Raw genomic sequence first — 43562 nt, 5'->3', positions numbered from 1 at the left:
TTTGCTGGAATAGCCGGATTCGGAGATCCGGCACTGGTTCTTGGGTAAGGATTCGGAGATCCTTACCCATCATACGAGTGATGTGTTTGAACATCGCCACAAAACGTTCATTCGTGCGTTCGCCCTGGTCAGTTCTGTTTTTCAAAAAGGCAATTGCGATAAACGGCAAACCCAGCGGTTTTGTTGCTCGACCGCTCCTCAATTAAGCGGGGAGAGCAATAAAATCGCGGTTACTCTTCCTCTATCGCAACGACCTTTCAAATTAAGAAGTTGACAACTATTCGGATTACCTGTTACAATCACGATTGCTGGCCATAATAGGAATATAATGATGTCAAGTCAGGCGATAAAGCTGAATACCGGTTTCAAGACAAGCGCAGAGGTTCGTAGACTGCGCGCTCGTCGTGCGTACTTGCCGCGGCCGGAGGGGATGCGTCCACTTTAGGATATATCCATGCTGTAGATTATGACAGGCCGCGGATTATAGTATCCGCGGCCTTTTTGCCGTGTGTTGTTGACGGACGGTTAGCGGACATATACCATGTTTAATATCCCTCCAGGTATCTTACCTGGAGGACAAGAGCATGATGGGGTGAAATCATGAATTATACAAGCGAACAGGCTAATATACTCGTCCAGGCGCTGCCTTATATAGAGCATTACGCCGGAAAGATAATAGTGATCAAATACGGCGGCAACGCTATGATCGACGAAGACCTAAAGATCGGTGTGTGCAAGGACGTCGTGCTTATGCACTACGTCGGTATGAAACCGATCCTGGTGCACGGAGGCGGGCCTGAGATCAGCGCTGTGATGCAGAAGCTGGGCAAAGAGCCTGAGTTCGTAGGCGGCAGGCGGGTTACCGACGCTGAGACCATGGAGATAGTCGAGATGGTCCTTGCGGGCAAGACGAACAAGGGAATCGTCTCGATCATAAATAACCAGGGCGGACGGGCAGTCGGCTTATCCGGCAAAGACGCAAACCTTATTGTGGCTGAAAAGGCTCACAGCGATGTGGATTTAGGATTTGTCGGGCAGGTGGCTAAGGTCAACCCGATGATCCTAATGGATCTGCTGGAGCACGATTATATACCTGTAGTATCATCTGTCGCGATCGGGCCGAATGGTGAGAGCTTTAATGTAAATGCCGATCACATCGCAGGTGAGATAGCCGCCGAAGTCGGCGCGACCAAGCTCATGATGATGACTGATGTGCCGGGGATATACTCGGACTTTAATGATAAGTCCACATTTATATCCGAACTCAAGGTGGCCGACGCAAAGCAGATGATAAAGACCAAACAGATAGACAAGGGCATGATCCCGAAGGTGGAGGCTTGTATGACGGCGCTTGCGGGCGCCGTCGAGCGTACACACATCATAGACGGAACCATGGCCCATTCGCTCTTGATGGAGATATTTACCGACACCGGGATCGGGACGATGATAGTGCCGTAGGGAAGTGGAGAGTTGAGAGTGGAGAGCTAAGAGCCCAGAATTGCTTAGTGCGTTTTTGGGGAGGCATTTATGGCCAATGGAAGAATCAAATTACGCAATGCAGGCATAGTGCTGCTCATTACGTTATTTTTACTTAGTGTCAACGAGCTTGTGCCAAAGCATTTGCACAATATTCTAATGGCTGCTTATTTAGTTACTGCTTCCATGATAATGTTTTGGTTTGGCATAAAAGCAGGCGCTGCCGATGATGAACGATTTGGGATTTTTGCTGGTTTTTGCATTTTGCCAGTAATCATTTATAGCAGTAAGGCAACTCTACTGCAAATCATATGCTGGACTGCTGCATTTAGTATGGTGCCAACAATCAGTTATATGTTGGGACGGATGCTGTGTAAGCTAAGGCATTAAGTGAAAATTGTAAGCCTATCGCAGCCTGTCATTACGAACGAACGTGAGGAATCTGCTTTTTCATGGTGCGCTATTGTTATGAAGATTCTAGGATTCGAACTTGGGGTCTTTACTTATTAATAGCATTTATGGCTGGAATTGCCGGTTATGGTTACGGTGCTTCCTTTATGGTATCAGCATTTGCAAGCCTGGTTGCATTCGTAATTGCCTTTCGAGTGGATAACAGTCGCTTATCGAGGTGGCCAGCGGCAATTGAAGTTGATGGGAATGAGGTATCACTATTTCGCGCACTCAAGTATCGCGTGATTTCTCTTGATGATGTATTGAGAATGGAGAAACATCCGGGTCATCCGTTTTTTTCAAATCGAAAAGTGCCATGGGCGGAAATCACTATCTGTACAAATGATAGAAATGAAGTGTTTTGCATTGAATCGTACCTTGAGGGATACGAGGAGCTGATTGCTATTTTGTCGGTTGCTGCAGATAACTGGCAGCCGCATGAACATAGCAATGAATCGCAATGAAAGAATGTTCAAATTCACGATGGTCCGGGATTTAAATCCCGGACCCCATATGTGGGCTTTAGTCCCGGAACGCTAGGCACAAGACATGCCATTGCCGCAAATAACGGCAACTGGAGATGACAGATATGCGCAGGCTTATAACGATCGCCGTGGTAGGAATAATGCTGATCGTGCTGGCATTGATAATGCCGAGGATAAGTCCGGTTCAGAGACTTGTGAACAAACTACAAGGAGAGAAAACAGTTGAAGACAGGCTTCGGCAATATGGTCCAGCAGCTAGAACAAGGCTCGGCGGCTATTTTGAGAAACATGGTGTAAACTATCCGCCTAAGCGTGTGATACTTTTGGTTCTCAAAGAAGAGAAAATACTTCAGCTTTATGCTGAATACGCAAGAGGGCATTTTGTTCTGATCAAAAACTATCCGATCCTCGCGGCAAGTGGTGAATGTGGTCCAAAACTTTGTGAGGGCGATTGCCAGGTGCCTGAAGGCATTTACAGAATAGTGTTTTTGAATCCTAACAGCCTGTATCACCTTTCGATGCGTCTGGATTATCCGAATTCATTTGATCGAAAGATGGCAAGAGTAGATGGCAGGACAAATCTCGGCAGCGACATAATGATTCATGGCAGCAATGTCTCTATCGGCTGCATTGCGATGGGTGATAAAGTATCGGAAGACCTGTTTGTGATGGCTGCGGATGTTGGCATTAAAAATATTGAGGTTGTTATTGCCCCGTATGACTTAAGAAAGAACAGACAGGTGAAACTGCCGAACAATATGCCTAAGTGGACTAAGGAGCTATATCGAGATATTTGCGGTGAAATGAATAAGCTGCCACAATGAGTGAAAGAAGGAAATTATGACAACTAAAGAAATAACAACCAGCGCAGATGTAATGGCGCTTTACGATCAATATGTAATGAAAACATACGGCAGGCAGCCTGTAGTGCTCGTTAGGGGCGAGGGGTGCTTTGCATATGATATCGACGGCAAGGAGTATCTCGACCTTGTGGCAGGGATTGCTGTAAACGGACTCGGGCACTGCCCGTCCAAAGTAGTAGAGGCTATCCGCGAGCAGGCCGGGATTCTCATGCATACAAGCAATCTCTATTACGTGCCCGGCCAGGCTCAGCTTGCAAAGCTCCTGTGCGAGATATCGGGGATGAGCAAGGCATTCTTCTGCAACTCGGGCGCGGAAGCCAACGAAGCAGCAATGAAGCTTGCCAAGAAGGCTGCAAAGATTTCGGGGCACCCTGAAAAGTGTGAGATAGTGACTGCCTTGAAGTCTTTCCACGGCCGGACTCTGGCGGCTATCACAGCTACCGGTCAGCCGAAGTATCAGAAGTCGTTTACCCCGCTGGTTCCGGGTTACAAATATATACCTTATAATGATGTCAAAGCTCTCAAGAACGCAGTGAATGAAAAGACCTGCGCCGTTATGATGGAGCCAGTGCAGGGTGAGAGCGGAGTGCATCCGGCCAGTGTCGAGTTTTTGCAGGCTGCGCGCGATCTGTGCGACAAGTCCGGTGCGGCTTTGATCTTTGACGAAGTCCAGACAGGCCTTGGCAGAACGGGTAAGATGTTTGGGTTCCAGAATTTCGGGGTTGTCCCGGATGTTATTACCCTTGCTAAGACAATTGCGGCGGGCTTCCCGATGGGGGCATGCCTTGCACGTGACAAATGGGCAGATGTGTTTGAGCCGGGAGATCATGCGGCTACATTCGGCGGCAACCCACTGGCCTGCGCGGCGGCACTTGCAGCAGTGACTGAGATAAAAGACGGCGGATGGGTCGAAAACTCGGCTAAGGTTGGGCAGTATTTCCGCGAGCAGCTATCCAGACTGCCGGGAGTGAAAGAAGTGCGCGGGCTTGGACTGATGGCGGCAGCAGATTTTGATAAACCAATAGCCAAAGACCTGGTATCAAAGGCGCTGGAGGCCGGTCTGATAATCAATGCGACGAGTGAGAACACTCTGCGCTTCGTCCCGCCTCTTATCCTGACTCAAGAGTTAGTCGACCGTGCGGTAAGTATTATCGCAAAGATATTGGATGGAGAGTAATGAATATCGATTTCGTCCGGGCATCTGAAGACGATGCCGACGATTTGATAGCTGTGCAGAATGCGGCATTTGCCGTAGACCTGCAGAAATATGGAGAATGTCCGGCATATGTATATGACCGAGAAGTGATGCTTAAAAACATACGCTCTACCATATTTTACAAGGCTATGGCGGATGGTGTGACTGTCGGAAGCATCGAGATACGCAAGCGCAGCGATTCGCATTACTTCCTGCGTGTGCTCAGTGTCCATCCCGATTATCACAACCGGGGTATAGGAAGCAAGGCGCTGCAGTTTATGTTTAGCGAGCACCCTGAGGCAAGCACATGGTCTCTCGTTACACCAAAGGACAACAAACGCAACTGCCATTTATATGAAAAAGCCGGTTTTCGTTGTGTTGAGGATCGTGTCCATTCCGATGCTTTGACTCTTGCTTGTTACAAGAAAGAAACCTGATCGTTTATTTGAGGAGATTACTAAATGTGGCAACGATTTACTGATCATGCTAAGCGGGTTATATTTTTCGCTCAGGAAGAAGCGGGCAAGATGGGTGACAATAACGTCTCCATCGAGCATATTCTGCTGGGCCTGACCAGAGACCGGGGATGCGGCGCTGCGCTTGTGCTGACCTCGCTGGGTGTGGACTTGAAAGAGCTGCGCGCCGAACTTGAGGCCAACATGGCCAGGGGCTCGGGCAAGCTGGGCGGCGATATGCAGCTTACCCCGCGCGCCAAGCGCGCAATTGACTACGCCTATGAAGAGGGCAACGAGATGCAGGTCGATCGGCTCTGCTCAGAGCATCTTCTGCTTGGCGTCATTCGACAGCCGGAGGGCCTGGCTGCCCGGACGCTGGCAAAGTTCGGGGTCGAGCTGGAAGCCGCCAGGCAGGCGGTAATAGAGCAGCGCAGCGGCAAGCTGCTGGAGGGAGTGGCCTTCACCAGCGAGAAGAAACCGGAAGCGGTTGTCGAGCTTCGGGGCACCAGTCTGCTCAGCATCTCGCAGCTTAACAGGGCCGAGATAGAAGCTATCTTTGATATGACCAGAAAGCTCAAGGACGGAATTATCCCACCGTCACGGCAGCGCAGGATTCTCGAGGGCAAGACTCTTGCCATGATATTCGAGAAACCCAGCCTGCGGACGCGAGTATCCTTCGAGACCGGAATATTCCAGCTCGGAGGGCACGGAATATACCTCGGGCCCAACGATATCGGCTTGGGCAAGCGCGAGAGTATAGGCGATGTGGCGCAGACCATCGGGCGGATGTGCGATATTATTATGGCCCGTGTGTTTGAGCATGAGAAGGTGACCGGACTTGCGCAGTATTCGGGGGTCCCAGTCATAAACGCCTTGTCCGATCTCGAGCACCCGTGCCAGGCTCTGGCCGATTTCTATACGATTCTCGAACATAAGGGCAAGTTTGAAGGGCTCAAGCTCGCATTTATAGGTGACGGTAACAACGTTGCTCATTCGCTGATGCTGCTTGCCGCCAAAGTCGGAATGAACTTTGCCATCGGCTGCCCCAAGGGCTACGAGCCTGATGAGAATGTGACAGCCACAGCAAAAGAGTTTGCTAAAGAGACAGGCGCCAAGATTGAGATATTCAACGATGCCGTAGAGGCTGTCAAAGATGCTGATGTGGTCTACACGGACGTGTGGGCGAGCATGGGTCAGGAAGCCGAAGCCCAAGAGAGGGCAACGATTTTTGCGCCATTCCAGGTAAATGCTGATCTTATGAAGCATGCAAAACACGACGCGATTTTCGAGCACTGCCTGCCCGCTCACCGCAGCTCTGAGGTCACTGACGAAGTGATCGACAGCAAGCAGTCCGTCGTATTTGACGAGGCTGAAAACAGGCTGCATGCTCAGAAGGCGGTTATGGTTTTGCTGGCGGGCTGAGAGTGGAGTGTGTGACATCTGAACCGCTGAAAGTATGAATGAGATGAAACGCTGAATTTCAGTTTTTCAGCGCTTCATATAAGTTCAGCGTCTCAGCGGTTCTGAGACAATAAGCTAAACATTAATTTGGAGGATATCATGCCAAAAACAGTCGTCCTAGTCTACTCAGGTGGGCTGGATACATCAGTGTGCATCCCTATGATGCGCGAGGACTATGGGTTCGACCACGTCGTCACAGTGACGGTCGATGTGGGCCTTCCCGCAGCAGAGATCAAACAGGCCGAGGAGAAGGCCAAGATGCTCGGGACCGAGCACTACACAATCGACGCCAGGCAGGAGTTCGTAGACGAATACATCTTCCCTGCGATCAAGGCCAACGGCGACTATCAGGGCTACCCGATCAGCACGTCTATAGCCAGGCCTCTTATTGGCCTCAAGGCAGTCGAGATTGCTCAGAAAGTTAAGGGCGATGCCTTCTGCCATGGATGCACAGGTAAGGGCAACGATCAGTTCAGGATCGAGTTCGTGATGCGCGCTCTGATGCCTGATATGCCGATTATTGCCCCTATGCGCGAGCACACTATGACCCGGACCTGGGAGATCGAATACGCCGAAAAGAAGGGTATCCCTATCGGCCAGAGCAAGGACAAGATATGGTCCATAGACGAGAATTTGTGGGGTCGCTCCATTGAGGGCGGTCACCTGGAGGAGCCGGATTACGCTCCGCCGGAAGAGATCTTCCACTGGACAAAGAACCCGATCGAGGCGCCCAACACGCCGACTGAGATTACCATCACGTTTGAAAACGGCGTGCCGGTTGCTTTGAACGGCCAGAAGATGAACTCACTCGATCTGGTCCTGAAGGTTCACGAGCTGGCGGGAGCCAATGGCGTTGGGCGAGTCGACATAATGGAGGACAGGATTATCGGTCTTAAGGTCCGCGAGAACTACGAGTGCCCTGCAGCAAAAGTGCTGATTCCGGCTCACAAGGCCTTGGAAGACCTGGTCTGCACAGCCGAGGAGAGAGCTTTCAAGGTGTCGGTGGATCAGCAGTGGGGCAAGCTTGCCTATGAGGGTCTGTGGTATGACCCGTTCAAAGACGATCTGGAAGCCTTTATCAACAAGATTCAGCCCAGAGTTACCGGCGACGTGATCCTGCGCCTGTTCAAGGGAAGCTGCACAGTCGTAGGACGCGCGAGCAAGTATGCTCTCTATAACGAGGACCTGGCGTCGTTCGATTCCAAGACATTCGATCAGAGCGAGGCTGTCGGGATCGTGAAGACCCATGGCATGCAGGCAAGAATGTATCGCACGGTGAAGGATAGTTAAGAGTATAAGAGTGGAGGGTGGAGAGCACGTAACGCGCTCCACTCTCCTTGATGATATAATGCGGCATATGAGACCCTTGAGGTAAATCGTATGATTATCAAGGACACAATCGAGACTGCGGCACGCAGACTTGCGGAGAGTTTTGATCCGGATAAGATAATACTCTTCGGCTCGCAGGCGCGCGGCACTGCTGATGAGCACAGCGATGTCGATCTTCTGGTGATTTGTTCATTCTCGGGCAAAAGACGCAACTTGATGGTTGAGATGGACAGAGCGCTTCGTGGTCTCGGTATTGCCCGGGATATCATCGTGCTTACGCCGGAGGAATATGAGCGAGACCGGATGATAGCCGGCACTGTGGCAAGACCTGCATCAATTGAAGGTAGAGTGCTTTATGAGCGAGCTTAGCCCTGAAATAATCGAGAAGATCAGGCAGTGGGCAGATTATGCCGATGAGGATTTGCGGCTAGCAGTCCATGCCCTGCAGATTGAAGATGGTTGCCCGTGCCGCCTGATCGCCTATCATGCGCAGCAGTGCACCGAGAAGTATCTGAAGGCATTCCTTGTAATGTGTGGAGTTGATTTTCCATACACGCATAACATCGGGCGCTTGCTTGAGTTATTGGCAGAGCAAGGTGGACCGGCTGCAGAAATCGAGTCTGCGGACGAACTCACTCCGTATGCTATAACAACACGGTATCCGGGCGAGGACGAGGAAGTAAATAAGGAAGAAGCTACCAATGCTGTTCATATTGCCGAACGAGTACGTAGCGCAATACGCGCAGAGCTGCCCATGCCATAAATATCGGCAAGAATAAGTTGGTGGAAGGTAAATTGATCGGGTAAATTGTTCTCGGTCGGAAAGTTGGATCAGAAATGTCAGTAGAAGAACCTTATCCATCTCTCGAAGAGCTGATGGGCCTCATTGGCGAGGCGGGACGTCGGTTGGCCGACATCCAGGCAAGCGAAGGAGCTGCGGGAAATATATCGGTGTTTGTGGGCTGGGATATTGATCCCGGAAAGTTTTTCACAAACGTGCAGGACTATGAGCTGCCCAATGCTCTACCGGAGCTTGCAGGCGGATCGCTTATTGCCACCGGCTCAGGCCGGCGGCTGCGTGAAGTGGCCAATGACCCTACAGCAAACCTCGGGTTGGTTAAGGTTGCAAAGGACGGCAAGAGCGCAAAGCTTTACACTTCTAGGGATTGCCTGTTTGCCCGCCTGACAAGCGAGTGCAATTCACATATTGCGGTCCACACAGACCAGATCAGGATCAAGAAGACTAATTTCCACGCGCTGATACACGCTCAGCCTTTGCATCTTACGTATCTGAGCCACATCTCGCGCTACCAGGACGAGAAATATCTCAATCGCCACATACTCCGCTGGGAACCTGAAGGAATAGTGCAGCTTCCTGACGGAATAGGCTATATTCCATTCAAAGTGCCGGGCTCAGACGAACTGAAGAAAGCCAATGTCGAGATGCTTCGCACACACAGCATTGTGCTGTGGGCTAAGCATGGCGTTATGTCCAGGTCCGACACTTCAGTCAAGCGCGCATGTGACCTGGTCGAGTATGTCGAGACCGGAGCGCACTACGAGTATATGAACCTGACAAACCACGGCCTTGCCGATGGTCTCTCTGATGAAGAGATACTGAGTGTGTGCAAGTCTTTGGGTATTGAGCAGAAGGTGTTCTTATAAAACACGGGGTGGCGGTTGGAAAATTGCCACCCTGATCATTATGCGACTTGCAATGAGACAATAGAGTGTATGGAGGCCGTGACAAGGATGCACGAATTGTTAATCAGGGAATACTGCACAAATCATCCTGACAAAGAGGCGGTGGGAAAATGCCATGTCTGTGGCCTTCCATATTGCAAGGATTGCCTTGTTGAAGGGCCTGAATTTTATTATTGTAAGAATGAGTCCTGTCTGGCAATGAAGCCGGAATCGAAAGGCAGACTTCGTTCGGTAGGTTGTTCAACATTTATAGTTGTTTTCCTACTGTTATCGGTCATTGACTCAATTCCTTTGCTGATGTTGGCAACCAAACAGGAGGAAAAGGCGAGAATAGAGGCAGTAGGTAGCAATATTCCTGATATGTTTCCGGTGCTTGTTACCACTCCGGTCAAAAGTAGTACTTTACCAGATGTTGCCATAGTGTTCAATAAGGATTTGGCTGATTATCTAGAAGCACATCCCGGCAGTAAGTTTATCGTGCCGATCTCCAGAGTTGATGAGTTGAACAGCCAGCTGAAGCGTTTTACGTATGATTCCGGCTTTGGCGTAGGCGGGTTTTCGGTGACTAAACTTCCGGGCGGCAGGCAACGCTTTAAGGTTGAAGGCACTTGGGATGATGACAGAGTAAATATCGGGTGGTATGAAGCCGATTCGTCCTCATTCAAACCTATAAAGTGCGTTTGGTATTTCGGCCCAGGTCTTGTAATGAAGTATACACCTGTAATATTTGTATTCAACCTTGTAGTTGCTTTTATCATCATGATAGCCTGGAAGATAGTAATTAATCGGCAATCCAGATATAGCGCTCAACAGAGCGAATAGACTGAGGGTATTGCAAGGGGTGCACAATGTCACAAAAACTCTGGGGTGGAAGATTTTCAAAATCGACTGATAAGGCCGTGGAGACATTCACGGAGTCTATAAGCTTCGACTGTCGGCTTATTGAGCACGACATCCGAGGCAGCATTGCGCACGCCAGAATGCTGGGCAAGTGCGGGATTATTCCCGATGATGACGCCAAGAAGATAGTGAGCGGTCTGCAGCTTATACTCGACGATGCCGTATCGGGCAAGATCAAATTCGACCCGAGTGCTGAAGACGTGCACATGAATGTCGAGAAGCTTCTCTTTGAGAAAATTGGCGAGGTAGCGGGCAGGTTACATACGGCGCGCAGCAGGAACGACCAGGTCTGCACCGATATTCGGCTCTTCTTGAAGGACGAGATCAAGCACATAATTGGGCTGATTGTCGATTTGCAGAAAGTGATTGTAGACCAGGCCGAAAAGAATGCAGATGTGATCCTGCCGGGCTATACGCATATGCAGCATGCGCAACCGGTGATCCTCGGCCATCATCTTATGGCGTGGTTCTGGATGATCGAGCGGGACAAAGGGCGGCTGCTCGACTGCCTGAAGCGGGTTGATATTTTGCCTCTGGGCTCGGGCGCTCTGGCCGGAACGACTTTTCCGATTGACAGGCAGATGGTAGCCGGTGCCCTCGGCTTTGCTGCCGTGTCTGATAACAGCATGGACTCAGTAGCGGACAGGGACTTCATATCCGAATTTCTTGCCGACGCATCCATATTGATGACTCACCTCTCCCGCTTCTCTGAGGAGATTATAATCTGGAACACATCTGAGTTTAAGTTCATCGATCTGGACGACTCGGTCACCACAGGCTCGTCTATCATGCCACAGAAAAAGAACCCGGATGTAGCCGAGCTTGTTCGCGGAAAGAGCGCACGTGTTATTGGAGACTTGATGAGTCTGCTCACCCTGCAGAAGGGCCTGCCTCTGGCATACAATCGTGATCTGCAGGAAGACAAGGAGCCTCTGTTTGACGCAGTCGATACCGTGCAGGGCTCGCTTCTTTGTTTCGCGCTGATGATTAAGACTGCAAGGTTCAACACTCAGAGGATGCACTCGGCTGCTGGCGAGGCATATTCGACGGCTACCGACCTTGCTGACCACCTCGTGCGGCAGGGTGTGCCGTTCAGGAGCGCCCATGCACAGGTCGGTTCTCTGGTTGCCTATTGTGTGGAAAATGGAAAAGAACTCTTCGATCTTACAATAGATGAGATCAGGCAGTTTGCGCCGGATGCCGCGGAGGATGTGGCATCGGCTCTCACTGTCGAGGCAAGTGTGGCTGCCAGGAGCGCAACCGGTGGAACTGCAGCCTCGGAGGTCAAGCGTCAAATTGTAAAAGCCCGCTCGATCCTCACCGATGCGAATTGATCTTCCGACATTTATAAATGGACGCGGTGCCCAGCTACGCGGTAGTGCCAGGATGCTGCGGCAGATCATAGGGTATCTGGGGCCGGGGTTTTTCGTGACAGTCGGGTTCATCGATCCGGGCAACTGGGCGACCAATATCGCCGCCGGATCGAGCTTTAATTACTCCTTGTTGTGGGTTGTCACGCTCAGCACGCTTATATTGATCCTCTGGCAGCACATGTCGGCCCACCTGGGAATAGTGAATGGTAAGTGCCTTGCCGAGGCGATCCACGAGCATGTGAGGCCGCTGCCGAGATTGATCTACGGCACTACGGCAATGGCTGCGATGGTCGCCACGGCCCTGGCGGAAATTCTTGGCGCAGCGCTGGGCCTTAATCTCCTCTTTCATATCCCCGTTAGAGCGGCTGCGGTGATCGCTACTATCTTCATAATCGGAGTAGTCTGGTATCAGAGATATAATTCACTGGAAAAGCTTATCGTAGCGTTCGTGAGTCTGATCGGTTTTGCGTATCTGATCGAGCTTTATCTGGTCAAACCGGACTGGGGCACAGCTATATATCACACCTTTGTGCCCAAACTCAGTTCACAGAGCATTATCGTTGCGATGGGAGTGCTGGGCGCGGTCGTGATGCCGCACAATATGTATCTGCATTCGGAGGTGATTCAAAACCGCAACTGGAAAGGCGAAAACGAAGCCGAAACCAGACGCCTGCTGCGGTATGAGTTTGTAGACACACTCGTTGCGATGCTTGCCGGAATGGCAATAAACTGCGCAATGGTGATCGTGGCTGCGGCTGTTTTTCATAAGCACGGGGTTTACGTCAGTGATCTGAAGCAGGCATCGGATACACTGCGTCCATTGGCGGGCAATTTTGCATCAATGATCTTCGGCGTCGCACTTTTATTTGCCGGTATATCCTCTTCCATGACAGCCGGGATTGCGGGAGGAACCACCCTAAGCGGCTATCTCGGTAAACAGACCACACTCGACAGCAAGTGGTTTAGGATGGGCCTGGTAATCACTCTGCTGCCTGCGCTTGGTATCATAATGATGATTCGGAATACATTCCAGGCGCTCATTCTCAGCCAGGTCTGTTTAAGTGTGCAGCTTCCATTTACTATGCTTCCGTTGTTTTTACTGACCCAGAGTAAGAACGTGATGGGCAAGTACGCAAATCACTGGCTGGAAGGCTCACTAATGGCTGTCTCAGGATTGTTGATAGTGGGGCTCAACATTCTACTTTTGGTGCGGCTGTTCGGTGGAAGTTTTTAGCACGACGGGCCGAGTTTTGAACTCGACCCATCGTTGCAAAGTGGTATATTAGCTCTTTACAGAGCTGATGTCAAAGACAAATGTTTTATTTTCATTGAAGTGCATAGATAGGCTCTTCAAATCAGTGTCTTCAGGGATTGTGAATATGGACCGAACACTGACTTCCTGTCCTGGCTGTATCTCAGCCGAAAAAGACCTGTCCTTGCTCTTTTGGAACATGTCTTTATTGTTTCCGGTTTCTACGCCGTCTGTATCAACAATTGCAGGGTCGAATGTATCCCACCGCATAAACTGGGGGGATTTCCCCACATTCTTAACGCTGATATACGCAACCAAAAAGACCTCGCCTTCTTCGGTTGTTTGCTCGCCCATAGAGGGATCATCATTGATCTCGATCTTGTCGAGTTTCACTTCAAGCTCACCCAATGGATAATAGACACCCATCTTCGCAGGGATCTTGTCGAGCACTGTGGTGTTGGTCTTGTCTGCCGGATCAGTATACTCCGCGGGCAGGCCCTTCACTTTGCCCCTGAGGTCATAGCGCAGCACAAGATCGTCATCAGACTTGATAATCAGCTTGGGCATTTCGCCTTTTGAAGGCACAGGCATTACGCCATATACATCTACCTTCTGCGCGGGCTTGAGGCTCATAGAACACTGCTGCTTATCCTTTTCCATTCCAAGGTCTCTAAGCCCGTCATGGTTCTGGCTCTGCGGATCGACTACTGTAAAAGAGAAATTGTCCCATCGGATATGGTACTCGTTCGGCTGCGGGTTGTGATAGGTCATATGGTATACGATCAGTTTCTCGTCTGCAGTCGGCACATAAGTTTGATCGCCAATGTTTACCGGATCGATAGTATACTCTGCGCTCTTTAGAGTGATGTTGAAAGGATTGTTCTTGCCCAAGGTATAAGTTTTGCCGAACTCGGCGTATTCACCCTTTAGCTGAGTCGTCCCTTGAACATAATGAGGGGTCTTAGTCGTGGTTTTCTTTGCGGGTGTTTTCTTGGTAGCTGCGCTTGTTGTAATTGACAGAGCAAACACAAGCATGGCCAAAAGAGCCCCATATCTCATCAGTCTACTCAATTCTCTACTCCTCCTCGTGAAAATGGATAGGCTGACTTAATAATAGGGCTCCCGAAGCTTCAAGTCAATATATATGAACTTATTGCTATTTTGAAGATGTAATCTTTTCGAGTGGCTCAGGAACATGGCCATAATAATGCGCAGGCCCGCCTGATGGCTTTGCCCACCTGACACCATTTTCGATTACCTTAAGCACCTCTTTCTGATAGTAAATAGGGAAAGTCTCATGGCCGGGTCTGAAGTAAAACACTTTGCCTGCGCCTCTGTGCCAGCAGCATCCGCTGCGGAATACCTCTCCGCCCTCAAACCAGCTCACAAAGACAAGCTCATCAGGCGCTGGAATATCGAACCTCTCGCCGTACATTTCCGTATGCGGTATCTCGAAATATTCCGGCAGGCCTGCTGCAATCGGGTGAGAGGGGTCAATGACCCATAGCCTCTCTTTTTCACCGACTTCTCGCCACTTCAGGTTGCACGATGTGCCCATCAGTTTTTTGAATATCTTGGAAAAGTGGGCTGAGTGCATTACAATCAGACCCATCCCATCCAGGACACGCTTATAAATCCTCTCGACTATCTCGTCTTTTACTTCTTGGTGCGCCGCATGCCCCCACCAGGTGAGCACGTCAGTATTATCAAGCACTTCCTGTGTCAGGCCATGCTCCGGCTCGTCCAATGTAGCCGTGCGAACTTCAAATCCGGGCTGCTTTTTCAGATAGTCGGCAATCGCATTGTGCATGCCTTTGGGATAGACCTTTTGTGGTTCTTCACCATCCGTCTTTTCATGCCTGAATTCGTTCCAGACAGTTACGCGTGTAACCTCGCTCATATCAATACCTCTCTTTAACTGGGCGTATATACCGGCATGGGTTTAGATATTACAATACGAGAATCCTGCACAAATTAAAAGAAAGAAGCACGAAAACAGAATTTTAGGTTTTCATGCTTCAATGATAAATCTCGATGTGATCTTGTAGTGTCTTAAGAAGTTGAGCTATTCCTTTACCCACTCAATCTCTGTCTGTACTCCGGCGTCATGAAGGAGGTTAAAGACAGGGCAGCGGTTTTTGACCTGGTCTTTGACCATATCCAGGCGCTCCTGGCTCTCGTTTGTCTTGACATAAAATTTGCCCCGAAACGCACAGAAGTGCCTGCAGACACCTGGCATACCCATGAATCCTCTCAAGTCTATATCTCCCTCTGCCTCAAATCTGGCACCCGAGAAGGTAAAGTCCATCTGTTTTGACACTACCGACAATGTTATCCCCGCGCACCCTATCAGCGCTGCAGTGACATAGTCCATAGGCGATGCGCCTTTATTGGTTCCGCCTACATATGCGGGCTCGTCCAAAACTGCGTCAAATTCTCCCATCTTCGCGGTTATGAGCATAGGGGCGCTCCACTCGCCGGAGGCCTTTGTGGTCATGATTTTAGGTTTGTCTTCCATTGCTTACTCCTTTAACTGATATTGCTTAACCATTGTAGAGCTTACCCAGGTTCTCTGGAGAACAAACCGCTATTTACTCTATTCCAAACTTGTAACCCACACCGCGCACCGTAATTATATAGCGCGGATTTCCGGGGTCCTGCTCGATCTTCTCGCGCAGACGGCGCACATGAACGTCTATGGTGCCGTGGTCTATGTATTCATCTTCACCCCACACTTTTTCCAGCAGCGAATCTCTATCTAGGACCCTGCCCTTATTTGAAAGCAGGATATCGAGCAATGCAAACTCTTTTGGACGCAGATCAACCGGATTATCAGTAACCCGGACCTCGTGCCTTGCACGATCCAGCACTATCTCGCCGCCGCGCAGCACCTCGTCTTTTCTTCTGGACTCACCCGACGATCTCCTCAAGGCCGAGCGGACACGCGCTATCAGCTCAATAATACTGAATGGCTTGGCTATATAGTCATCGGCACCGACTTCCAGGCCAATCACCTTGTCCACCTCACCGGATCTGGCGCTGACCATTATGATCGGAAAATCGTAGTCGCGCCGGAGCATGCGGCAGACTTCCTTGCCGTCGACTATCGGCAGCATAACGTCCAGCAGCATCAGGTCAGGAGCTTTACGCCGGACTGAATCAAGCGCCTGCACCCCGTCCTCGCAAATTTCTACCTTGTAACCCTCTTTCTCAAGATTGTGACGCAGCAGCAGAGCTATATCCTCTTCATCCTCAACCACGATTACTCGCGCAGACATATCTCTTACCTCAGCTTATTATATTGATCCGACTATATGTTAGAATGCATGTGTTAAGGTTGTGTTGCGCACTGGTTAGAAGCATGCGATATTGCAAAGTTAATTGTCTGTCAACTGTTCTGTCAGATTCCTGTAAGGATGGGGATGTATCCTGATCTTAACCTGAGACATAAGAGAAAGGGGAAATCAGTGTGAATAAGTTTCTGGCAATGATGCTGCTTTTGGGCTGCGCAGTTTCTGTCGCCGCCCAGACTCCACCCGATGTGCCGAAAGGCCACTGGGCCTACGAGGCAGTCAACGACCTTATAGGAAAGGGATACATAGTCGGTTATCCCAACGGCAGCTTTCTGGGAGACAGGACTCTGACCCGCTACGAATTTGCGACAGTGACAGCACGCATTCTCGAAGGCATGAACGAGAAGCTGGATGCAGTTAAATCTCAAGCAAGCAAGCCTTCCGGTGCTCCAGCAACAATTACAATGCCCACAACTCCCGCAGGAGAAGTGAGCGCGCAGGACCTAGCAACTATCACCAAGCTGGTAGATGAGTTCAAGGTCGAGCTTACTGTGATCGGAACGAGGCTCGATACGGTCGAGGCCACTGTCGCCGAACTGAAAGATATGGTTGCGACTCACGACGCCATGCTCAATGACGAAGAGGGCATCGTAAGGGCCACTGCATCGGATGTTTCCGCACTCAGGAAACTCAAGTTTAGCGGTTATCTTCAAACCCGCTACCAGACCATCGACTACACAAAAGACACCACGCCTGCCGATAAGTCATACGATACTTTTCTGGTGCGCCGGGCCCGATTAAAACTTACGGCTACACCGACCATCAGAAGCACGGCTGTGCTGCAACTTGATGCTGGCCAGAATACTACGAGTGTCAAAGACGCCTATTACAACTATGCCTTCGGCGACGGCTGCGCCATAGCTCCAAGTTTCCAGGTCGGCCAGCAGTATTGGTGGTTCGGCTACGAAGTGCCTTACTCATCGTCAAAGAGAGAGACTCCTGAAAGAGCCCTCTTTGTGCGTAGGTTCTTCCCCGGTGAAAGAGACACCGGCGCAATACTGACAAGCCCGGCCGATGCTAAGATTTTATGGACCGTTGGAGCATATAACGGCACCGGCACTCAGAACGGCTCCACATCCGCAACAGATAACAACGACGCCAAGGACGTTCTTGCCAATGTAAAGTTCAGGCTCGGCGACCTCGACTTAGGTATGTCCGGCTACCACGGCTATGGTATATGGTATAAAAATGCGGCAGGTGCAGTGCTCTACGATCCGTCCCAGAAGATCAGATACGGAGCGGACCTGCAGTATTACATGAGTAATCTTACGTTCAAGGGCGAGTATATTCGAGGCAAAGGCTTCGATGATGCCGACCCCAACAAATACGACCAGAACTTGTGGCAGAGCGGTTACTATGCTCAGCTCGGCTACAATATCGATAATGCCGATACGCTTGTTGCCCGCTATTCCACAATGTCCGAAGACCCAAAAACTCCTGCATTTGGCAGGGTCAACTCATGGGAATTGGGCGCAATCCGCTGGCTGGATGAAAACAGCAGGCTCAAACTCTTCTATAAGTTCACCAATGAAGAGCAAAACAGCATAGACAACAACGGCCTCTTGGCTGAGTGGATCGTTACGTTCTAAAGGAGAAATTACAAATAAAAAGTTTATACTCGTCTTGCCGATAAGCGCACAGAAGACTATGTAACCGGCAGATTTGGATAGGTCCAGTATATCTGCTGCAAACTTTGGACATCATTATTCTGCTGACGAGTTGATGATGAGCTGATTGCGGGTAAACCTGTAATGAACGAAAACAGGAGGTACCCGTGATGACTAAGCAGCAGCGAACGATATTGACTATAGTCGTTTCTTTGATTGTTGTGGCGGCAGCCGTGGCAGGAGGGATATTGGCTATACAAGGCTCCAAGACCGGTGAGAAAGCCCACATGGCAAAGACACCTTCTTGTCCGTCTACTGCGCCTGCTCAGGTTCCGCCCACAAAGCCTGCTCAGCCGGGAGCAGGGCCTGTTCAGCAGTCTGTTCCGGCTGCTGAGACGACAACTCAGCCAGGTGCGCAGTCCACAACGGCAAAACCGGAAACGCCGCCGGCTCCCACGGTAAAGTTTATGGAGCTGGGCGCCCAGTGGTGTGGTCCATGCCAGAGCATGAAGCCGATTATCAAAGCTCTGGAAAAGGAGTATAAGGACAAAGTGGAGTTTGTGGCGATAGACGTCGATCAGAATAAGGACATCGCCCAGAAGTACAATGTGTCATCTATCCCTGTGCAGTTGATATTCCAGAACGATAAGCAGGTATTTCGGCATGTCGGCACAATCTCGAAGGAAGACATTGTGGCGCAGTTTAAAAAACTCGGCGTCACACCCACATCCAAATAATCAATATCAAATACTCAATACTAAATAAGTTGGGGTGGTTTGCGGGCCACCCCAACTTATCGTTAAGTCGGTCGATACATAGGGGTAAAAAATCCCCCATGTGCGGCGAATGAAAGACTTATTACCGTCCAACCCGCCACTATCAGGTCGATCCCGACAAACAGTCCCAGGACCCACAGGCTTGCTACTGGCCACATGCTCCAGACGATAAGCCCCAGGATCAATGTCACGATGCCGTTGAAGAGCATCCATCCCCAGTTGGGTCTGTGCCTGAGTTGTAGGGAGTTGATTATTTTGACGATGCCCGCCACGCTCCAGAAAATAGCGAGCACCAATGTTAATATCACTGCTCCCGCAAGCGGATATGCCAGCAGGAACACCCCCGCTGCAATATATACGAGCGCGGTAATCAGCTTCAGTACGAAGCCGCCTTCACCCTTGGTCTTAAATGCATGAATCGCATGCGCGACTCCACCAACTATTAGAATAAGCCCCAGCGTGTAAGCTACGGCCAGAGTGCTTACGAACGGCACGCCGATTGCCAGGATGCCCAGCACGATCACTAGAATTCCCAGGGTTAAGAAAAACCACCAGTCCGCCCCGGATATTTCACCCTCGTGAGTCGTATTCATTACTGATCACTTCACTTTCAATGTGAACTTCAATCATCCTTTTTTTACCCATTCCATGCGCATAGCAGTTGCCGATTCGTGTCGGCGTTTTAACCCTGGTTGCAATGGGAATCCTGCTCATACGCAAAACTTATCTTGGAGGTGACCAAATGCCAGTCGATCCGGTATGCGGCATGGTAGTGGCCGAGGAGCACGCTGCCGTCTGCTCTGATTTTCGTGGAAAACACTATTGTTTTTGCAGCGAGGAGTGCAAGGAAGAGTTTGACACAGATCCCGATATGTATACTGCGGAGTCTGAAATGGCTTATGAAGACGAAGAGACTTTCTGACTGATCTCGAAAATGCTGCCCCGGCAGTCGATGCCGGGGCTAAAACCCCATCACAAAACTTACACCAAACGAAAACTCGAATTCACCATCGCCGACAAATCCCGTATCAAGTACGAGTCCGGGCACAAGCTCAGGGTAAACGCGCATTCCAACGTCGAATACATATTTGCCCGCGACATCATTTCTGCTATATTCACGGTAGTTAATAAAAGGCGAGTCCCACATGCTTTCGGCGATCAAGCTGGCGCTCGGAGATAGAGTCAGTTCAAATCCCAGGAGTGCAGCTGTTGTTTGTGAATCAAACGTCACACCGGCGTGCACGTCCATAAACCGGCCCAGTTCTTCGTTTTTGAGCATCTTTTTGCTTGCCAGTATAAACAGCTTCCGGCCGTTATGAACGCCCTCAAGCGGGCCTACATCATTCTCGTTGTCGGCAATATCACGGACTCCGACTGCAAGAGTCGGAAACCAGTAGTGAGTGTCCTCCTGCATAATCCTGTATTTGAACCCGAAGGTGGTAAACGATTGGTTGTCCAACTGAGGCTCTACGCCTGGAGGAAGCGTAAACAGATCATTGTAATATGACCCATATACCTCCCAGCAATCCGATATACCCCACGTGACGACCCCGCGTATCTGCCTGTCCACATAGTGGCGGCCCTGGACATTTTCCGCATGTTTTGCTTCATTAAAGCCCACTGCCACCTGGCCGGATTTGAGGGTGCGGGCTGTCGGAATCATATATAGTCCCGATAACCCCAGCCATGAAGTAGTGATTATCTGATGCATGCACGGACCAGCCATCGCCGGTGATGCCAGGAGCATAGCAGCAGTTATGCAAAAAGACCCTCTCATAGCCAAATCAAACACCCCTTCAATTTAGTATTTAGGGTTTTATATTTAGTATTTGTTTTGATGCGGCCAGGCCTGATCGCACAGCGCTCTCGATTGTGGCAGGCCAGCCGGTGTCGGTCCAGTCTCCCGCCAAAAACAAATTCCGTATATGCGTTTGAGCTGGCGGCCGAAGATCATTGCGGCAGGATGTGGCAAAAGTTGCCCGATGCGCATTATATATAACCGCTCGCTGCAGAGATTGTCTGCATGGCATTCCGACCACCTTATCAACTGCATTCTGGGCTAGATTGATCAGCTCACTGCTGCCTAGTGTATTCAGGGAGTCCGCTGCGCTTGCCACAGTCTGGATATAACCGAAGTCCAATCCGAAGTCGCAAGTCTTGTTAAACACCCACCCAAAAGGCTCGCCTGGTGCGCATGCCCGCGCGAACTTGAAGTCCGCATGATCATAAAACAGATGGACGCTCTTGATGGATCGCCACTGCATTGCCTGGGCGGCATCGGTCGCATACCCCATTTCCACAAGCGACCACGGCGGAACCGCGCACACATAGTAATTCGCTTTTATCTGCATGCCGCCCGAAAGTATTGCCGACTCGACTGCCTCGCCATTGAAGATCAGCCTCTCAACTTTTGTGGAGGTTCTGATCCTGCATCCTCTTCTCGATAAATATCGCCCTGCCGGACCTTCGATTATATGCGAGAGCGGAGCATTAGGCACGCCGAGCTTATAGCCGCATCTGCTCTCAATGAGAGATTTTGTAAGGACCATGCGGGCGTAGTCTGCCGACGCATCCGAAGCCGATTCATTGAGTGCTGCAATCAGTGTTGGGTCGAGCAGGCAAGCCAACAGATTTGACGAGCAGCCAAGGCCTTTAAGATACTCCTGTGCGCTCTGGCCGGGCTTTGGCTTGGTCCTTGCGATCTTTCTGAACACACGGCCAAGCTCGATCTTTTCATGGCCTGATAAGTAGTTTGTTTTCAGAATCGATGGCAATAAATGGACAGGCGCTGGCAAGAATGATGACCTTACTTCCAGAGTCTTGCCTATGGCATTGATAAAACTAACCCTGTCATGGAACCTCACCTGTCCAATCGACCCGATCTTGGCTAGAAAGCTTATTGCAGCGTCACAGCAGCCCAGCAATATATGCTGGCAGTTGTCAATGCTGATACCGGTGTCTTTATCGCAAAAAGAATGTGCTCTTCCACCCAGGTGCTTCTTTGCTTCAAGCACCGTCACATCCAGACCGGCGTCGGCAAGTTCGCATGCGCAGGCAAGCCCTGCGATTCCACCGCCTATGACTGCAACTGAGGCAGCGATGGCCGTCCTCCGTTCAACCTGGATTTGATCAGCGCCTTTGCGGCGATTGAAAGCTTGCGGGATGTCGGAAGAGAGACCTGGCCCGCAAACACATCGCCTGGGCTTTTGTCGATCATATCGAGAATGCTCGAGTAAATTTCGATCATGGCGCACAGCCCAGGTCGCCCCGACCCGTGCACCATCGGAACCAGCGGCAGCGCAGCGCCATAATAATCGTGCGCCCTGCGCGCCTCGAACCTCATGAGCCTTTGAAACCTGTCATCACGTATGCCGTTTACCAGGTCATCTGTGCTGTAATTAAATGCCCATAAATCTTCTTCGGGGATATATACACGCCCGTGCTCAGCGTCTTCTTTTACATCGCGGAGAATGTTGGTGAGTTGAAATGCGATCCCGCAGAACTCGGCATGTTTTCTGGCTTGAGGCGAGTCGAAACCGAATATGTGGATGCACACCAGCCCGACCACCGAGGCCACTTTATAGCAGTAGTCATATAGATCATCAAATGTGCGATATCTGTCGATGGAGAGGTCCATGGTCGCGCCGTCGATCAGTTGATGGAAGTAATTAGTGGGTATGTCGAATTTCTTTATGGCGTCCGCGAATGCAGGCATAATAAGACTGCCGCCGTAGTCGCCGTGCATGCTTTTATCCAGCGAGTCTCGCCATCTGCCAAGCAATGCCTTTTTGTCGCGACCGAAATCAGGGTCGTCTGCGATGTCATCGCAATAGCGCATGAACGCATACACCGCGCACATGGCGTCACTTTTCTCGCGCGGCAATACTATAAATGAGTAGTAAAAGTTTCTCGCGCGTTTTTTTGCTATGCTTCTGCAATAGCGATATGATTCCCGAAGCTGCCCGGGCGAAACCATCATTTCAGAATCCAACTGCACACCTCCTTATGCACCAGCCTGCCATCAACAACAGCTTTCGCGACTTGGATACTCCAGCACACTTTCTAAAGACATCGTAGTTGATCTGTTCTATAGACTGCAGCACCGCTAATCCGCCTCGTGTAAAAAGCTCCACATCCGCTGCTCCGACACCGGATATGAGGCGTGAGAGCGATCTCCCGCGTTCAAAAAGTTCCCTTGTCCGGGCTATCTCAAACCGCATAAGTCTCACGAAACTCGCGTTCACGACATGGTTTCTCAGTTCGCTTTCTGTGTAGCCGAAGCGCTCCATATCTTCTTTCGGGATGTATATACGCCCTTTTTGGTAATCGACACCGATATCCTGCCAGAAGTTGGCCAGTTGCAAAGCAGTGCAGGTAGCGTCGGCAAGCCCTCGCCTCTTATCGTCCGTGTATCCGAGCAGATGAAGAAAGACACGCCCTACGGGGTTTGCAGAACGCTTGCAGTAATCCAGAACCTGCTCGAATGTATCATAGCGAGTAACGTGCTGATCCTGTAGAAACGCGCTGATAAGGTCTTCAAAAGGCTCTATAGGCAGGTTAAATTGGGTGATCGTCTCAAGCAGTGCCTTAAAAACCGGATGTTGAGGATTACCGCTGAAGCATGCATGCAGTTCTTCCCTCCACCATTCCAGCAGGCGCACGGATAGATCCGGATCATCGATCTCGTCCGCAAGGTCGTCGCAGACCCGGCAATATGCATAGACATTGAATACATGACGTCTTATCTCGCGCGGCAGGAAAATCGAGCCCACGGTGAAGTTTTCGTAGTGAGTCTTCGCCAATTCTGATATCCCTCCAGGTATCATACCTGGAGGGATTGAAGACATGTCATTCACGCTGCACACTTCGCACCTCTTTGTTCTCTTGTGTTCCATCGGCTCATTATTGCCCAGAATACTCATTGGCTAACCTTGGCTCTGCCATTAACCCAAAACTCACAACTCGTAAATCGCCACTCTTTCGCTGTGTTTGCCGCGGCGGTAAGACTGGGAACAAAGCCTAATAGCGGCTACATTGGGGCGGCCAGGGGTCTGGGCTCTTATCCGCTCTCAGCTATTTTCGAGGAGTTGCAGATGATAGGCAGTCTACTCGGCTCTCTCAATCTGCCCGAAGACCTTAAAAATTTATCGAACGCACAACTGACAAAGCTCGCGCAAGAGGTCCGGGCATCAATACTGGAAGTGGTAAGCGCAAACGGCGGCCATCTGGCCCCGTCGCTCGGTGTTGTTGAACTGACAATCGGACTGCTGGCCGTAATGGACGTGCCGCATGACAAGCTGATCTGGGACGTCGGCCATCAGTGCTATCCGTATAAGATTCTTACGGACCGGCGCGACTGCTTTCACACACTCAGGCAGGGCGGAGGCATCAGCGGCTTTCCCAAGCCGTCAGAGAGTTTGTATGACTCGTTCGGCACGGGACATGCCAGCACATCCATATCGGCGGCTCTGGGGATAGCTCAGGGCAGGGACCTTGCAGGTGAGAAATATCGCGTGGCTGCAGTGGTAGGCGACGGCGCTTTGGGTGGGGGAATGGTATGGGAAGCAATCAATAACGCCGGGGCATCGGGAGCCAATATGCTGGTCATATTGAACGACAACAAGATGTCCATATGCCCGAGCATAGGTGCGATGGCGGCTCACATCGCCCGTTTGAGGACCATGCCGCTTTACAGAACGGTTGAGAGCGGCGCGCAGGAGATTATTCGCAGGATGCCCTTGGGCGGCGGACTAATGAAAAAGACCACTCAACTGCTCAAGCGCGGGCTTACAAGCTGGGTCTCACCCACCAGCGGCACAATTTTTGAAGCTCTGGGTTTTGAGTATCTCGGGCCCATAGACGGCCACAACATAGCCGAACTCAAACACTTTATATCTCAGGCATTTGAGATGAAAGGCCCCGTGCTGCTGCATGTAGTCACTGTTAAGGGCAAAGGATATTCTCATGCGGAGCACAATTCCAGGCATTTTCATGGGATAGGCCCGTTTAACTCAGATAACGGCAAGGTCCCTGAAAAGTCAAAGAGGACTTTCACCGATGTCTTTGGGCGAACTCTTACGCAGCTTGCCAGAAAGAACTCCAAAATTGTTGCGATCACAGCCGCAATGCCGGACGGCACAGGTCTCAATCGGTTTGCAAAGAAATACCCGAGCAGATTCTTTAACGTCGGTATAGCCGAAAGCCATGCCGTCACATTTGCAGCAGGCCTCGCCACAGCCGGGATGAAGCCTGTAGTGGCGATCTACTCGACATTTCTGCAGCGCGGTTATGATCAGATCGTTCACGATGTCTGCCTGCAGAACCTGCCCGTGATTTTCGCGCTGGACAGAGCGGGTATTGTGGGTGAAGACGGGCCGACCCATCACGGCGTCTTTGATCTCTCGTATCTGCGGCATATGCCCAATTTGACTGTTATGGCCCCACGGGATGCATGTGAGCTTGCCGGTATGCTGAACGCTGCATTAAATATCGACGGACCCGTGGCAATTCGTTACCCGAGAGGAGCCGCGGTGGGCCCAAAAAGATTGCAGATGACCTCAATTGATGTCGGCAAGTCAGAACTGATGCGCGATGGCGCGGATGTCGCGATCATAGCCGTTGGACCCATTGCCAATGAAGCGCTGGAGGCCGCAGCACAGCTCGGTATCATGGGAATAAGCGCGCGAGTTATCAATGCGCGGTTCGTAAAACCTCTGGATGATGCTGCGATAATTGCGGCTGCCTCGGAGTGCGACGGAATAGTGATTGCAGAAGAGAATGCGATATGCGGCGGTTTTGCATCAGCCATGCTCGAATGTCTTGCCCGCAGCGGCTCTTTGGATGTGCCAATCGAGATTATCGGATTGCCTGATGCGTTTATAAATCACGGCAGCGCTGCCCACCTCAGAGCGCAATACGGCATTAACAGGCAAGGGATTGTGGACGCAGTCGACGCGGTCCTTGCAAGGACAGACAAACGACGCGAAATTCGGAGGCAAGACATTGTCATTCGCCAGAGCATATGAAAATATCCAGCGCAAGGCCGATCATATTGAGGTGGCGCTGCATCAGGATGTCGAGTTTCACTTACGCACAGCAGGCTTCGAGCGATATTCGTTTGTCCATGAAGCCCTGCCCGAGATTGACCGCAATGATATAGATATGTCGACCATGCTCTTCGGCAAGAGTCTTTCGCTGCCGCTGATGATCTCTCCTATAACCGGCGGCTCGCCGGAGACAGCAGAGTATAACCGGATATTTGCTGAGGCAGCGCAGAGATACGGTCTGGCGATGGGAGTGGGAAGCCAGCGCGTGGCGCTGGAAAGCCCCGATCTTGAATGGACATTTCATGTGCGCGATATAGCCCCGGATATCTTGCTCTTTGCTAACCTTGGCGCGGTCCAGCTCAACAACGGCTGCGATGTAGACTCATGCTGCCGCGTGGTCGAGATGATCGGAGCCGATGCGCTCATTCTTCATCTCAATCCCCTGCAGGAGTGCGTTCAGGAACACGGCAATGTGAACTTCCGTGTACTCTCTGCGCACATAGGCGAAGTCTGCGATTCTCTGGATGTGCCTGTCATCGTCAAAGAGGTCGGCCATGGCATTTCAGCCAGGACCGCATCTTTGCTGGCGGATGTAGGTGTCGCAGGCATAGATGTCGCCGGAGCAGGTGGCACGTCCTGGGCAAAGGTCGAGAGCAAAAGAAGTGTAGATACCGCTTTATCCGCCTTAGGCGAGACGATGGGCGAATGGGGAATATCCACAGTAGATAGCTTGCTTGCCGCAAAAAGTGTGGCTCCCAGCCTGCCGATTATCGCGAGCGGCGGGGTGCGAAGTGGAGAAGATATAGCCAAGTCGATTGCACTGGGCGCATCAGTGGCGGCAATGGCGCTGCCTTTCCTTAAATGCGCGGCAATATCACCTGACACACTCTTCGAGAGGATCGAACGGCTGGCTGAGGTGCTTGCCACAGTGATGTTTTGCACCGGCTCAAGAACCATACATGATCTGCACAAGGCCAAGCTGGTTGAGCATACATGAGTCTTCTGCTTCGCGGGCGAATTCCCAAAGGTTCTAGCTTTTGCGCTTGACCATCCTGACGGTGGTGCCGGAGTTGAAGTGGAAGCTGACCTCGTCCATCAGCGCATGGATGCAGTAGATACCTCGGCCATGCTCCATAAACAGGGCATCCTCAAAACTGGGAATTTCATTATAATTGAACCCGGGACCATTGTCGCTGACAGAGATGCAAAACCGCTCTTCGCTGGCCAGGCAGCTCACCGTAAAAGCGGCATTATCGATGTCCTTCGAGCCGTATTTGATTGCATTTGTTATGGCCTCTCCGACTGCCAGCAGGATATCATTGATCGCATCCTCGCTAAAGCCTGCCGCCATTGCCATCTTGCCGACCCGGTGCCTTGCCTCGCGGCAGTTGGATATTATCGACTCCAACGTGAAGACATCTATGTCCCATGAGCTTTCAGCCTGAGTGCAAGTCTCGGGTGAACAATCATGAGCGCAGTCCTTACAGAGGCAGAACATGTCCCAGAGATGATGCCTGTCCAGCATGTCTTTGACAGCCGTGCTGGCGGCGGTCAGATGCAGCTTGCGGTGGTGGTCTTTGAAAACTTCCGCTCCCTTTGCCAGCCCCTGAAGCGCCGAAGTATCCATTGCCTCCAGATTGTGCAGGTCAAGGGAGACACAGCCCCCGTCCTGATCTGCTATCTGTTCAAGCACGGCAACCACACGGGATACATTGGAGCAATCTGCTCTGCCACTCAGTATGACGGACGGCCACTGCCCGTCCGCTTCTATTTTAACAGCCAAAGGAGCCGAGTCAATATTATGAGACATAAACCTTGCTAACCTACCAATTATTGCAACAATACATCTGCTTGTACGGAAGAGGATACCATCGGTACGCCATTCAGTCAAGGGGTAAGCACAGGTGTTTTTACCAGTTTTTTGCTTATTTGTTTCTCTGCGGGTTTAGGGCTGCGAATGCTCTCTGTAAAACTCTTCATAATCGGCAAGCATTTTATTTAGCAGTGCAGGCGTATCCAGGCCATATGGGCAGCGCGATTTGCATTGCCCGCAGCGCATGCAGTTTAAGATTTTGCGCATTTCGTCATGCCATTGCTTAGTCATAAACTGCTGGTAAGGCATTCGCCTCAGCAGCAGACCCATGCGCGCCGCCATAGGGATTTGAATACCAGCCGGGCATGGCATGCAATATGCGCATGCGCGGCAAAAGTCTCCGGCCAGCTCCTTGCGGTCACTTTCAACTGCTTCACGCAGTTCATCATCCAGAACAGGCGGCTCGGAATCAAGCCTTATAATTTCCTCCAGCTCACTCATGCGCTGGAAGCCCCATATTGGGACGAGGTTGTCATACTGTCTCAAAAAAGCAAATGCCGTTCGAGCATGGGTCAGCAGCCCTCCTGAAAGCGGCTTCATGGCAATAATTCCTACGTTTGCTGCCTTACATCGATTAATTACTTCAAGGTCATCGCTGTTTGAGATATGGCAAAGCGGATACTGAAGAGTGTCATATAAGCCTGACTCGACAGCCGCTAAAGCTCTTTCGCGATGGTGATTGGTAACGCCGATAAACCGGGTCATTCCCTTCTCGCGGGCCTCGATAAGCCCCGCATATGATGACTCAGGATCTTCCGGGTTTGGCAGTTCGGCCGGGTTGTGCAGTTGGAGCAGGTCTACATGGTCCGTGCGAAGGTTTTTAAGGCTGGTCTCCAGGTCCGAAAGCACGCCTGCGCGAGTCGTCGATGCGCTCTTGGTGGCTATGATAATCGAATCGCGAACATCAGAGAGAGCGTAGCCGATCTTCTCCTCGCTGTCCGTGTATGCCCTTGCTGTGTCATAAAAAGTGATTCCTGCGTCATATGCTCTCTCTAAAATTTGCGCCGCCTCATGAATTTCCGTGCGCTGCAGGGGCAGCACACCGAACCCTGTGCGCGTGACAGTCATATTAGTGCGTCCGAGAATTGTCGTTTCCATTTACTACCGTCCTTAACAACAGGATATCAACATCACTGTTCGCGTGCAACCCTTTTAACCGGCGGTTTGATGCAGCCCGCAGCGGGATAAACTCAACATGTTTAATATGAATAACCTAAGTTCCGAACAAAATTTCTTGAGTTCAGGCAAGATGGCAGTCATTACCAAGCAGGCTGGGCTGTCTGCCGCGCGTAAGAGGATTACCTATGTAGCCAGGCAGTTAAGGTTCAGCGCAGAAGAGACAGAGGCGCTGCTGCTTGCCGTGGGCGAGGCGGTCACTAATGCTTACGTGCACGGTACGCCTGAGCCCGGTGCCGGTTTGATATACCTTGGCTGGCAATGTGAGGGAGACACCCTTATCGTCACAATCAGAGACGAAGGACTTGGAAAATGTGATAAAGGTCGTGTTCCATTATCCGAACAGCGCGTAATCATGCTTGGCTGCGGCATCGAACTGATGCGAAGCGTAATGGACGAAGTGGATATTCGCTTTGAGCGCGGCACAACCGTGATTCTGAAGAAGCGAAATCGGTCGTTGATAATTTAGCTTGTGAGTGTAAAAAGCAAAAGGACCCGGTATATCCGAGCCCTCCGCCATTACAAATATTCACTTTTTCAATCTTCAATTGGGCTGACCAAAACGCCGCGCCCAATGAGGAATGATAAGTATAGACTTACTTCTCGCGCGCCGCATGATCAGAATACTACGATCATAGTATACCCGTCTTTTGGCAAGAGGTCTATTACTCTCATGACCTAATTATCGTAATACTTTTGTATTAGTCGCGCTGCTATAGACTACCAGCCTCGGTTGTAGTTGTTGTATCTGTTATAGTTTCCATAGCCGGTTCCGTATCCGCCATATCCGCCGTAGCTTGATCCGTAGTTGCCGTATCCGGTGGTAGCCATGCCGCCGAAGCTCATATTGCCCATGCCGCCGTAACCGTTTATCCCCCCGAAGTTTCCATAACCACCGAAGCCTCCATATCCGTTGCCGAATCCGCCGTATTCGCGTCCGCTGCCCATTGCAGCCAGTATTTCGGAAGCGCTTGAATAGTTGAGCGGAATCTTATCTATTATGACATCGGGGGAAGACGTTGGAGACTCGACCTCGGGAATTGGGGATGGAGGATAAGGGTTCGACACACTTTCCGTATCCCGCCTCTTACTGATGATGTAGATATTCTGGTCGATTCTGTAAACAAGTCCCATGGACTTGACAAGCGTCTTTAGGGCCGTGTCAAAAGAAACATCCTTGAATGACATAGCCGGAATTGTGCCGGTCACATTCGCGTCAAGCGCAAAGTCTTTACCGGCATTTTTGAACAAAGCATCGAGTGCGGACTTGACGTCCACATCCTTTAGATCCATGCTTATTGTCTCCGTTGACTTTTCTGTGCTCGCCGTATCCGCCGCCTGTAAATGCATTACACCAACAAAAAGAACAGCCGTTACAACCAGCGCAATTTGAACAGCCTTCCCCATCATTTGATGCCTCCCGAAAAACTTGTTTGTGCCGCACTACATATTATTAGACTCCGAAACCTTGCAATTAATTACATGTTGAGACGATAAAAATGCTTTCATGTTCCACTTCGACACAATCCCACTTTACCCTTGTCGAATATGCACTAATCTGATGAATAAAGGATATAAAGGAGAAAATGCAGAACGCGTCTAAGTGAGTTTGGAAAGAACACAGGTCCTGCCTGAATAGATCAGGCAGACACAACAGGAGTGATTGTATGGCTGATATGCTGGTTAATCTTCTCAATCTGCCCGAAGACAAGGGTTTTGAACATCTAAAGCAGGAAGGTATTTTGATTCGCCGAATAAGGTCTTTTGAACTGTCCATATTGCGCAGATTTATTATAGAGAACTTTAGCGAGCGCTGGGCAGACGAAGCCAGTGTATCTCTAAAGCATGATCCGGCTACATGCTTTATTGCGACCAAGGACGGACAGATAATAGGATTTGCCGCATATGAGTGCACTACCCGGGACTATTTCGGGCCGACCGGTGTGAATGAAAAAGCTCGCGGTAAAGGAGTGGGTAAGGCTCTGCTGCTTGCCTGTCTGCACGCTATGCGGGAGATGGGCTATGTATATGCAATAATTGGCGGTGCCGGGCCGACCGGGTTCTATTCAAAAGCATGCGGCGCTGTGCCTATTGCGGAAAATTGGCCGAGTTTTTACACGGATGCCTTGAAATAAGGATTTTATAAATCCCTCCGGAAGAAATTTCTGGAGGGATTCAGGATTTTATCAGCCCATCGGTTCGAAAAAAACGATCCGTCTGAACTCGTCGTAGCGGTTGTTGATGTCAGTAAGGGTGAGGCGTTTGAACATCCCAAGGCTGAAATCCTGCACATTGTAGGATGCCAGTGTGCTTCCATAGATAACGGCATTGCGGATATTCATATCGCTGACCTCATCTGTGCTTGCGATGTAGCCCATGAACCCGCCTGCGAAGCTGTCACCCGCACCCGTGGGGTCGGCAACTTTGGTAAGTGGATACGATGCAGCCGCAAAGCATGTGCTCTCACCACAATACATCACTGCGCCGTGCTCGCCCTTCTTGACCACCACATACTTTGGGCCATATTTGTGAATCTCGTTTGCGGCGAGGGTTATGTTGACGATTCCGGTAAGCTGCCTTACCTCGGCGTCGTTGATAAATACAATGTCCACACGCTTTAACACTTCCAGCAGAGCGTCTCGCTTTGATGAGATCCAGAAGTTCATGGTATCGCACGCAGTAAGCTTTGCGCCCGGAACCTGATCGAGTACCTTAAGCTGAAGCTCAGGATCGATATTTGCAAGAAATACATATTTGGAAGACTTATAGTCATCGGGAAGAGTCGGACTGAAGCTCTGAAAGACATTGAGCTCGGTGAGCTTTGTGTTCGCCTGGTTCATGTCTCCTTCATAAGAGCCTGCCCAGTGGAATGTCTTGCCGCCGGGGATAGTCTGGATACCGCGGGTGTCGATCTTTCTTGACGCAAGGAAGTCCAGGTGCTCCCTGGGGAAGTCTTCGCCCACTACCCCGACTATTTGCACAGGTGTAAAGAAACTTGCGGCTACCGAGCTGTAGACCGCTGCTCCACCCAGTGCGCGTTCAACCTTGCCATGAGGCGTCTCCACTGTGTCAAGCGCTACGCTTCCTACTATTAGAACATTGTTGTCAGGCATAATAATAGATTATTCCTTTTCTTCTAGAATAGCTTGCAGTCTCTGCGTTAATGCAGGTAGGTCTTGAGAGACAATGCTCCAGACAATATCAAGGTCAACATTGAAGTAACCATGAATAAGCCTGTCTCGGGTGCCTGCAATTTGCTTCCAGGGGACCGAGGGCCAGTTATCTCGAACAACTTCGCTAACTGATTTGGCCGCTTCCCCAATAATCTCCAGCAGCCGGACTATTGCCAGGGACAGCAATTCGTCAGTTTCAAGATCGCACTTGGTTTTGCCGGTGGTAAGTGCGGTTGCCTTTTCTGTGGCATCCAGCATGTGCATCAGGCGCACACGATCTTCACTGCTCAACATAGACAAGCTCCGACTCGTTTATCACGGCATCCCGAAAATAGTGACTCAGGAAACCTGGAGTGTTGAGGTCCACCTTGCGGCCGAGAAGTTCGGACAACTCATCTTGCATTTCGAAAAACGCAAACCCCGGCACGTGGCCCGGCTCGAACTCGATCAGCACATCCACATCGCTTGCAGGTCCGAAGTCAGAACGAAGCACCGAGCCAAAAAGCGATAACCGCTTTATATGGCGACGCCGACAGTAATCGGCTATGGCTGCTGTATTAAGCTCGACATTACGTTTTAAGTCACTCATTTTTGCGCTCTCTTGCCGCCAAACAGCCTCTCCCGATACACCATCATCAAGAACTTGGGCAGCACACTCACTTTTGAGAACTTGCTCGGGTCTTTGGCAAGTCGATATGCCCACTCGAGGCCATGGTTTTGAAACCATATGGGAGCGCGTTTCACCTTGCCGGAGAACACATCGAATGATCCGCCGACCCCTATCGCAACGCTTATTCCCATATCGCTCATGTATCGCTTTATAAACTTTTCCTGCCTCGGGATTCCCATCGCAACAAGCAGCGCTTGTGCGCCGGACTCCTTCACCAGACCGGCGATCTGGGGGTCACGATCAGGTTTGAAATAGCCATCGTGCGTGCCGGCGACATTCATCCCCGGGTATGATTTTGCAAGATTATCGGCGGCAGCCTCAGCGATGCCGGGTTCGGCGCCAAGGAAAAAGACGGAGAAACCATCCTCGGCTGACATCCGGCATATCTCACGCGCAAGGTCAACTCCGCTTACCCGCTCTATCAGGGGAGCGCCCAGAATCTTTGCCCCTTTAATTATACCAGAGCCGTCCGGCGTAATCAGATCAGCCTTATTAATTATATCTCTGAGATCAATATCATCCTGAGCGCGGGCTACCATTGAAGCATCCGCAGTGACGATCATGTGCGGCTTGCCGCTTGCTATGAAGCGTTTAATCGCATCCAATGCGTCCGCCATATTGATACGATGCACTTTTATGCCGAGAATGTTGATGAAGGGAATGCTTTCTTCCATTGGTGATGACATTATACAGTCCTAGAAAATTTCGTATGACTCTTACATTGACAACAAATTAAACCGCGAATGCCCGCATGCTGTCAAGAAGACAGACTCATTTCAGGGCTATTTACAAGTTTCAACGAAGGCAAGTATAATTAGGACAATATAATGCAGAGACCAGGTAAATCAACCACAATGCCAAATATTCAACAACCTCTGTTGACAATGAAGGGAATAACCAAGCGGTTTCCCGGAGTGCTTGCCTTACACAATGTTGATCTTGAACTGGATCAAGGCGAGATACTTGGCCTGATAGGTGAGAACGGCGCCGGTAAGTCAACCTTGATGAAAATCCTGGGCGGCGACTATCCTGCCGATGAGGGCGAAGTAATCTTCGAAGGATGCAGCGTTCAGATGAATGATGTGCAGGACTCGATTGCTCTGGGTGTCTCGCTGATCCACCAGGAACTCTGTCTGGCTCCCAATCTTGATGTCGCATCCAATATTTTCCTCGGCCATGAGCCGCGCAGAGGTTCTTTCAAAATTGTGAATCGCAAGCAACTCTATTCTCGCGCAGACGAACTTGCCGGGCGCGTGGGTATTACCGCTGCCTTAACAGATCTTGTGGAGAGCCTCTCTCCGGGCGAGCAGCAGCTTGTCGAGATTGCAAAAGCGCTCTCATATGACGTGCGCATACTTGTCCTCGACGAGCCGACAAGTTCACTGAGCCCAGCCGAAGCCGACAAGCTCTTTGAGGTCATGAAAAAGCTCAAGAGCGAAGGCGTCGCGATGATCTATATATCGCACCGCCTCGGCGAGGTGCAGGAGATGTGTGATCGGGCAGTGGTGCTGCGCGACGGCTGCCGGGTCGGCGAGCTTGATAAGGCTAACCTGACGCCTGATGAGATGGTAAAGCTGATGGTAGGGCGCAACATTTCCCGCTTTTCCAGTGATGACACCGAGCGGCATGAAGGTGATGTAGTGCTCTCGGTGCATGATTTGGAGTATGTCGGCGGCAAGGGCACTGTCAGCTTCGATCTAAGAGCCGGTGAGATACTTGGAATCGCTGGGCTGGTGGGCGCAGGCCGCACGGAGCTTATGCAGGCTCTGTTCGGTGTCGAGCCGAAGCATTCCGGCGATATCTATATGGGCGGGCAAAAGGTCGATATAAAATCATCGACGGATGCTGTGCGCGCTGGGATGGGTTTTGTGCCTGAAGACCGCAAGGATCTCGGGGTCCTGCTGGAGATGAGTGTCACAGAGAACATATCGCTGGCCGGAATCGGCACATACAACCCGCCGTTTATGGACCGCAAGCGCGAACTTCAGGTAGCAAAGGAACATGTGGAAGCGCTGGAGATAAAGACTCCGTCGCTTTCGCAGGAAGTGCAGTTCCTCTCTGGCGGCAACCAGCAGAAAGTCGCGCTTTCAAAGTGGCTCAGTCTGGACCCGAAAGTCCTGATACTCGATGAGCCGACTCGCGGAATCGATGTAGGAAGCAAGAGCGAAATATATAAATTGATCCGTGATCTGGCAGATAAAGGGATGGGCGTTATTATGGTCTCATCTGAAATGGAAGAGGTAATAGGCCTGTCGGACAGAGTCCTGATAATGCATGAAGGGCGCTGTACCGGCACACTCGATCACGACCAGATTAGTGAAGAAAATATAATGCAATTGGCAACCGGAGGTAAGGCGAGTTGAAGAAAATACTCGGTATGATATTGCTGCTGATAGGGCTGATGGCTATTATATGCGTCTACCAGTATTCTACAACCGGAAGTGTCGTGTTTTTCAGCCCGGTCAATATTTCAAATTTGGCGCAGCGCATCGGCATGCTCGGCATCTATACCCTGGGAATGGGAATAGTGATCCTTTCGGGAGGGATCGATCTGTCGGTCGGCTCCGTTGTGGGACTCGTAGGTGTAGTAATCGCCATGGGCTATGTCAACTACGGCTGGAGCCCATGGCTGATGAGCCTTATAGTGCTGCCGTTTTGTGCGCTGCTGGGGTTCTGGCATTCATTTTTGATTGGGCGTTTCAAGCTGCAGCCTTTTATCGTGACCCTCAGCTCGCTCCTGTTGCTCAGGGGGCTTGCAAGAGGAATTTCAGGAGGTAAGGGGATCACACTCGAGCATCCTTCCTTCGCTGTGATCGGCAATAATTCGATTTTGGGAATACCCATACCTTTTCTTATACTGATAGGATTGTCTTTGATAGTCGGGTTCATTATGAACTACACTGTCTGGGGACGATATCTATACGCTATCGGTCGCAACGAGGAAGCCGTGCGATATTCGGGGATCAAGGTCAACAAAATGCGTACGCTGGCCTACGTTATGTGCGCCGTGCTTGCCGGAATAGCGGGTATAGTCGAGGTATCATACACTGGAGACGTGCAACCTGCAAACAGTGGTCTGATGTATGAAATGTGGGCGGTTGCCGCAGCCGTGCTCGGCGGATGCAGCATGCGCGGCGGCGAGGGCACTGTGATCGGCATTATAGTAGGCTCTGCGCTGATCCGTTTGATGGACAATGGAATCAACCTGATGGGTATTCCGTCGGACTGGCAGTGGGCAGTAATCGGCATAATTATTATCTGCGGTGTTATTGCCGACGCAATGCACAAACAGCGCCAGGCAAAAAGGCTCAAGGCATAAGAAGGTTTCCTTGAGCCTTTTGCACAATATAGACATATACTTTATGGTCCGGATGGGCATAACGAAAAGGTTGCCCCCGGGCCACAATTATTGGTGTAGGACTTTGGGGCAAGGCCTCGAATCCGACGCAGTCGAGAATACATGGTGGATAGATAATGCCCAAGAGAACTGATATCAGAAAAATACTTGTCATAGGCAGCGGACCCGTCGTGATCGGTGAAGGCGGCGCGTTTGATTATATGGCTGCGCAGGCCTGCCGCGCTCTTAAAGAAGAGGGATGTGAGATTGTTATGGCAAACTCCAATCCATCGACCGTCACTACAGACCCGAATCTTGCCGACAAGACATATATAGAACCGCTCACTTGCGATTCTATTACAAAGATAATCGAGATCGAAAAGCCCGATGCGCTGCTGGCAAGCATAGGTGGGCGCAGCGCACTCAACCTCGCATTGGCTCTTGAACATGAAGGAGTGCTAGCGAGCCATCATGTGAGTATGATCGGCACAGATGTAAATGTGCTCTCAAAGTGCGAGGACCTGTCTGTGGCAAGCTCCGCAGGTGCCGCCTTTTCCATCGGCAAGAACGCACACTCGATGGAAGAGGGCATGCAGATCATAAGGCAGATCAAGTTCCCTGCGATCCTTAGGCCGGCGGGTGTCGCCGGTGGAGCGGGCAGCGCCGTCACGTATAATCTGGAAGAGTTCGGCGAGATGCTCGCGTTTGCTCTCAAGACAAGTCCTGTGCGCCAGGTGCTGATCGAAAAGCCTTATATCGGCTGGAAGAGTATTGAGTTTGAAGTTTTGCGCGACTCATCGGGTCGCGCTGTTACAGCAGCGGGCATGGAGAGTATAGACCCGACAGGTGTTCATTCCGGTGACAGCACAATGGTCTATCCTATCCAGACACTGGGCAGCGAACAGATAGAAAAACTCTCAGAGCTTTCTAAAAAGATTGCTGACGCATCCGGCGTAGCAGGTTCTATGAGCATAGGTTTTGCAGTTGAGCCGACTAGTGGAGAGATCGTGGTCCTGGATGTCGACCCGATTGCGACCAGATTCACTGCTTTGGCCAGCAAGGCCGCAGGTATTCCAGTGGCAAAGATATCGGCTAAGCTGGCGCTGGGAATCGGACTTGACGAGATTATGGTTGCTGATAAGCCTTGTTCCGAGTTTGTGCCGCCGAGTGATTACGTCGCAGTTAAAATGAGCAGGTTCGACTTTGATAAATTCCCCGGCGCGGACACCACTCTAAGCACGTCCATGAAATCTGTCGGTGAAGCGATGGCATTCGGCAGAAACTTCAAAGAGGCCCTGCAAAAGGCAGTCAGGTCTCTGGAAACCGGCCATCAAGGCATGGGTGCGGATGAAAAAGGCGTATGTCCCAGCGCAGATCAGATAAATGAAGCGCTTGCTCGTCCTAACCCCGAAAGGCTCTCCTTCATAAGATGTGCCGTTGCAGCCGGTATGACGGATGATGAAATTCGCGAGATTGCCAAAGTAGACTCGTACTTCATCAGCCAGATACGGGAGTTAGTAGAGTTTGAGAAGAAGCTGGCAGGCAAGTCGCTGGTAGGAGTGCCGTCTGAAACGCTGCTTGAGTCAAAGCAGCTTGGTTACTCCGACGCGCAGCTTGCCGTGCTTCTTGAAACCGACGAGGAGCAGGTCCGCACGCGCAGAAAAGTCCTGGGCATTCGCAGCGGTTACGATGTTATTGGCAGCATGTGTTTTTCCACATACGACCCGAAAGACAATTGCACTCCAACTTCGTCTGGCAAGAAAGTCATCATCATCGGCGGCGGGCCAAACAGGATAGGGCAAGGGATAGATTTCGACTACTGCCGGGCGCATGCTTCTCTGGCTCTGACCGCGGCGGGATACGAGAGCATTATAATAAACTCAAACCCTGAGGCTCTCTCCACCGATCCCGACATATCCGGCAAGATATATTTTGAGCCTCTCACAAGCGAGAACGTGCTTAGTATAGTTGAGCGTGAGAAGCCTCTAGGTGTAGTTATTGCGTTCGGAGGCAGGGCAGCGTCTAAACTTAGCGCCGATCTTTCAAAAGCGGGAGTGAACATACTCGGGACATCTCTCCAAAGCATGCAGCGCGCCTCAAAAGGTGAGGTCATCGGCAAATTGGGTCTCAAGCAGACCCAATCCTGCATTGTAACTTCCCAGGCGGAGGCTTTGAAGTGTGCTCACGAAATCGGCTACCCCGCTCTCGCAAGGGGCAATGACGCTGTGCGGATTGTCTACGATGACATCGATATGGCTGCGTTTTCCCAGGAAATCGGAGATATAGCGCCCGAGAAGCCGCTTGTAATTACAAAGTTTGCCGAGAGTGCGATCAAAGTCGACGCGATTGCAGTCTCAGATGCTGAAGATGCGGTAGTATGTGGCATAATGGAGCACATAGAGCAGGCCGGCGTCCATTCAGGCGACAGCGCTTCTTCTTTACCTCCTTACAGCCTTACGCAAGAGACAATTGAAGAAATAAAACGCCAGACACGGCTCATCGCGGTGGAGTTGGGCATTCGCGGACTTATGAGCGCCCAGTTCGCAATCAAAGACGGTGAAATCTATGTCCTTGGCATCAATCCTCAGGCTTGCCGGATGGTGCCTTTTGTATGCAAGGCCACAGGTGCAGACTGGGCAGGCGTTGCCACAATGATTGCGTTGGGCAAATCGTTGAAGGAGCAGGGCGTATCCGAAGTCGAACCGAGACGGGTCTGCGTAAAGGAAGCAGTGTTCCCGTTCACTAGGTTCCCGGGAGTCGATGTAGTGCTCGGCCCGGAGATGAAGTCCACGGGTGAAGTGATGGGCATCAACGAAAGCTTCGGGGCGGCATACATCAAAGCCGAAATAGCCGCAGGACAGCTCTTACCCGATAAAGGCACTGTATTTATGAGTGTTGCCGACGCGGACAAGAGTGAAGCTATTGAAATAGCGCGCAAACTCAATGAACTCGGGTTTGAGATTGTGGCAACCCGCGGCACTGCTAAAGCGTTCAAATCTGCCGGGCTGTCTGTCCGTACGGTCTATAAGATTGGCGAGGGACGCCCGGACGCCACAGACCTCATCAAAAACGAAGAGATAGACCTGATTATCAACACTCCCAGCGGCAAAAAGCCCAGACAGCATGAGGTCACGATCAGGAGCGTGGTTGTTGCACGGGGAATCCCGATCATCACTACAATCGCCGGAGCAAAGGCGACTATCTTCGGCATGGAGACCGTCCGTAAACATCACTCCAGTGTGCGAAGCATGCAGGAATATAAGTAAGAGGATAGATCAGTGTTATCGGATATGGAAGCAAGCTGGGTATGGCCGTCGGATCATGAGTGCGGCCCTAATCAATATGTGCAGTTTCGGCATGAGTTCGATCTGGTCGAATTAATAGATACGGCTAAGCTCATCATCAGCTGCGATACCAACTATGCATTGTGGATAAACGGAGTCTTCATAGACTGCGGTCAGTATCATGACTTTCCCAATCATAAGATTTACGATGTCCTCGAAATTGGCAATCTAAAACAGGGCAAAAATGTGCTCGCATGCCTTGTCTATTATCAGGGCGAGGGCAGTTTTCAGTATCTCAAAGGCCAGCCTGGTCTCATATATCAGCTCGAAGCCGGTGATACTACCGTCACGAGCGGCAAAGACACAATCTGCAGGATCGACCCGAACTACAAAAGCGGGGAGATAGATAAAATCACAGGTCAGCTCGGCTATACCTTCGAGTATGACGCCAGAGAGGCAGACAATTGGCGAGAGCCTAATTATACGCCCGGAACTGACTGGAGCCGCTTATCCGATAAAGACATGCTCAGCGCTCAAAACCGTCCGCTTGAAGCCATCCGTCCCATCAAAAAGCTTGTCTTCAAAGATAGAATAGACCCTCGCATCGCTGCCCAGGGAGCCTTTATCAGAAAGACCAGTGATGACACTTCGCTGGCAGAGCGAATGCAGACAGACTACCTGTCACCAAGGTGGGTAATGGACAAGCAGGGCAACGGCCCGCTCAATTTCATGTATGACAGCCTTGGTGACGCGGACGGCCAGTATCTGGTCTTGGACCTCGGCAGGGAAGAGTCAGGCATTTTTGATCTGGATATCGATGCTGCAGCCGGGACAATCGTAGATATCTCCTGGGGGGAGCACCTCGACGACCTGAGAGTGCGCTCGTATGTCGGCGGCAGGAACTTTGCCTCCAGGTATATCTGCAAAGAAGACCGCCAGAGGTTCACGCATTACTTCAAGCGTTTGGGCGGTAGATATATTCAGCTTCACCTAAGCAATATGTCTGACAATGTCACAATCTATTATGCCGGAATTATCCCGACAGAATATCCGATAGAGCATAGAGGCAGCTTCACCTGCTCCGATAGTCTACACAACAGGATATACCAGACCTGCGCGCGCACGCTGCACCTGTGTATGCATGAGCATTATGAGGACACACCCTGGCGTGAGCAGGCTCTATATGCCATGGACATGCGTAACCAGGCTCTGGCAGGTTACTATTGTTTCGGTGAATATGACTTTCCTGCCGCTTCCATTGCTCTTCTCGGAAAGAGTCTGAGGGAAGACGGTTTTCTGGAGATGTGCGCGCCTGCACAACTATCTATTACCATTCCCGTTTTCAGTCTTGCATGGGTCCTGGCTGCTGCAGATCATTATCAATACAGCGGAGATATAGATGCGCTGCGCACTTCATATCCCGTAGCAAAGTCTATACTTGATAAACGGGCTGAGTCTATAGTTGATGGGCTACTGCCAGTGCCATGCGGCGAGCAGTACTGGCAGTTCTATGACTGGGCTTACTGGCTTGACGGCGGCGAGAGGATATTGGACAAAAAACGCTATGATGCCCCACTCAACCTATTCTATATACTTGCCCTCGATGCTGCTTCATCACTGGCTGAAGCTATGGGAGACGACGAGGCAAAGGCTGCCTACCAATCACTCGCAAATAGATTGAGGAGTTGCATCCACGAAGTATTTTGGGACTCTCAAAACGGCGTCTATCAGACATATACAGGCGAGGGTGCGGATAATGACAGCGCTAGAGACCACCATTGTGAATTAGTACAGTCACTTGCAATCCTGGCCGGAGTGTGTTCTGAAGAATCCGCTGCTGCGCTGCGTAAAAGACTGGCCGATGAAGATAACGGCCTGGTGAAAACTACCCTCAGCTACAGTCTCTACAAGTTCAAGGCGCTGCTTACCGACCCGGACTCATATGGCGCATATGTCTTCGACCAGATAAAGCGTGACTGGGGTTACATGCTCCTAAGTGGCGCGACGAGCTTTTGGGAGACCATAAAAGGCGCCTCCGATTTTGGCGGCGCGGGCAGCATGTGCCACGGCTGGTCCGGTATACCGGCCTATTTCTACCAGGCGTATGGTCTCGGCATCAAACCGACTGCACCGGGGTTTGCAAAATATGATCGGGCCCCCGCCTCACAGGTATTCAAGAGCATTTCTGGAACAGTGCCTACTCCACATGGACCGATAATGATTTAGAATCATGGCACAGTTACGGCGAATGTCTGCGTCTTTACCGGCGCAACGTCTTTCTCCCATGGGCGCGCGTATTCCAGGATTATCTGAGTCGTTCCCTTGCTTATGGCTTGAAATGTCCATGTCTCAGTGCCGCCTGCACCCATCAGTCTGCTGTGAGGCTCGTTATAGACACTGCCTATGAGCTTTAATACCCTGTCATCCGGTTGATTGCCCAGCCGCCACTGGTAGCCCGTGGTAGCATTGGATTGCAGAGTGATCGCAAACTCGCTGCCGGCATTTGCCGCAATCGGTATTGCTTGCGTGGAAGAGGCAGGCACAGTCGTGGTGATGGAGATCGTATCTCTTGGCTGCGGCTGTTTGTCATCTCCAGCCGCCGCAGTCACAGCAAGCGTCAGACTCGCGAACAGCATAAGCAAACGAATGGTAAAAGCCATATGTGCATTCATCTTAAGTACCCCCGAATATAAAGGACTCGTCTTCAGAGTAATTCTTGCCCACCAGCGCGCATTCCTGTATCATGACCATATAGAGTGGAATGGTCCGTGCTCTCAGCTTTCCACTCTTCGCTCTTAACTATTTTAAGGAGATCATCAAGATCAAATTTGATATATTGACCACCGACCATAAAACGCGCGCGCGGCGCGGTCGGCTCACTCTAAATCACGGCGCTGTCGAGACTCCGGTCTTTATGCCCGTAGGCACGCAGGGGACGGTGAAGGCCATCAGCCAGGAAGAACTCACCGATATGGGCTTTGAGATCATCCTGGGCAATACTTATCACCTGTATCTGCGCCCCGGCCACGAGCTTATCAAGAGCCTCGGCAACCTGCATAAGTTCATCAACTGGAATGGCAATATTCTTACCGACAGCGGCGGGTTTCAAGTGTTCAGTCTGGAGCACATCCGCAAGATCGGCGAAGATGGAGTCGTTTTCAGGAGCTATGTGGACGGCTCGTACCACGAGTTCACGCCTGAGCGCGTGATGGAGATTCAAAGCGCTCTGGGCTCGGATATCGTGATGGCTTTTGACGAGTGCGCTCCGTATCCCTGCACCGAAGATTACGCCCGTGAGGCCATGGTCCGCACGCATGAATGGGCAAAGCGCTCACTCGATAGCCATGATTCCAGTCAGGCGTTTTTTGGGATAGTGCAGGGAAGCGTTTATCCCGAACTCCGGCGCCAGAGCGCAGAGTTTATTGCATCGCTGGATACTGACGGGATCGCCATAGGCGGAGTTTCAGTCGGCGAAGGCAAGGAACTGATGATGAACGCCGTCGACTGGTGCGTGCCCCACCTACCGGAGAGCAAGCCGCGTTACCTGATGGGGGTTGGAACGCCTGAAGATATCCTTGATGCGGTGGTGCGCGGGGTCGATATGTTCGACTGCGTGCTGCCTACCCGTCTCGGGCGCAACGGCTCGCTGTATACATCTTATGGCAGGATCAACATTAAGAATAATAAATTTATAGACGACTTCACGCCGGTCGACCCGGATTGTGACTGCTGGTGCTGCAGGAACTATTCGGCTGCCTACCTGCGTCATTTATATAAGTGCGATGAGATCCTCGCATCGCGCCTTGCGACGTATCACAACCTCTACTTCTACCGGACTTTGATGATAAATATCAGGCAAGCTATAGAACAGGGCTGCCTGACCGAATATAGGAAAGAGTTTCTGGCGAAATATCGCATGCATCGCGCGTCCGTTCACGATGAGGTCAGCCGTCAGGAGCCTACGGCGAAGGTTGATCACTCGGTTCGATTGGAATACTAGCCAAGCCTGCGCCAATTCGAGGCCAGGCTGCATTGGAGATATAGAGATGGATCAAAACATAGTAACGCTGGAGAGTGTTCGGCACGACCCTAAGGTTCGGACTTTCATCGAAGCCGCAAACTCTCAGATGAATGCTCTCGGCTACACCGAGCACGGCTTTCGACACGCCGGGATAGTGGCGGAGACGGCTCGCGACATAATACACAACCTCAGCCACAACGGCAGGACAGCCGAACTGGCCGCCATTGCCGGTTACCTGCATGATATAGGCAATGCGATCAACCGCCTGGGTCACCCGGATACCGCTGCGCTGATGGCATTTAC

At 51.0% G+C, this 43562-nt stretch carries 44 protein-coding genes and 1 pseudogene (1 of these 45 only partly in view); 28 read left to right on the top strand and 17 right to left on the bottom strand.

Annotated elements, in window-relative coordinates:
• Positions 1–600 precede the first annotated feature (600 nt).
• The 15 genes and pseudogenes from argB to ABFD83_07070 all read left to right on the top strand — a co-directional run bounded on the left by argB (position 601) and on the right by ABFD83_07070 (position 12925).
• Positions 601–1458, top strand: a complete 858-nt coding sequence (gene argB / locus ABFD83_07140) for an acetylglutamate kinase (GenBank protein ID MEN6356844.1) — start codon at positions 601–603, stop codon at positions 1456–1458.
• Between the two features lie 69 nt (positions 1459–1527).
• Entirely contained in the window at positions 1528–1866 is a 339-nt protein-coding gene (locus tag ABFD83_07135) for a hypothetical protein (protein MEN6356843.1), read from the top strand.
• A gap of 62 nt (positions 1867–1928) precedes the next feature.
• Complete coding sequence (locus ABFD83_07130; protein MEN6356842.1) at positions 1929–2390, top strand: hypothetical protein; 462 nt, start codon at positions 1929–1931, stop codon at positions 2388–2390.
• Between the two features lie 125 nt (positions 2391–2515).
• Positions 2516–3235: a L,D-transpeptidase family protein gene (locus tag ABFD83_07125; protein MEN6356841.1), complete on the top strand. Its 720-nt coding sequence runs from the start codon at positions 2516–2518 to the stop codon at positions 3233–3235.
• A 16-nt stretch (positions 3236–3251) separates the two neighbouring features.
• A complete protein-coding gene (locus ABFD83_07120) occupies positions 3252–4451 on the top strand; it encodes an acetylornithine transaminase (GenBank protein MEN6356840.1) in 1200 nt (399 codons plus the stop codon).
• Positions 4451–4906 (top strand): GNAT family N-acetyltransferase, encoded by a 456-nt coding sequence (locus tag ABFD83_07115; protein ID MEN6356839.1) that lies wholly within the window; start codon positions 4451–4453, stop codon positions 4904–4906. Before ABFD83_07120 ends, ABFD83_07115 begins: the two co-directional genes overlap by 1 nt.
• 24 nt (positions 4907–4930) lie before the next feature.
• A pseudogene (locus ABFD83_07110) lies at positions 4931–5344 on the top strand (Clp protease N-terminal domain-containing protein).
• A gap of 90 nt (positions 5345–5434) precedes the next feature.
• A complete protein-coding gene (gene argF, locus ABFD83_07105; GenBank protein MEN6356838.1) occupies positions 5435–6346 on the top strand; it encodes an ornithine carbamoyltransferase in 912 nt (303 codons plus the stop codon).
• 138 nt (positions 6347–6484) lie between these two features.
• Positions 6485–7675: an argininosuccinate synthase gene (locus tag ABFD83_07100; GenBank protein MEN6356837.1), complete on the top strand. Its 1191-nt coding sequence runs from the start codon at positions 6485–6487 to the stop codon at positions 7673–7675.
• Between the two features lie 90 nt (positions 7676–7765).
• Positions 7766–8083: a nucleotidyltransferase domain-containing protein gene (locus ABFD83_07095; GenBank protein MEN6356836.1), complete on the top strand. Its 318-nt coding sequence runs from the start codon at positions 7766–7768 to the stop codon at positions 8081–8083.
• Positions 8070–8477, top strand: coding sequence for a HEPN domain-containing protein (locus tag ABFD83_07090; GenBank protein ID MEN6356835.1), 408 nt, complete (start codon positions 8070–8072; stop codon positions 8475–8477). Before ABFD83_07095 ends, ABFD83_07090 begins: the two co-directional genes overlap by 14 nt.
• A 74-nt stretch (positions 8478–8551) precedes the next feature.
• On the top strand, positions 8552–9379 hold the full coding sequence (locus tag ABFD83_07085; protein MEN6356834.1) for a class II aldolase/adducin family protein: 828 nt from the start codon (positions 8552–8554) through the stop codon (positions 9377–9379).
• 69 nt (positions 9380–9448) lie between these two features.
• Positions 9449–10240, top strand: a complete 792-nt coding sequence (locus ABFD83_07080) for a hypothetical protein (GenBank protein ID MEN6356833.1) — start codon at positions 9449–9451, stop codon at positions 10238–10240.
• 26 nt (positions 10241–10266) lie between these two features.
• Positions 10267–11652: an argininosuccinate lyase gene (gene argH, locus ABFD83_07075; protein MEN6356832.1), complete on the top strand. Its 1386-nt coding sequence runs from the start codon at positions 10267–10269 to the stop codon at positions 11650–11652.
• Complete coding sequence (locus ABFD83_07070; GenBank protein MEN6356831.1) at positions 11642–12925, top strand: Nramp family divalent metal transporter; 1284 nt, start codon at positions 11642–11644, stop codon at positions 12923–12925. Before argH ends, ABFD83_07070 begins: the two co-directional genes overlap by 11 nt.
• A gap of 48 nt (positions 12926–12973) precedes the next feature.
• Here the strand turns inward: ABFD83_07070 and ABFD83_07065 are convergent, their stop codons facing one another.
• From ABFD83_07065 to ABFD83_07050, 4 genes are all read right to left on the bottom strand, one after another.
• Complete coding sequence (locus ABFD83_07065; protein MEN6356830.1) at positions 12974–14014, bottom strand: DUF4352 domain-containing protein; 1041 nt, start codon at positions 14012–14014, stop codon at positions 12974–12976.
• 85 nt (positions 14015–14099) lie between these two features.
• On the bottom strand, positions 14100–14843 hold the full coding sequence (locus tag ABFD83_07060) for a ThuA domain-containing protein (GenBank protein ID MEN6356829.1): 744 nt from the start codon (positions 14841–14843) through the stop codon (positions 14100–14102).
• 165 nt (positions 14844–15008) lie between these two features.
• Positions 15009–15461 carry an OsmC family protein gene (locus ABFD83_07055; GenBank protein ID MEN6356828.1) on the bottom strand — a complete coding sequence of 151 codons (453 nt, stop codon included), beginning with the start codon at positions 15459–15461 and terminating at the stop codon, positions 15009–15011.
• 73 nt (positions 15462–15534) lie between these two features.
• Positions 15535–16221, bottom strand: a complete 687-nt coding sequence (locus tag ABFD83_07050) for a response regulator transcription factor (GenBank protein MEN6356827.1) — start codon at positions 16219–16221, stop codon at positions 15535–15537.
• 191 nt (positions 16222–16412) lie between these two features.
• On the opposite strand from ABFD83_07050, the gene ABFD83_07045 reads away from it, so the two are divergent.
• A complete protein-coding gene (locus tag ABFD83_07045) occupies positions 16413–17885 on the top strand; it encodes an S-layer homology domain-containing protein (protein ID MEN6356826.1) in 1473 nt (490 codons plus the stop codon).
• Positions 17886–18073: 188 nt separating this feature from the next.
• Positions 18074–18640: a thioredoxin domain-containing protein gene (locus ABFD83_07040; protein ID MEN6356825.1), complete on the top strand. Its 567-nt coding sequence runs from the start codon at positions 18074–18076 to the stop codon at positions 18638–18640.
• A 62-nt stretch (positions 18641–18702) separates the two neighbouring features.
• Here the strand turns inward: ABFD83_07040 and ABFD83_07035 are convergent, their stop codons facing one another.
• Complete coding sequence (locus ABFD83_07035) at positions 18703–19272, bottom strand: HdeD family acid-resistance protein (GenBank protein ID MEN6356824.1); 570 nt, start codon at positions 19270–19272, stop codon at positions 18703–18705.
• Between the two features lie 149 nt (positions 19273–19421).
• Between ABFD83_07035 and ABFD83_07030 the strand changes: the two genes are divergently transcribed.
• On the top strand, positions 19422–19601 hold the full coding sequence (locus ABFD83_07030; protein ID MEN6356823.1) for a YHS domain-containing protein: 180 nt from the start codon (positions 19422–19424) through the stop codon (positions 19599–19601).
• 39 nt (positions 19602–19640) lie between these two features.
• Here the strand turns inward: ABFD83_07030 and ABFD83_07025 are convergent, their stop codons facing one another.
• The 4 genes from ABFD83_07025 to hpnC are packed head-to-tail and all read right to left on the bottom strand — an operon-like array spanning position 19641 to position 23481.
• The gene (locus tag ABFD83_07025; GenBank protein MEN6356822.1) at positions 19641–20456 is read right to left on the bottom strand and encodes a YjbH domain-containing protein; all 816 of its coding nucleotides are present in this window, start codon (positions 20454–20456) and stop codon (positions 19641–19643) included.
• 31 nt (positions 20457–20487) lie between these two features.
• Positions 20488–21747, bottom strand: a complete 1260-nt coding sequence (gene hpnE, locus ABFD83_07020; GenBank protein ID MEN6356821.1) for a hydroxysqualene dehydroxylase HpnE — start codon at positions 21745–21747, stop codon at positions 20488–20490.
• A gap of 8 nt (positions 21748–21755) precedes the next feature.
• Positions 21756–22670, bottom strand: a complete 915-nt coding sequence (locus ABFD83_07015; protein MEN6356820.1) for a phytoene/squalene synthase family protein — start codon at positions 22668–22670, stop codon at positions 21756–21758.
• A complete protein-coding gene (gene hpnC, locus ABFD83_07010) occupies positions 22660–23481 on the bottom strand; it encodes a squalene synthase HpnC (GenBank protein MEN6356819.1) in 822 nt (273 codons plus the stop codon). The genes ABFD83_07015 and hpnC overlap by 11 nt, the downstream gene beginning before the upstream one ends.
• Before the next feature lie 294 nt (positions 23482–23775).
• On the opposite strand from hpnC, the gene dxs reads away from it, so the two are divergent.
• Entirely contained in the window at positions 23776–25704 is a 1929-nt protein-coding gene (dxs, locus tag ABFD83_07005) for a 1-deoxy-D-xylulose-5-phosphate synthase (protein MEN6356818.1), read from the top strand.
• Positions 25682–26722: a type 2 isopentenyl-diphosphate Delta-isomerase gene (fni, locus tag ABFD83_07000; protein ID MEN6356817.1), complete on the top strand. Its 1041-nt coding sequence runs from the start codon at positions 25682–25684 to the stop codon at positions 26720–26722. Before dxs ends, fni begins: the two co-directional genes overlap by 23 nt.
• Positions 26723–26755: 33 nt before the next feature.
• Here fni and ABFD83_06995 read toward each other — a convergent pair whose 3' ends face one another.
• Together ABFD83_06995 and ABFD83_06990 are read right to left on the bottom strand one after the other, a co-directional pair.
• Positions 26756–27535: an ATP-binding protein gene (locus tag ABFD83_06995; protein ID MEN6356816.1), complete on the bottom strand. Its 780-nt coding sequence runs from the start codon at positions 27533–27535 to the stop codon at positions 26756–26758.
• 135 nt (positions 27536–27670) lie between these two features.
• Positions 27671–28696, bottom strand: a complete 1026-nt coding sequence (locus tag ABFD83_06990; GenBank protein MEN6356815.1) for an aldo/keto reductase — start codon at positions 28694–28696, stop codon at positions 27671–27673.
• 151 nt (positions 28697–28847) lie between these two features.
• On the opposite strand from ABFD83_06990, the gene ABFD83_06985 reads away from it, so the two are divergent.
• Entirely contained in the window at positions 28848–29243 is a 396-nt protein-coding gene (locus ABFD83_06985) for an ATP-binding protein (protein ID MEN6356814.1), read from the top strand.
• 251 nt (positions 29244–29494) lie between these two features.
• On the opposite strand, the gene ABFD83_06980 is transcribed toward ABFD83_06985, so the two are convergent.
• On the bottom strand, positions 29495–30184 hold the full coding sequence (locus ABFD83_06980; protein ID MEN6356813.1) for an STN domain-containing protein: 690 nt from the start codon (positions 30182–30184) through the stop codon (positions 29495–29497).
• A 257-nt stretch (positions 30185–30441) separates the two neighbouring features.
• On the opposite strand from ABFD83_06980, the gene ABFD83_06975 reads away from it, so the two are divergent.
• A complete protein-coding gene (locus tag ABFD83_06975; protein ID MEN6356812.1) occupies positions 30442–30909 on the top strand; it encodes a GNAT family N-acetyltransferase in 468 nt (155 codons plus the stop codon).
• A 51-nt stretch (positions 30910–30960) separates the two neighbouring features.
• Here the strand turns inward: ABFD83_06975 and ABFD83_06970 are convergent, their stop codons facing one another.
• Genes ABFD83_06970 through ABFD83_06955 form a run of 4 tightly spaced genes read right to left on the bottom strand, consistent with a single transcriptional unit; the run spans position 30961 to position 33303 of the window.
• On the bottom strand, positions 30961–31887 hold the full coding sequence (locus ABFD83_06970) for a PfkB family carbohydrate kinase (protein MEN6356811.1): 927 nt from the start codon (positions 31885–31887) through the stop codon (positions 30961–30963).
• A 9-nt stretch (positions 31888–31896) separates the two neighbouring features.
• On the bottom strand, positions 31897–32241 hold the full coding sequence (locus ABFD83_06965) for a DUF86 domain-containing protein (protein ID MEN6356810.1): 345 nt from the start codon (positions 32239–32241) through the stop codon (positions 31897–31899).
• Complete coding sequence (locus tag ABFD83_06960) at positions 32228–32536, bottom strand: nucleotidyltransferase family protein (GenBank protein ID MEN6356809.1); 309 nt, start codon at positions 32534–32536, stop codon at positions 32228–32230. Before ABFD83_06960 ends, ABFD83_06965 begins: the two co-directional genes overlap by 14 nt.
• Positions 32533–33303, bottom strand: coding sequence for a WecB/TagA/CpsF family glycosyltransferase (locus ABFD83_06955; GenBank protein ID MEN6356808.1), 771 nt, complete (start codon positions 33301–33303; stop codon positions 32533–32535). Before ABFD83_06955 ends, ABFD83_06960 begins: the two co-directional genes overlap by 4 nt.
• Positions 33304–33444: 141 nt before the next feature.
• Here ABFD83_06955 and ABFD83_06950 point away from each other — a divergent pair, with 141 nt between their 5' ends.
• The 4 genes from ABFD83_06950 to ABFD83_06935 all read left to right on the top strand — a co-directional run bounded on the left by ABFD83_06950 (position 33445) and on the right by ABFD83_06935 (position 41464).
• The gene (locus tag ABFD83_06950) at positions 33445–34980 is read left to right on the top strand and encodes a sugar ABC transporter ATP-binding protein (GenBank protein ID MEN6356807.1); all 1536 of its coding nucleotides are present in this window, start codon (positions 33445–33447) and stop codon (positions 34978–34980) included.
• A complete protein-coding gene (locus tag ABFD83_06945; protein MEN6356806.1) occupies positions 34977–35936 on the top strand; it encodes an ABC transporter permease in 960 nt (319 codons plus the stop codon). Before ABFD83_06950 ends, ABFD83_06945 begins: the two co-directional genes overlap by 4 nt.
• A gap of 155 nt (positions 35937–36091) precedes the next feature.
• Positions 36092–39220, top strand: coding sequence for a carbamoyl-phosphate synthase large subunit (carB, locus tag ABFD83_06940; protein ID MEN6356805.1), 3129 nt, complete (start codon positions 36092–36094; stop codon positions 39218–39220).
• A gap of 12 nt (positions 39221–39232) precedes the next feature.
• Positions 39233–41464, top strand: a complete 2232-nt coding sequence (locus ABFD83_06935; GenBank protein ID MEN6356804.1) for a family 78 glycoside hydrolase catalytic domain — start codon at positions 39233–39235, stop codon at positions 41462–41464.
• Positions 41465–41466: 2 nt separating this feature from the next.
• On the opposite strand, the gene ABFD83_06930 is transcribed toward ABFD83_06935, so the two are convergent.
• Positions 41467–41910 (bottom strand): protease inhibitor I42 family protein, encoded by a 444-nt coding sequence (locus ABFD83_06930; protein ID MEN6356803.1) that lies wholly within the window; start codon positions 41908–41910, stop codon positions 41467–41469.
• Between the two features lie 140 nt (positions 41911–42050).
• Here ABFD83_06930 and tgt point away from each other — a divergent pair, with 140 nt between their 5' ends.
• Both tgt and ABFD83_06920 read left to right on the top strand, forming a co-directional pair.
• Positions 42051–43238, top strand: coding sequence for a tRNA guanosine(34) transglycosylase Tgt (tgt, locus tag ABFD83_06925; protein ID MEN6356802.1), 1188 nt, complete (start codon positions 42051–42053; stop codon positions 43236–43238).
• Between the two features lie 46 nt (positions 43239–43284).
• Positions 43285–43562: the start of an HD domain-containing protein gene (locus ABFD83_06920; GenBank protein ID MEN6356801.1), read on the top strand. The gene runs 391 nt beyond the window's last position; only the first 278 of its 669 coding nucleotides appear in the window; its start codon is at positions 43285–43287; its stop codon lies off the right edge, out of view.

The sequence above is a fragment of the Armatimonadota bacterium genome, assembly GCA_039679645.1.
Lineage (GTDB): Bacteria > Armatimonadota > UBA5829 > UBA5829 > UBA5829 > UBA5829.
Note: the sequence above shows the minus strand (reverse complement) of the source record. Positions and strands in the feature narration are given on the sequence as shown.

Coding starts and splice junctions, on each gene's coding strand:
- argB (MEN6356844.1), top strand. CDS start 601: ATGAATTATACAAGCGAACAGGCTAATATACTCGTCCAGGCGCTGCCT.
- ABFD83_07135 (MEN6356843.1), top strand. CDS start 1,528: ATGGCCAATGGAAGAATCAAATTACGCAATGCAGGCATAGTGCTGCTC.
- ABFD83_07130 (MEN6356842.1), top strand. CDS start 1,929: ATGGTGCGCTATTGTTATGAAGATTCTAGGATTCGAACTTGGGGTCTT.
- ABFD83_07125 (MEN6356841.1), top strand. CDS start 2,516: ATGCGCAGGCTTATAACGATCGCCGTGGTAGGAATAATGCTGATCGTG.
- ABFD83_07120 (MEN6356840.1), top strand. CDS start 3,252: ATGACAACTAAAGAAATAACAACCAGCGCAGATGTAATGGCGCTTTAC.
- ABFD83_07115 (MEN6356839.1), top strand. CDS start 4,451: ATGAATATCGATTTCGTCCGGGCATCTGAAGACGATGCCGACGATTTG.
- ABFD83_07100 (MEN6356837.1), top strand. CDS start 6,485: ATGCCAAAAACAGTCGTCCTAGTCTACTCAGGTGGGCTGGATACATCA.
- ABFD83_07095 (MEN6356836.1), top strand. CDS start 7,766: ATGATTATCAAGGACACAATCGAGACTGCGGCACGCAGACTTGCGGAG.
- ABFD83_07090 (MEN6356835.1), top strand. CDS start 8,070: ATGAGCGAGCTTAGCCCTGAAATAATCGAGAAGATCAGGCAGTGGGCA.
- ABFD83_07085 (MEN6356834.1), top strand. CDS start 8,552: ATGTCAGTAGAAGAACCTTATCCATCTCTCGAAGAGCTGATGGGCCTC.
- ABFD83_07080 (MEN6356833.1), top strand. CDS start 9,449: ATGGAGGCCGTGACAAGGATGCACGAATTGTTAATCAGGGAATACTGC.
- argH (MEN6356832.1), top strand. CDS start 10,267: ATGTCACAAAAACTCTGGGGTGGAAGATTTTCAAAATCGACTGATAAG.
- ABFD83_07070 (MEN6356831.1), top strand. CDS start 11,642: ATGCGAATTGATCTTCCGACATTTATAAATGGACGCGGTGCCCAGCTA.
- ABFD83_07060 (MEN6356829.1), bottom strand. CDS start 14,843: ATGAGCGAGGTTACACGCGTAACTGTCTGGAACGAATTCAGGCATGAA.
- ABFD83_07055 (MEN6356828.1), bottom strand. CDS start 15,461: ATGGAAGACAAACCTAAAATCATGACCACAAAGGCCTCCGGCGAGTGG.
- ABFD83_07050 (MEN6356827.1), bottom strand. CDS start 16,221: ATGTCTGCGCGAGTAATCGTGGTTGAGGATGAAGAGGATATAGCTCTG.
- ABFD83_07040 (MEN6356825.1), top strand. CDS start 18,074: ATGACTAAGCAGCAGCGAACGATATTGACTATAGTCGTTTCTTTGATT.
- ABFD83_07035 (MEN6356824.1), bottom strand. CDS start 19,272: ATGAATACGACTCACGAGGGTGAAATATCCGGGGCGGACTGGTGGTTT.
- ABFD83_07030 (MEN6356823.1), top strand. CDS start 19,422: ATGCCAGTCGATCCGGTATGCGGCATGGTAGTGGCCGAGGAGCACGCT.
- ABFD83_07025 (MEN6356822.1), bottom strand. CDS start 20,456: ATGAGAGGGTCTTTTTGCATAACTGCTGCTATGCTCCTGGCATCACCG.
- ABFD83_06995 (MEN6356816.1), bottom strand. CDS start 27,535: ATGTCTCATAATATTGACTCGGCTCCTTTGGCTGTTAAAATAGAAGCG.
- ABFD83_06990 (MEN6356815.1), bottom strand. CDS start 28,696: ATGGAAACGACAATTCTCGGACGCACTAATATGACTGTCACGCGCACA.
- ABFD83_06985 (MEN6356814.1), top strand. CDS start 28,848: ATGGCAGTCATTACCAAGCAGGCTGGGCTGTCTGCCGCGCGTAAGAGG.
- ABFD83_06980 (MEN6356813.1), bottom strand. CDS start 30,184: ATGATGGGGAAGGCTGTTCAAATTGCGCTGGTTGTAACGGCTGTTCTT.
- ABFD83_06975 (MEN6356812.1), top strand. CDS start 30,442: ATGGCTGATATGCTGGTTAATCTTCTCAATCTGCCCGAAGACAAGGGT.
- ABFD83_06970 (MEN6356811.1), bottom strand. CDS start 31,887: ATGCCTGACAACAATGTTCTAATAGTAGGAAGCGTAGCGCTTGACACA.
- ABFD83_06965 (MEN6356810.1), bottom strand. CDS start 32,241: ATGTTGAGCAGTGAAGATCGTGTGCGCCTGATGCACATGCTGGATGCC.
- ABFD83_06960 (MEN6356809.1), bottom strand. CDS start 32,536: ATGAGTGACTTAAAACGTAATGTCGAGCTTAATACAGCAGCCATAGCC.
- ABFD83_06955 (MEN6356808.1), bottom strand. CDS start 33,303: ATGTCATCACCAATGGAAGAAAGCATTCCCTTCATCAACATTCTCGGC.
- ABFD83_06950 (MEN6356807.1), top strand. CDS start 33,445: ATGCAGAGACCAGGTAAATCAACCACAATGCCAAATATTCAACAACCT.
- carB (MEN6356805.1), top strand. CDS start 36,092: ATGCCCAAGAGAACTGATATCAGAAAAATACTTGTCATAGGCAGCGGA.
- ABFD83_06930 (MEN6356803.1), bottom strand. CDS start 41,910: ATGAATGCACATATGGCTTTTACCATTCGTTTGCTTATGCTGTTCGCG.